Raw genomic sequence first — 56,453 nt, forward strand, 5'->3', positions numbered from 1 at the left:
TCAGCGACCAGTGCAGCCGCGCATAGACCAGCACGACCAGCAGCAGCGCGCCGATCACGGCATAGGCGACCGACAGCGAGAGGATGACCGTCTGCTGATTACTCACGGCGCACCCTTACCCGCGTGTTCGGGTCGATATCGGCGCCATTGCGCCAGCTGCTGCGGAAGGTCTCCATCAGCGATTTCGGCCGCTGGCTCACATCGATAACCTTGCCCTCGGCATCGAGCCGGAACCGCACCGCGGTCTTCTCGTCACCGGTGTGGTCGAGCGTGAACTTGTTGTCGAAAACCACCTGCGCGGTCGGATTGAGCTTCTGCACCTTCACATTGGCCGTGACGGGCTCGCCGGTCGTGGCGACGAAATGCGAGACGTTGACGGTGTATTCGCCGGGGACGATGCCGCGCAGCGTGACGATCTCCTCACGGATGGGGGAAGCGATCTTCTTACCATTGACCATGATGAAGTCGTTGGCCCCGCCCCGGTCGTCGCGGTCGAGCGTGAGGAAGCCGGCCTCCCGGTGGCGATACCAGGCGATGTTGCCGGCGGGATCCTGCACGAACAGGTCGAGATCGTCGGGATGATTGTCCGGCCAGTCCAGTGTGATCATGAACTCGGCCTTGGAGTCGATCTTGCCGTCCTTGGCATCGGGAGAGACCGCAAGCAGCGCGAGGAAGAACAGGAAGGCGACCACCTGAAGCGCCTTGAACAGCATCACGCCCAGGGGATCGAACGGCTCCTCGCGCGGATAGAGGCCGAAATCATCCATCATGACGGCGTTCCAGCACCTTTACGCTCGAGAACCGGCGTCACATAGGTCTCGGTCAGCACCACCGCATCCGAGAACACCCGCTGGGTCGCGGCATCGAGCATGTAGTACTGGATCCGGACCAGGATGGAGCCGACGAGGCCCGCGAGCGTCGTGTACATCGCGACCGCCATGCCGTCGCTCATCAGTCCCATCGAGGAGCGCATCGCGACCTTGTCGGCGGCGTCCAGTCCCGCGATCGGCGCCAGCATGATGATGAAGCCGATGATGGTGCCGAGCAGGCCGAGCTTCATCAGCGTGTCGGAGACGAACGCACCGAACCCGTTGGAGCCGCGCAGGCGGTCCGCGAGCGTCCGCAGCAGCAGCGTCTGGTCGACCGGACGGTAATCCTGCGCCGCCGCTTTCGTCACCAGGCTTTCGATGTGATCGCGCACCAGCCCGCGCGGCAGCGCGGTGGCGCGCGCATCGAGCACCTTGCTGCCCTCGGGCGCCGCCAGCACCGCGCGGCAGCGCCGGGCCGCCGCACCTTCACGGGCAATCGCTCGCGTGCGCAGGAAGCAGTGACCGCAGGTGACGAGATAGAGCGCCGCGATCACGCTCGAAATGTAGGTCCGGTCTGATGTGAGCATCAGATGGATCAGGCCGAAACGCCACAGCAGCACCACGGCGAAGATCGACAGTCCCGTGAAGATCATCCAGAACAACAGAGCGCTGCGCTCGGATGGGTCGGCAGTCGAGGGCGCGATCGGTCCAATCGTCATCGAACTCATGCTGCACGCTCCTCACCTTGCAGGGATTGGCCTGCGATGTTTCCACCCCGATCAGATCAAAGCCGCCGCTGCAGGTCCAAAGAGCGATGCCCAATCGGGCTTGGGAAATTTGCCCGAGCTGCAATCGGGCCCAATCCCTGCAATTGGCAAGACGCGGCGGCGTTGTTAGGCTGAGCTTATCAAACTTTGGGGTGATCGCATGCGCCTCGTGCTTCAGACGGTCCAGAACTACCACTATCTGATCAGGACCAAGACCGGCGCGCGCACGGACGCGCAGCTGGTGCGGCTTGCCGCGGCTTGCGAGTTGACGCGGATTTAGCAGCGGCCCTGCCGCAAAGCCTCGAATGAGATGAAATTTCTCATTCTGCCAAGCGGATAGGAACGGAGGCTATTGTGTTCCAGTTAGCAGGGTGAAGGAGTAGAAGTCATGAGTAAGGGTCACCACAAGGCAGTCGCCCATCCCCCCGTCATCACGGTAGGCGATCTCATCGACGAACTCTGCCGCCTCCCCGATACCGCCGTGGTCCACTTCCGCTGTCCTGCCCTCGATCAGGAACTGGCATTCGAGCGCCTTCGAAAGCGATCGAAGGACGACGTCGAAATCGCGATCAGCGCCTATCCGGAGAGTCCACCGGTCGTCCCATCGTCCGACGGCGCTTTCCGCGCACGTACGTCCACGCCATCGGTCCGCAACGGCGTCGTTCTCAACAAGGTTAGAAGTTGATGGGACGGCGCGTGTATCGAACGGCCACCGCGGTCTAGCAGGCCTTCAACCCGCGCAGCAGCAGCGCGAGGGTGGCGTCCACGCGCGCCGGCAGATCGGCATCCTTCCACTCGTCGGCATGGGCTGGATGATGGAAGCGGCAGGTCGCGTCGAACAGCGCGCGCGCCGTCGTCTTGACGTCGTCCACGGCGAACTCGCCCTGCTTGACACCGTCGGCCAGTATCGCCGCGATCTGGTCGATCATGGTGTCCTTGTGGCACTTGACGGCCGCGCACGCCTCGCGCGCCAGCGTCAGATAGGTCTCGAACATCTCGGGGTCGTCGAGCACACGCGAGCGCTTGGCCGCGAACAGGGTACGCAGCCAGCGGTCGAGCCTGTCGGGCGCCGGCCCCTGCTCATTGGCGATCGCCAGCAGCGGCGCGTCGATCCGGTCGAGCCAGCGTTTGGCGACGGCCTCGCGCAGCGAAGCCTTGCTCGGGAAGTGGCGATAGACGCTGCCGTGGCTCACATCGAGCGCACGGGCAACGTCGACCACGGTGGCCTTGGCAAGTCCGTAGCGCCGCAAGACATCCTCGGTCACTTCGAGGATCCGCTCCGGCGTCAAGACAACAGCTTCGTTCATGCCAGCACCATGTTCCCGTTCAGGGTCCAGTTCCCCGGCGAAGGATGCTTACCGAAGCGCCCTTGACCGGTCGTTTCGGAAAGCTCTCGCCTTAATGAGGCAGTTTTGCAGCTTGCGCCGCGATCTGGCGCGCAACCAGCAAATTGAGCCAATGCCCAATCGTGCCGGTGAAGTTGATGATTTCGGTCGTCATTGTCGTAAGTCTCCATTCGTCCGCGGTTCCCACCCCAAAATGACGCGCCTCGATCCGCAGGCATTTCGGACCTCAGGCTCCCGGGAGGGATGGCCGCGGGACGCCCAATCGGAGCGTCCGGGAACGGATATACATATCTCGCTGACAGATTTCAATATCTGTCAGTCAATGATCCGTGATTGACAGTTAATTTTTGAGACGGGATCTGCCTTTCGCCCGGGCCTCGTGGCGGGCTACGCTGCGCCCATTCGCCCTACCGAGAAAAACGGACCCGACGCCCATGCCCATCGTCAACCGCATCGCCGCCCTCTCCGACGAAATGGCCGCCTGGCGCCATGACTTTCACGAGAACCCGGAGTTGCTTTACGAGGTCCACCGCACGGCCGGCATCGTCGCCGACAAATTGCGCGAGTTCGGCTGCGACGAGGTGGTGACGGGCATCGGCCGCACCGGGGTCGTCGGCGTGATCCGTGGTCGCAAGTCTGCCTCAGGCAAGGCCATCGGCCTGCGCGCCGACATGGACGCGCTGCCGATCATGGAAACCGCCGAGGTGCCCTACGCCTCGAAGATCCCGGGCAAGATGCACGCCTGCGGTCACGACGGCCACACCGCGATGCTGCTGGGCGCGGCAAAGTACCTCGCCGAGACGCGCAATTTCGACGGCACCGCGGTCATGATCTTCCAGCCCGCCGAGGAAGGCGGCGGCGGCGGCAAGGCCATGGTCGAGGACGGGCTGATGACGCGCTGGAACATCGACCAGGTCTACGGCATGCACAACATGCCGGGTCTCGCCGAAGGCCATTTCGCCACCACGCCGGGCCCGATGCTGGCCTCCTCCGACAACATCCAGATCACCGTGCGCGGCAAGGGCGGCCATGCCGGCGCCACCCCGCACCAGGCCATCGACAGCGTCCTGATCGGCTCGCAGATCGTGGGCGCGCTGCAATCGATCGTCGCGCGCAACGTCAATCCGCTGCAGTCGGCGGTGGTCTCGATCACGCAATTCCACGCCGGCACCGCTTTCAACATCATCCCGGAGACCGCCGAGCTCTGCGGCACCGTGCGCTCGCTCGATCCTGAGGTGCGCGATCTCATCGAGCGCCGGATCGGCGAAGTCGCCGACAGCGTCGCCCGCGCCTATGGCGGCTCGGCGGAGACGAAGTACACGCGCATGTATCCGGTGACCTTCAATCATGCGCGTGAAGCCGGCGTCGCCGCCGACGTCGCCCGTGACATCGTCGGCGCCGAGCGCGTCAACGACCGCATCATCCCGATGATGGGGGCAGAAGACTTCTCCTTCATGCTGGAAGAGCGCCCCGGCGCCATGGTGCTGGTGGGCATGGGCGAGAGCCCTGCGTGCCACCACCCGGCCTACGTCTTCAACGACAACATCCTCGGCCACGGCGCCTCATTCTGGGTGCGCCTGATTGAAACCGCGATGCCGGCGTAAAACGTCTGCCGCGTGGGCGAGGCTACGCCTGTACCACCTCGTGCCGCATCACGAACGGCGCGAGCAGCGTGTGCACCTCGCCGGCGACGATGTCGCGCTGGTCGGCCGGCAAGCCCGTCAGTGTCACCGTCGCGATCGAGCCGTGGCTGCCATGGGCGCCGACTTTCACCTTGCAGTCGATACCGCGCTCGACGAGTGGCCGCAGCACGTTGGTGAACACGCGCTGCGCCGCGTCCCAGCGCAATTGTGGCTTGAAGACCTTGCCGACGCCGGTCACCGGCATCGGGTCGATCGGAATGACCTGGACCGGAACGGCGGCGCGCTCCGGCGTGCGCTCGCGCACCCACGCTTCGAGCTCGCCCGGCTCGACGGACGCGCCGGGCTTCAGCTGCACGTAACCGACCGGCAGCTCGCCGGCATAGGCATCGGGCTGACCGACCACCGCGGCAAAGCCGACGGCGGGATGGCGGAACATGATCTCCTCGATCGGAGCCGGATCGATATTGTGACCCCCGCGGATGACGAGGTCCTTGGCGCGCCCGGTGATCCAGAGATAGCCGGCGGCGTCCAACCGGCCGAGGTCGCCGGAATTGACCCAGACCTTGTCGACAAAGGCGCCCTTGTTGTGGGCCTCATTGAGATAGCCGCCGAACACGCCGGGACCGGCCATGATGACGACGCCGATCTCGTCCACCTTGCAGTCGCGGATCAAATTGCCGTCGGCATCCAGCTGCACAATACGCACGCGGGAATACGGCATGGGAAGGCCGACCGAGCCGAGCCGGATCGGCCGTGACGGATAGGCCAGCGTATGCACGCTCGAGGTCTCTGTCATGCCGTAGACTTCGACGACCGGCAGCTTGAGTTTTTCCTGGATCGCAGATCCCACCGCGACCGGGATCGCCGAGCCGCCGCCGGCGGCATATTTCAAACTGGAGATGTCGGCATTTCCCGGCGGCACCGCGAGTGTTGCGGCGAGCACCGTCGGCACGCTGGACAGGGCCTCAGGCCTGAAGCGCTCGACCAGGCCCCAGATATTCTTCACGGCGTTGGGATTACGCCAGCCGCTCGGCGACAGCACGACCAGCGAGCCGCCGGCTGACAGTGTTCCGAGGACCTGCGTCAGTGATCCGCCGACATGAAACAGCGGCATGCCAAACAGCAGGTTGGCGCCGGGCTTCGCTTTCAGCAGCAGGTTCAGCGCCCAGGCCTGATAGACCTGGTTGGCATGGGTGTGCCGCACCAGCTTTGGCGTGCCTGTCGTGCCGCCGGTGTGGAAATAGGCGGCGATGTCGCTGCCGAGAATCTTGCGCCCGCTGACAAGCCGGTCCGCCGGCTGCTGCTTGACCAGATCGTTGAACGCAAAGATGCCCTTGTCCGGATCGCCGCCGCCAGCCACCTGCACGATCGCCTTGAGGTGCTTGAGCTGCGGGCGGATCTGCTCGACCTTCTGCCAGATGTCGGTGCCCGGCATCGGCCCAAGCGCCACCAGGATCTTCGTGTTCGCCGCTTCCAGGATTTCCGCGATCTGATGCGGCTCGAGCAGCGGGTTGACGGGATTGGCGATGCCCGCGGCTTCGGCCCCGAACAGCGTCACGAAGGCATCGGGCAGCAGCGGCAACATGAACGAGATCACATCGCCCTTCTCCGCACCGAGCGCGTGAAACATGTTGGCCGCCTGCGTGACCCGCGCGATGAAATCGCGGTAGGTGACCACGACAGCCGTGTCGGCAGGATCGGCATTTTGCAGAAACTGGATCACCGCGCCGTCGGGGTTGCGTGCGGCCCCAAGCCTGATGGCGTCATAGGTGCTCTCGGCCGCGACCCGGTCGGCATAAGGGACCTGCTCGAAGGCCCGGACCTCCTCGTCCGTCAAGAACTCCGGATAGTTGTCGCCAATAAGCCGATCGAGCGTGTGGATGCCCGCCATGGAATTCCGTCCTCCCTCAGGTCGTCCCTCGCCGCCTGTCTTTTGACATTTGGTGCGGCGGGTCCTCCCGGCCGATTGGCCGGCCGGGCGGGACTACAATGATGGATGATTTGGCGTTCGTCCATTGCCGACCGGCTACGGCGATAGACCTCGCCCGAGCGGCTTTTGAACCTTCCTGGCCGATCCAGGTACCAAGATCAGGCACTGGACTCTTCTGCCAGCGTCCCGCCGATGGACTTGAGGTGATGATGACCACGCCCCTGCGGGACCGCGCCACACGGCTGATCCTCGCCTTCGCCTTGGCGTCGATGATCGTCCTGCCGCGCGCAGCGCTCGCCGATAGCCAGCTCGACAAGATGCGCGCCAAGCTCGCGGCCTTCGTCGTCGACAAGATGGAAAAGCTGGGCGGGTCTCGGATCATCTACAAGGTGGACGGCGACGCCCTGCGCGAGAGCGTTGTCACCGATCTGCGCGACGACGTCTACAAGGCCTTGCACGACGGCCATATCGCCTTCTCCAATCTCGCGATCCGTGACGGTGGCGTCGATGTGAAGATCGCCGACGCCATGGCACGCGACCAGCTTGCGCGCAAGCTCGCCGCTGCCGCGGACGGACTGCCGTCGCATGCCATTTCCGTGACCGACGGTGGCGACGGAGCGGTCCGGCTCGCGCCGACCGATGCCGCATCCGCGGCACGGCTGCATGAGCTCGTCGAAGATTCCATCGCCATGATCGAGCAGCGTCTCAAGGACGCCGGCATCAAGCTTGTCAGCGCCGTCCCTGACGGGACTGACCGCATTCGCATCTTCCTGCCCGGCGTCACCGATCCCGAGCCCATCACCGCGATCTTCGCCCGGAGGGTCAAGGTCAGCCTCCGCCAGGTCGATGTATCGATGCCTCCGGAGCAGGCGCAATCCGGCAAGCCGCCCGAGGGCACGGAGGTCTTGCTCGGGTTCAAGGACAAGCGGCCCTATTTGGTCGCCAAGGAAAGCACGCTCGACGGCGAGGACATCAGCGATGCCGCGCCAAGCTTCGCCCCCGGGACGAAGGATCCGGTTGTCTCCTTCCGCTTCAACGGACGCGGCACGCGGCGTTTTGCCCATCTCACGGAAGAGAATATCGGCAAGCCCATCGCCATCGCGCTTGACGACACGGTGATCTCCGCCCCCGTGATCCGCGAGCCCATCACCGGCGGCTCGGTTCAGATCTCGGGCAATTTCACCCTGGAGGAGGCCAACAGCGTCGCCATGCAGCTGCGTGCCGGCTCGCTGCCCGGGCACCTGACCCTCGTCGAGCAGCAGGTCGTCCAGCCTGGCGTCAAGCCGTAGGCCCACCTTCTGTCCTTTTTGGCGCCCAGCGCCACTTCCGGACGCTGAAGTCCACCGGGGCCGTCCCCGAATCACGGGGGCGGCCGGACCATGCGCGCAACGAACGGGCAATTGCCGAAACGACGGTTCGGGCTAAAATTTGCCTGTTGCGGAACGGCGACCGAAGGTTTCATTCAAGCGGTCGTCGTTCCATTTCGGCTATAGGTGTCGAGCCTACCGCCCAGGACTGAAGGCCTTACGCAGGGATAGTACCATGCCGTCCGGCAGCGCAGACGTCTCCTCGATCCTTGACCGCATTCTCGATGCGGCCACGGACAATCTCAGGATCGCGAAGATCCTGGTCCAGATGGGCCTTGACCCCAACAACGTCACCTGGGACGCGATCTTCAACCGGCTGCTCGAGATCTTCGTCCACAACATCACGCTGGCCAATCTATTTGCGACGATCGGCGCCGGCTTCTTCGTCGCCACCCTCCTGATGCGGACGATGGTGCCCTTGCGCGTCGCCAACATGATCGGCTGCGCCTTCTTCGCCATTTTCGGCGCGCTCTCCGCCAATGTCTCGACGTTCCTGCTCTATCTCCTGATGCTTCCGATCAACGCCCTCCGGCTTCGTCAGATGCTCAAGCTGGTCAAGAAAGCGCGGCACGCCGCCGAAGGCGACATGTCGATCGAGTGGCTCAAGCCATTCATGACCGAGCGCAAATATCGCCGCGGCGACACCCTGTTCAAGCTCGGCGATCCGGCCCAGGAGATGCTCCTCACCGTGACCGGCAAGTTCCTGGTCAAGGAGATCGGCGTCGAGATCGGGCCCGGCGCGCTGATGGGAGAGCTCGGCTTCCTCACGCCCGACAACCGCCGCACCGGAACGATCGAATGCATCGAAGACGGCCAGGTGCTCACGATCACCTATGACCGCCTGCTCGAGATCTACTTCCAGGATCCGCAGTTCGGTTATTATTTCCTGGTGCTGACCAGCCAGCGCCTGCTGCAGAACATCGATCGCCTGCAGAAGCAGCTGGCCGCAGCGCGGACGGCGACCACGAACAAGATCGCCTGATCGTCCGCTCAGCTGAGCAGCAGCGCCATGCCGGGATCGCCCTTCTCCATCGCCCGACGATAGGCCGGACGCGCACTGACGCGGCCGAGATATTTGACCACGTTCGGACAACGCTGGAGATCATAGGGCTGGAAATAACGCATCGTGGTGAGCGTGAAGACCGTCATGATATCGGCCGTGGTGAAGTTGCTGCCTGCCAGATATTCGGCTTCGCGCACGCGCGCGTCGACAAGGTCGAAGGCACGGTCGACACGCGCCCTGATCGCGACCAGCATCGGATTGTCGTCAGTGAGCTTGAGCCGGTTCAGCAGCATCAGCCGGCCCATGCCGGCCTGCAAGGTGCCGTTGGCAAAGTGAAACCAGTACAGGAACTGCGCGAAGTCGGGATCATCGGCGCGGAGCACGAGGCGGCCGTTGCCATATTTGGCGATGATGTAGTCGACGACGGCGCCGGATTCGGCCAGCACCAGATCGCCGTCGGTGATCACGGGCGCAGCGCCAATCGGATGCAGCGCCTTGTAGTCGGGCGGCGCCAGCATGGTGACGGAATCGCGCGCATAGCACTTCAGCTCATATGGGATCGCGAGCTCCTCGCAGAGCCAGACGATGCGTTCGGATTGCGATTTGCCGAGGTGGTGGACGGTGAGCATAACGTCTCCTGAGGAGATGAAGCAAAACTGGCGCCACATCCTACCCTGTCATTGCGAGCGCAGCGAAGCAATCCAGACTGCCGCCGCCGTGGCTGACGCGGGCTGCGATCTTCTGCCAGCGCAAGGACTCGGCCGGCAGCGCCGGGGTCGCGTTGGTGATGCGCCAGGCCAATCGCAACACTGTGAGCAGCAGGATCACGTAGCCGATATCGGCGTGGATCGAGCGGTAGAAGAACTTGTCGGCGCGCGCCGGGATGTGATTCATCCACCAGCCGAAGCCGATCATGCCGATGATCGCCAGCGCCAGGCCCCAGTGAAACCACCGGGCGACGCTCCCCCAGCCATTCCCAGTGTTTCTGATCATGTCGGCTCCCGAAAACTTACGGGTATCCCAATCGCAGCGCAGCACGGCTGATAGCGGGTACGGGCGGCAGAGGTGAAATTGAATCGTTCCAAACTGGGCGCCGGCCGCCCCCGCCGCAAAACCGCCCCAAAAACCGAATGGTAACCATGGGGTCTTAAGGTAGCGACGTGACCAATTCCCCGACGATCCTGGTATTCGATTCCGGTCTTGGCGGCCTCACCGTGTTGCGTGAGGTCGTGGCGGCGCGCCCGGATGCGCATTATACCTACGTCGCCGACGACGCCTTCTTCCCCTATGGCCATCACAGCGAGGACGAGATCATCGCCCGCGTCGTGCCGCTGATGGGGGAGCTGATTGACACGCACAAGCCCGACCTGGTGGTGATCGCATGCAACACCATGTCCGTTTCAGTCATGAGCCATTTGCGCGCCGCTTATCGCGTGCCGTTCGTCGGCACAGTGCCGGCGATCAAGCCGGCCTGCGCGCAGTCGAAGACCCGCCGCGTCTCCGTGCTCGGTACGAAAGCGACCGTCAAACGCGAGTACACCCAAGCGCTGATCCGGGATCACAGCCAAGGCTGCGAGGTGACGCTGGTCGGTTCGCCCGAACTCGCCACGCTCGCCGAGGCTGCGCTCAGCGGCACCACAGTCGACGACAGCGACATTTTCGCTGAGCTGAAACCTTGCTTCGTCGGAAACTCCGAGGATGCGACTGCGCGCACCGACACGATCGTGCTGGCCTGCACTCATTATCCGCTGCTGCTCGACCGGATGGAGCGGCTGGCGCCCTGGCCGGTCCAATGGATTGATCCGGCGCCTGCGATCGCCCGCCGCGTTTCCGACCTTCTCGGCCCGTACGGCTGCGGCATCGCGCAGACGGGCGCTGAGATGATTTTCACCTCGAACCGCGCGCATGGCCTTTCCGCCACGCTGACACCGTTCTTCGGCGGGCGCGCGGTCGCCTGACTTTGCGCGCCGGCGGCGTGCTGCTAGGCTTCGCGCATCGTTACCCACGCGCAGGTCTTCACATGTCGGTCCCCGCAAAGCCGCTCAATCGCCTTCGCCAGATGTGGAGCGAAGGCCGCCCCGCCTTCGGCGCGATCGCAACGATCCCGAGCGTGCAGATGGTGCAGATCATGGCGCGCTCGCTCGACTGGATCATCGTGGATCTCGAGCACGGCCCGATCGGCCTCACCGAAGCGCATGCCATGATCGCCGCGACGACGGGAACGCCGTGCACGCCGCTGGTGCGGATCGCCGCGAACGAGCCGTGGCTTGCCAAAGCACCGATGGATATCGGCGCCTTCGGTATCAATTTCCCGATGATCACCAATCGCGACGAGGCCGAGAAAGCGGTGCGCAGCGTGCGCTATCCGCCGCGCGGCGACCGGCTCTGGGGGCCGTTCCACGCGCCGTTCCGCTGGGGCCAGTCAATGCCTGACTACATGGCCTCAGCCGATGACGAGATGATCTGCATGATCACCATCGAACATGTCGATGCCGTCAACCGCATCGACGAGATCATGGCGACACCAGGCATCGATGTCGCGGTGATCGGCCCCGGCGATCTTGCCACGTCCATCAACAAGCGTGGTCAGATGGACGATCCGGAATTGCTGGCGCTGATCGCGCGGGCCGAGGCCGGCATCCTCAAAAGCGGCGTGCCGATCGGCGGCGTGGCGCGCACCGCCGACCAGGCCAACCAGCTCATTGACCGCGGCTACCGCGCCATCGCACTCGGCTTCGACTGGTCGCTGTTCCAGCGCGGCATCATCGCGGCGTTCGACGGGATCAGGCGCTGAACCGCCTGCCGCTTGCCGGAGCCCGGGGTGGGCCGTGCCAGACGGAACAATGCTCAAGAAATGCTCGTTCTCGCCTTCAGCCGTCGCGGCGTGCTAGAGCAGGCGGCGAGCGGCGCCCCCTCGCCGCCAGTCCCCTGTGAGTCCGCGGGAACCGAAGGAACGATGCGCGGTCAACCCAAGAACATTTCCCTGCCGCGTCGCCTGATCGTCGACCTGATGCACGCCTCGAGGGGCGTGCCGTTCGTGTCGCTCTCCCGCTCGCTCAATATCCGCCCCCTGCAGGAGGCCCGCGCGGGCGCGAGGGCGCCGGCCGGCTGGGCGGCCATGTTCGTCAAGGCGTTTGCCCTGGTGGCAAGGGATGAGCCGGTGCTGCGCACCGTCTACGCCAAATGGCCCTGGCCGACGCTCTATGAGCTCCCCAATAGCGTGGCGTCGGTGGCGATCGCCCGGCTCGAGAATGGCGAGGAATGCGTCATGCCGCAGCGGATCGCTGCGCCAGAGGTGATGACCCTGGTCGCGATCGATACCGAGATCCGGCGCGCCAAGACGGCCCCGGTCGCTGATATCCCCATGTTCCGTAAGGTCATGCGGGTCACCCGGCTACCGCTGCCGCTGCGGCGCCTGTTCTGGGCGGTGGGCCTGAATTTCGGCCGGCAGCGCGGCAATTGGTTCGGCAGCTTCGCGGTAAGCTCGGTGGCCGCCTATGGCGGCGGCGAGCTTCATCCCATCACACCCGGCCCGTTCATCGTCAGCTACGGCCTTGTCGAGCCGGACCAGACCATCCATGTCGTAATCCGCTGGGACCACCGGGTGACGGACGCTGCCCCTATCGCCCGGGTCCTGACCCGGCTGGAACAGGTCCTGAACACTGAAATTGCTGCGGAATTGCGCGCGGCGGGCACCAAGCCGATCCGGGCGGTTGGGACGTGATCGTAGCGGTCATCCCGGGGCGGTGCGCAGCACCGAACCCGGGATCTCGAGATTCCGGGTTCACCCTGCGGGTGCCCCGGAATGACCGGCTAAAGAATTGACAGCGAACCCCAAACTCCCCTAAAAGCCGCCTGCTCGCGGGCCGGTTTCGGCCCGCGAAGCGTTTCGCGACCCGTGGTTTGGTCCCTTAAGCTTTGGGGATCGGACCTGTCGGTGCCGGGAATCATCCCGGCACACAGGAGGGCGCGTTTCCTCAAACCATGCAACCGAAGAGGACGCGATGACTAAGCGCAGTGAGGCGAAGTACAAGATCGATCGCCGTATGGGCCAGAACATCTGGGGCCGCCCGAAGAGCCCCGTGAACCGCCGCGAGTACGGTCCCGGCCAGCACGGCCAGCGCCGCAAGGGCAAGCTCTCGGACTTCGGCGTGCAGCTGCGCGCCAAGCAGAAGCTGAAGGGCTACTACGCCAACATCTCCGAGCGCCAGTTCCACGGCATCTATGTCGAGGCCAGCCGCCTCAAGGGCGACACCGGCGAGAACCTGATCGGCCTGCTGGAGCGTCGTCTCGACGCGGTCGTGTATCGCGCCAAGTTCGTCTCGACGATCTTCGCCGCGCGCCAGTTCATCAACCACGGCCACATCAAGGTGAACGGCCGCAAGGTCAACATCTCGAGCTATCAGGTCAAGGTCGGCGACGTCGTCGAGGTCAAGGAAGCCTCCAAGCAGCTCGCCCACGTTCTCGAAGCCAGCCAGCTCCCCGAGCGCGACACCCCCGACTATCTCGAAGTCGACCACGGCAAGATGACCGCAAAGTACGTGCGCATCCCCGCCCTCTCCGACGTGCCGTTCCCGGTGCAGATGGAGCCCCATCTGGTCGTCGAATTCTATTCGCGCTAAGATTTGAATGTCGAAAGGCCCCGGTTCGCCGGGGCCTTTTTGCTTAAGAGCCACATTTCAGTGGCCGCATCGCTTGAGGAGCCGTCGCATGCTCTACACCCCTCCCCCCGTCGATCCCAAGGCGCCGCCGGTGCGCATCAATCTGCTCTCGGATACGCAAACCAGGCCGACGGCTGCGATGCGCGAGGCGATGGCGCGGGCCGAAGTCGGCGACGAGCAGGTCGGCGACGATCCGACCGTGAATGCGCTGTGCGAGCGCGTCGCCGCGCTGATGGGTAAGGAAGCGGCGGTCTACATGCCGTCAGGGACGATGTGCAACGTCACCGCGACGCTGGTGCATTGCCGGCCCGGCGACGAGATCCTGGCGCATGAGACCGCGCACATCATCGCCCGCGAAGGCGGCGCGCATGCCGCGATCGGCGGCTTCCAGGTCACGCAGCTCAAGGGCCCCGACGGCCAGTTCACGCCGGAGACGCTCCGCAAGGCCCTGCATCCGCGCACGCGCTACCAGCCGACGCAGCGGGTCGTCAGCGTCGAGCAGACCGCCAATATCGGCGGCGGCACGATCTGGAAGAAGGCCGCGCTCGACGAGATCGTCGCGATCGCCAAACAGCACGGCCTTGTGACGCATATGGACGGCGCGCGCCTGCTGAACGCGACAGTGGCAAGCGGCATCTCGCCGCGCGACATGACCGCGGGCTGGGATTCGGCCTGGATCGATTTCTCCAAGGGCCTCGGCGCACCGATCGGCGGCGTGCTCGCCGGCACCCGCGAATTCATCGACGCGGTCTGGCAGTGGAAGCAGCGCCTTGGCGGCTCGATGCGGCAGGCCGGAATCTGCGCGGCCGCCTGTATCTACGCGCTCGACCATCACGTCGAGCGCCTCGCCGACGACCATGCCAATGCGCGCGCGCTCGCGCGCGGCCTGTCGCAGATCGCCGGCATCGAGGTCCAGGAGCCCGAGACCAACCTCGTGTTCTTCAAGCCCGACGGCGCCGGCATCCCCGGCGACAAGATGGTCGCGGCCCTCAGGCAGCGCGGCGTGACGCTCGCGATGATGGACGGCCGCATCCGCGCCTGCACCCATCTCGACGTCGACGCGGCGAAGATCGAGGAAGCCATCGGCTACGTGCGCGAGATCGTGCGCGCGGCGTGAGGCCTGGCCCCGCAGCCCGGATCGAGCGCAGCGAAATCCGGGACAGTGTTTCATCAGAGAGCGAGCGCCGCCAGGAGCGCGGCGCGCGAACATTTCAGTTCTCCATGGCCTCATAGACCAAAAGCTTCAATGTCCGTTGGATGCGCTGGCGCTCGGTCGGGGTCTGCTCCAGCAGCACAAAGAACATGTCCTGCTTGCGATCGACCACCAAATAGCAACCGCTGGCGCCGTCCCACTTCAACTCGCCAAGATCGCCGGGCGGCGGCGGCTTGGCATTACCGGGATCGGTGCGCACGGCAAACCCAAGTCCCATGCCAAAACCGTCACCGGGAAAATAGAAGTAGTCCCGCTCAACGCCGGAGTCCTTGCCGGCATGGTCCGATGCCATCAGCTCGAACGTCTTCGGGCTGAGATAGGTCTTGCCCTCGAACGTTCCTCCATCGACCAGCATCTGCGCAAAGCGCGAAAAGTCCGCCAGGGTCGAGACCATGCCGCCGCTGGCGGATTCCCACTTCTGGCGAACCTCAGTCCTGTACTCGCGGCCGACCCGGAAATTGCTGTCGTTCGGCAGCGGCTGGGCGAGCCGTTTCAGCCTCTCCGGTTCGGTGACGAAGAAGCCTGTATCGGTCATACCGAGCGGATCGAGCAGCTTTTCCTTCTCGAGTTCGAACAATGTCTTTCCGGACACGATCTCCATGATCCGCGCCAGAATGTCGGTGGAATGGCCGTACTGCCAGAGCGCGCCAGGTTGATTGTGCAGCGGCAGCTTGGCGATCCGCTCGGCAAACTCGGCGAGATCGAATTCGCCCGCGTAGATGTTGGCGTCGCGATAGGCCTTGCGAACCAGACTGTCGCCATAGAAGCCGTAAGTGATCCCGGAGGTATGGCGCATCAGGTCGAGAATGGTAATGGGCCGGACCAGTGGTACCAGCTCGAGCGTCTTGGTGCCGTCTTCGGCCTTCTTCTCCTCACCGACCTTCACATTTGCAAAGGAGGGAATGTATTTCGAGACGGGATCGTCGAGCTTGATCTTTCCGTCCTGGATCAATTGCATCGCCACAACGGAGGTGATCACCTTGGTTAGCGACGACAGGCGGAAGATCGTCTTGTCGGTGATCGGCGCCTTGCTGACCACGTCCTGCACGCCGAAGGCTTCGTGATAGACGGGCTTGCCGTGCTGCTGGATCAGCACGGTCGCGCCGGCGATCTTGCCGGTCGCGACCTCGTTCTTGAAGAACTCGCTGACCTTGGCGAGCTTGTCCTGATTGAAATGTGCGCCGGCCGGAATCTCGTAGGTGCCCTCCGCGCGCGCCGACATCGTCCCAAACGAGACAAGCGCACCGCAGGCCAATGCAAATCGTCCAAAACGTGAAATCATATCCCCTCCCGGAACATGGCTGGCGGAGTGTACTGACCCAATTGTCAGGCACAAGGGCTGCCGTGCCGGGCCAGAACGTCCGCATGCAGGGCGGCGCTTGCCTCCGAGAAGCAGCAAAATATGACGTGGCCGACCGAGGGGGAGGCCGGCAGGGCTCCAATGGTCGTTTCGATCGCAATCTTCGCGGCCCGGCCGGCAGGAAAGCGGTAAATGCCGGTCGAAATCGCGGGGAAGGCCGCCGACGACAACTTGTGCTTGCCGCACAGTTCCATTGAGCGGCGGTAGCAGGAGGCGAGCAGATCGTCCTCACCCAGCGTACCACCGTTCCAGACCGGTCCCACGGTGTGGATCACGTGCGCGGCCTTGAGCTGGTAGCCTTTGGTGATCTTCGCATCGCCCGTCTTGCAGCCGTGGAGCATGCGGCATTCGGCCACCAGCTCCGGGCCGGCCGCGCGATGAATCGCACCATCGACGCCGCCTCCACCAAGAAGAGACGAGTTGGCGGCGTTGACGATGGCGTCAACGCCGAGGGTCGTAATGTCGGCGACGATGATTTCGAGCTGGACGTCGCCGATCCGGCGCCTCAGCACTGTCACGGATCAGGCCGCGACGACGACGCCCTTCTCGGAGAAGAGCTGCTGCAATTCGCCGGCCTGGAACATCTCACGCACGATATCGCAGCCGCCGATGAACTCGCCCTTCACATAGAGCTGCGGGATCGTCGGCCAGTTCGAATATTCCTTGATGCCGTTACGCAGCTCGGCGGATTCGAGCACGTTGAGGCCCTTATAACCGACGCCGATGTGGTCGAGGATCTGCACGACCTGGCCGGAGAAACCGCACTGCGGAAATTGCGGCGTCCCCTTCATGAACAGAACCACGTCGTTCGACTTCACTTCGTTGTCGATGAATTCCGCGATGCTCATATCCGTGTCCTTCTGGGGCAGAGCCCTCAATTATCAATCCGGGCCGGCTCAGCCGAGTTAACCCGATACCTGCCTATATATGTAGCCCAAACCGTTGTGCATCCAAAGTAAAATGGCAAAGAGCAGTCCCTGGACGTCAGGCCAGGGCGGCCCCGGCGCCATTGCATGATGACACGAATATCATCGCCGGGGAGGACTTTCATACCGTAACGGAGCCCCTATCTAGGACGAACCTTGGTTTTGGAACCTGGGTTCGCCAACAACGTTCTTTTGTCCTGTCTGGAGAAAAACGTGACGAAACAAGCCTCCGCTACGGCCGATCAGCCGCTTTCGTCACCCCCGGCCACCCCTGATGGCCTCGCGCAGGCGCTGGAGAGCGCGTTTCTGGCCGTTCGTGCCGAGACTGAGCGGCGCGCCGCGCCGCTCTCACCCGAGGACCAGCAGATCCAATCCATGCCGGACGCGAGCCCGGCGAAATGGCATCGGGCCCATACGACCTGGTTCTGGGAGCAGTTTCTGCTCGGCGAGCACGCGCCCGGGTACCGCCCCTTCCATCCCGACTTCGCCTTCCTGTTCAATTCCTATTACGTCAGCGCCGGCCCGCGCCACGCCCGCAATCATCGCGGCGACATCACGCGGCCCAGCGCCACCGAGGTCGGTGCCTATCGCAGCTATGTCGATGCCGCGATCGTCCAATTCTTCCGCAAGGCCGGCGAGGACAAGCTCCGCAAGATCGCGCCCCTGGTCGAAGTCGGGCTGAACCATGAGCAACAACATCAGGAGTTGATGTACACCGACATCCTGCACGCCTTCGCGCAGAACCCGGTCTATCCGGCTTACGACAAGGACTGGCGATTTCCGGCCGGGACGCGCGCTGGCGAGGACTGGCTGACGCTCACCGAAGGCATCCACACCGTCGGCCATGTCGACGACAGCTTTCATTTCGACAACGAGAAGCCGGCGCATCGCGCGCTGGTCGGCCCGGTCAAGATCGCCCGCAATCTCGTCACCAACCGCGAATGGCTAGCCTTCATGCGCGACGGCGGCTACCGGCGTGCGACGCTGTGGCTGATGGACGGCTTCGCCGCGGCCAGCAAGGAAGACTGGCAGGCTCCAGGCCATTGGCGTGAGATCGACGGGCAGTGGCATGTGATGACGCTTGCCGGCGTCAAGCCGGTCGATCCGGACGCGGCGGTCTGCCACATCAGCTATTACGAGGCCGATGCGTTTGCGCGCTGGGCCGGAAAGCATCTGCCGACCGAGATGGAATGGGAGGTCGCGGCGCGCGCGGGGCAGCTCAACGATGCCTTCGGCATCGTCTGGCAATGGACGCGGTCGTCGTATTCGCCCTACCCCGGCTACCGCGCCGTAGAAGGCGCGCTCGGCGAGTACAACGGCAAGTTCATGGTCAACCAGCTGGTCCTGCGCGGCTCCTCGCTGGCGACACCTGACGGTCACAGCCGCGTCACATACCGCAACTTCTTCTATCCGCACCACCGCTGGCAATTCACGGGGTTGCGGCTCGCCGACTACGACTAGTTCTCATCCGACGACGAATACGCGCCGGACAGCGCGTTCAGGAGAGTATCATGAATGTGCACGCCAGCGCTTTGGCCGAAGCCCATCTCCCCGACGAGCAGACGACCGCATTCGCCCGCGAGGCGATCGAGCAGCTCTCGCAGCAGCCGAAAAAACTGTCGCCGAAATATTTCTATGACGCGACCGGATCTGAGCTGTTTGAGGCGATCACGCGTCTGCCGGAATATTATCCGACGCGCACCGAGCTATCGATCCTGAAGGAGCGCGGCAGCGAGATCGCGAAGATCATCCCCGAGAATGCCGCCCTGGTCGAGTTCGGCGCAGGCTCCACCACAAAGGTCCGCCTGCTGCTGAACCAGGCCAAATTCGCCGCCTATGTTCCGGTCGACATCTCCGGCGATTTCCTGCAGGCGCAGGCCAATGGCCTGAAGCGCGACTTTCCCTCGCTCGGCATCTATCCGGTGGCCGCCGACTTCACCACGCCGTTCGAGCTGCCGAAGGCGGTCGCATCAATGCCGAAGGTCGGCTTCTTCCCGGGCTCGACCATCGGCAATTTCGAGCCGCATGAAGCCCAGGCGTTCCTGAGGAGCGCCCGCCAGATTCTTGGCCAGGGCGCGCAGATGATCATCGGCGCCGACCTGGAGAAAGAGGAGCGCCTGCTTCACGCCGCCTACAATGATGCGGCCGGCATCACCGCGCGGTTCAATCTCAACGTGCTGGTGCGGATCAATCGTGAGCTCGGCGGCAATTTCGACCTCTCGGCGTTCACCCATGGCGCGATCTACAATCACGACCGGCACCGCATCGAGATGCATCTGATCAGCAAGAAGAGCCAGACCGTGCGCCTGCTCGGCACCAGCTTCTCGTTCCGGCCCGGCGAGAGCATTCACACCGAGAACAGCTACAAATACAGCCTGGAGCGCTTCGCCGCGCTGGCGCGAGGCGCCGGCTGGCGCGTGCGCGAGAGCTGGACCGATGCGGCGAAGATGTTCTCGGTGCACGCGCTGGAGGTCGCGGAGTAAAAGCTGCGGCGCCTCAACGCTCCTCGGCCTCTTCCACCTTCGCCCCGAGCGACACCGATTCCCACACCGCGACCACGATCATGATCACGCTGGTCGCGACCGACAGCCAGAGCGGCGACAGGTCCGCCGCGAACCACCACAGCGCCAGCAGCAGGATGATGCCGACACCGTGGGAGAGCTGGAGGAAGCCGCGGATCGAGTGCTTGAACAGAATGGTGCCGACCAGAAACACCAGGGGACCGCCGATCGTGCTGACGATGGTGCGGACATCGGGATGCCCGGCGGGGTGCTTCAGCACCAGCTCGTCCGAGACGGCGGTGAGGATGATGCCGGCGACGATCGGCATGTGCAGATAGGTGTAGGCAAGCCGCGCCACCCGGCCGGATTCGGCCGCTTTCGAGATCACCTCGGAGCCGGCTTCGGCGCCCTTGTGGAAATAGATCCACCACATCGCGATGCTCCCGACCAGGCACGTGACGAAAGCCAGGATATTGTCCGCGCTCCAAGTCAGCTCGGCGAAGGCCGCGCCATTGACGACGACGGCCTCGCCGAGTGCGATGATGATGAAGCCGGCACAGCGCTCGGCCATGTGGCCGCCCTCGACGGCCCAGGCCTCGACCGACGAGAAGCCGAGCTTGGGGACCCAGAAGCGGACCGCGGGCGAGACGTACTCGATTCCGAGCGCCACGATCCAGAACCACAGCCTCTCCTCGCCATGGGCAAGACCGCCCAGGATCCAGAACACCGCAGAGCCGCAGAGCCAGACCAGAATGCGGATCGCATTGTGCCGCACGGCGGTGCGATGGCGAGGAGTCGCAAACAGCCAGAACGCGGTACGTCCAACCTGCATGGCCGCATAGGCGATGGCAAACCACAGGCCGCGGCCATCGAAGGCGGTCGGGATCGTGGTCGACAGCACGAGGCCGCCCAGCATCATCAGGAAGATCAGGATGCGGACCGGCGTCAGGTCGGGGTTGAGCCAGTTGGTGACCCAGGCCGTGTAGACCCACACCCACCACACCGCCAGGAACAGCAGCGTGACCTCGACCGCGCCAAGCGGCGTGAAGTGGTTCAGCAGCGTGTGCGAAACCTGCGTGACGGCGAAGACAAAAACCAGGTCGAAGAACAGCTCGGCATTGGTGACACGGCTCGGCTGGTTCGGCACGATGACGCGAAACATCACGCCGCGCGGATTGTCCGCAGCCATCAGCATCCCCGTTGCGCGATCAGGTCAGGTGCAGTCTATTCAAGCACTTGGTACGCCGGTTTGCAGCGCCAGCGCATGCAGCACGCCGCCCATCTGGCCCTGCAGGGACCGATAGACGATCTGGTGCTGCTGGACGCGGGACTTGCCGCGGAAGGATTCCGAGATCACGGTCGCGGCATAGTGGTCGCCATCACCGGCGAGGTCACGGATGGTCACCTCGGCATCGGGGATCGCTGCCTTGATCATCGCCTCGATATCGTGGGCGTCCATGGGCATTCGGGTCTTGCTCCTTATGTCGGCTTACAGCGTGACGGCTTGCAGCCTTGGCGTCGAATCATTTGCCGGGGTCCGGATCCGTAAAGCCGAACTTGCCGGCAGGACCAAACTTAGCGTGAACGGCCTTCTACGTCACGCTTTCCAGCACTATATCCCTCATCCCATCAGGATAAAGGCACGACAAAGTGCCGCGCGCGGCAGATTGATCGAAAAGGCGTGAAATCATGAAGCTTCCAGGCCCCGACCACCCCATCACCATCACCCAAAATCCCCGCCGCGTCCGCGTGACGGCGGGCGACATCGTGATCGCGGAGAGCACCAAGGCACTGACGCTGAAGGAGGCCAGATATCCGGCAGTGCAGTATCTGCCGCGCGAAGATGCCAATATGGCGCTGCTGGAGCGCTCCGAGCGCACCACCCATTGCCCTTACAAGGGTGACGCCAGCTATTACAGCATCAAGGCCGACGGCAAGACGCTCGACAACGCCATCTGGACCTACGAGACGCCCTTCCCCGCGATGGCGGAGATTACGGGCCATCTCGCTTTCTATCCGGACAAGGTGAAGATCGAGGAAGTGGGGTAGTTGTTTGGTGCCGTCATTCCGGGGCGCGTCCTAGACGCGAACCCGGAATCTCGAGATTCCGGGTTCGATGCTTTGCATCGCCCCGGAACGACTCCTGTCGCTACGCCCTGAACACCGTAAGCCCGAGTATCAGCAGCACCAGGAAGATCACGACGAAGACGTAGAATAGGAAGCGGGCGATGTCGGCCGAGGCGGCAGAGATGCCGGTGAAGCCGAGCACACCGGCTACAATCGAGATCAGCAGGAATATCAGGGCCCATTTCAGGATCGTCATCGCCAGCTCCGCAACATTGGTGACCGCAATCGGTGGCCGCTCACCGTTTCGGGAACGCTAACTGCGTTGCGCGGAACTGGTTCCTAAGGCACGATGGAAGAATGTCGCGGCGCAAACTGCGCTTGCTGAATCGGGGTCCCGGCGCTAGGTCCGGCCGGGACGGAAACGCGACTGGGGCTGCCATGATGACCATGTCAACTTCTGCGACGATTGGCGCGGAAACGTATGCCGAGCCGAAGGCCAAGACGCGGAATTTATCGCTCGATCGCGCTCGCACCTTTCTGACGCTGGTGGTGCTGCTGCACCATGCCGTTATCCCCTACACCTATTTCGGTCATACCGACCCGAAGTTCTTCTTCGGCTTCGACATGGTCGTGCTGGCAACCGACAGCTTCTTCATGGCGATGTTCTTCTTCCTGTCGGGCCTGTTCGCCTGGTCGGGAATCGCTCGCAAGGGGCCGGCGAGCTATCTCGCCGACCGTATTCGTCGGCTCGGCATCCCGTTCGTGATCTGCGCATTCACGGTCATTCCGATCGCCTACTACGCGATCTCGCTGCGCAATAATCCGGAGATCGGATTTTCAGAGTTCTGGTGGACCACGATCACCAAAGGCCCGTGGCCATCAGGGCCGATCTGGTTTCTCTGGGTCTTGTTCGCCTTCGATCTGATCGCATGCCTGCTCTACAGTCTGCGGCCCAACCTGCTCGACCCGATCAATCGCCTGTCGGTGCGCGGACGGCGGCGACCCGCGGAATTCTTCGCGGTCATGCTGGCCGTGAGCGCCGCGTTCTACGTCCCCGGGCTGATGTATTTCGGACCCAGCAGCTGGTTCGAGTTCGGGCCGTTTTCGGTCCAGCACGGGCGCGTGATGCTCTATGCGACCTACTTCTTTTTCGGCGCCGGCATCGGCGTTGCCAATATGGATCGCGGGCTGCTCTCGGCCGAGGGCCGGATGGCGAAAGTAAGCTGGGAGTGGCTGGTCCTGGCCATCGTTCCGTATTGCCTGCTCTGGACGCTGATCTTCATCAAGCGAGAGATCCTCGGGAATCCGTCACCGCTGCCGAACTGGTATGAAGGACTTTACGCGGCCAACGTCACCGTCTTCAGCGTGGCCATCATGTTTCTGATCCTGGCCTTCTTCCAGCGGTTCAAACAATCCGGTTCGGCCAGGCTGCTCGATCCGATGCAGCGGGACGCCTTTGGCATGTTTTTGGTGCACTACCCGATCGCGCTTTGGCTGCAATACTGGCTGTTCGACTATGACCTGCCAGCGATCGTCAAGGCGATGGTGGGATTCGTGCTGACAGTCGCGTTCAGTTGGGCGCTGACGCGCGCCTTGCGCCAAATCCCCGGGGCATCGAAGGTGCTGTGACCTTGTAGCCCGGATGGAGCGCAGCGCAATCCGGGTCTTGCCACAAACGACGATGGTCCCGGATTACGCTGCGCTCCATCCGGGCTACGAGTCTGATACTGTGGTGGCGGTTTCAGGCCGCCTTCCCGCCCATATACTCCGGCAGCCAGCGCTCGAACGAGGCGCGCAGCGCATCGATCGTGACAGGCGTCTCTCCCGAGATCGCGATCGCATCGCCGCCGGTGGTGCCGATACGCACGCAAGGCACCTCGCAGCCGCGCATCTTGGCGAGCACGCGGCCGGCTTCGGTTTCCGGCACGGTGACGAGATAGCGCGCCTGGTCCTCGCCGAACCAATAGGCCTGCGAGACCAGCGAGGTCGGCGCTGCCAGCAGCTTTGCGCCGATGCCGCCCGCCATCGCCATTTCGGCCAGCGCAATCAGGAGCCCACCGTCGGAGAGGTCGTGCACCGCGGTCGCGGTGCCCGCATGGATCATGCCGCGCACGCAGTCGCCGTTGCGCTTCTCGGCAGCAAGGTCGACCGGCGGCGGCGCGCCCTCCTCGCGACCGCAGATGTCGCGCAAATAAACGGATTGGCCGAGCCAGCCATGGGTCTCGCCGACCAGCAGGATCGCCTCGCCCTCGGCCTTGAACGCCAGCGAGGCCGATTTGGTGAAATCGTCGAGCAGGCCGACGCCGCCGATCGAGGGCGTCGGCAGGATCGCGCGGCCATTGGTCTCGTTGTAGAGCGAGACGTTGCCCGAGACGACCGGGAAATCGAGCGTGCGGCAGGCTTCCGAGATGCCCTTCAGGCAGCCGACGAACTGCCCCATGATTTCGGGTCGCTCAGGATTGCCGAAGTTGAGATTGTCGGTGATCGCGAGCGGCTTGCCGCCGACCGCGGTGATGTTGCGCCAGGCTTCCGCCACCGCCTGCTTGCCGCCTTCGAACGGGTCGGCCTCGCAATAGCGCGGCGTGACGTCGACGGTCAGCGCCAGCCCCTTCGGCCCGTCCTGCACGCGCACGACGGCGGCATCGCCGCCGGGACGCTGCATGGTGTTGCCGAGAATGACGTGGTCGTACTGCTCCCAGACCCAGCGCTTGCTGCACATGTCCGGTGTGCCGATCAGCTTCTCCAGGGCGGCACCAAGCGCCATCGGCGCCGGCACCTCGCGCGCATGCACGACCGGCAGCGCCGCGGACGGCACATGCGGCCGGTCATAGACCGGCGCTTCGTCGCCGAGCTCCTTGATCGGCAGATCGGCCATGACGTCACCGCCATGCTTGACCACGAAGCGCTTGCTCGGCGTGGTGTAGCCGACCACCGCGAAGTCGAGGCCCCACTTTTTGAAGATCGCCTCGGCTTCCTTTTCCTTCTCGGGCTTGAGCACCATGAGCATGCGCTCCTGGCTTTCCGAGAGCATCATCTCGTAGGCGCTCATGCCGGTCTCGCGGGTCGGCACCGCGTCGAGATCGAGGTCGACGCCGAGGTCGCCCTTGGCGCCCATTTCCACTGCCGAGCAGGTCAGGCCCGCGGCGCCCATGTCCTGGATCGCGATGACGCAGCCCTTCTCCATGATCTCGAGGCAGGCTTCCAGCAGCAGCTTCTCGGCGAAGGGATCGCCGACCTGCACGGTCGGGCGCTTCTCCTCGGACTTGTCGTCGAATTCGGCCGAGGCCATCGAGGCGCCGTGGATGCCGTCGCGGCCGGTCTTGGAGCCGAGATAGACGATCGGCATGTTCACGCCGGAGGCCGCCGCATAGAAGATCTTGTCGGCGTCGGCGAGGCCCACGGCCATGGCGTTGACGAGGATGTTGCCGTCATAGCGGGTGTGGAAGCGGACCTGGCCGCCGACGGTCGGCACGCCGAAGGAATTGCCGTAGCCGCCGACACCGGCGACCACGCCGGAGACGAGATGCCGGGTCCTGGCGTGCTCGGGCGCACCGAAGCTCAGCGCATTGAGGCAGGCGATCGGGCGCGCGCCCATCGTGAAGACGTCGCGCAGGATGCCGCCGACGCCGGTGGTCGCGCCCTGGTACGGCTCGATATAGCTCGGGTGGTTGTGGCTCTCCATCTTGAAGACCACGGCCTGGCCGTCGCCGATGTCGATCACGCCGGCATTCTCGCCGGGGCCCTGGATCACCCAGGGCGCCTTGGTCGGCAGGCCGCGCAGATGGATGCGCGAGGATTTGTAGGAGCAGTGCTCGTTCCACATCGCCGAGAAGATGCCGAGCTCGGTGAAGGTCGGCTCCCGTCCGATCAGCTTCAGGATGCGCTCATACTCGTCGGGCTTGAGCCCGTGGGCGGCAACCAGTTCGGGGGTGATCTTGGGTTCGTTCTTCATGGCTTCAGGAGCTTTCGGCGGCGGTTTGGCCGTTCTTAGGAAGATCGGACGGCTTCGAAAAGCCCTTTATGGCGCATTTTCCCGCTGTCCCACGTTTTGCGCCGGGGGCTCCACGGGAACAACAATTGTACGGCGTGGACGGATCGGATTTAAGGGCTCAAGACCCGCAATTGAAGGCCCATTTCCTTGCACGAATTGACCAAAACGCCCCCGCCCCACCGTCCCGACCTCCATGTCGCGACCGAGGGCGAATTCGCGGGCTGGCAGACCTGGATCCGCGACAGCTTTGAGAATCATATCGGCCCCTTCTGGCACCGCTTCGAGGCGGACGGCCGGGTCCGCTGCGCCTTCCGGGTCGAGAAAAAGCACCTCAACGGCTCCCAGAACGTCCATGGCGGCTGCTTCATGGCGTTCGCCGACTACTGCCTGTTCGCGATCGGCCGCCACGCCCTTCAAGGCAAGGGCGTGACCGTCAATTTCGCCTGCGAATTCCTCGATGCCGGCCATGAGGGCGAGCTGATCGAGTGCACCGGCGAGGTCACCCGTGCCGGCGGCTCGCTGATCTTTCTGCGCGGGGGGATGATGTCAGGGGAACGCCTCCTGTTCACCTTCTCCGGCACGATCAAGCGGGTGAAGCGGAAGCCGGCAGCGCCGCGGTGACCGTGCCGGCGCAACGGCAACTGCGCTCGCGCGGACTGCTATTGCTTGGCGTCGTCCGCCAGCATCTTGCGGTACTTCTCGACGTCGCGCGTCACGAGCTTCTGAAGCATCTCGGGGGTGTGCTCGTCGGAGTCAGGTGCGACGGTCGAGAGGTCCGCAAAGCGCTTCTTCACCGCCTCGGTTTCCACCGCGGTGCGCGCCGCCGCATTCAACTTGGCGATGATATCAGGCGGCGTGCCCTTGGGCGCGAACAGGCCGTTCCAGCCCTGCGCCTCGAATTCGGGCAGGCCCGCTTCAGTTGACGTCGGCAGATCGGGCAGCGTGGCAAGCCGCACCGTCGAGCCGACCACGAGCCCCTTCACCAGCTTCTCGTTGATCGACTGCGACACCGAGGCGGCCGCATCGCAGACCCCGTCGATCTGGCTGCCGATCGCGTCCGTCAGCGCAGGCGAAGCGCCGCGATAGCCGACCAGCGTCGCGTCGATCCCCGCCGCCGTGACAAAACTCTTGCAGATGAGGTAGTTCGACGAACCGACCCCGGCATGGCCGAGATTGATCTTGCCCGGATTGGCCTTGGCGTAGGCGATGAACTCCTTCAAATCCTTCGCAGGGAAATCCTTGCGCAGTGCGATGATGCCGAAGGTCTTGGCCACCATCGCGATCGGCGCGAACGACTCGGGTGTGAACGGCAGCTTGGGATAGATCGTGTAGGTCGCAGCATTCGTGCCGGCATTGCCGATGGCAATGGTGTAGCCGTCAGGCTCGGCGCGGGAGGCGCGGGCCAGCGCGGTCGAGCCACCGGCGCCCGCGACATTCTCGATCACGATGGACTGGCCGAGCGCCACGCTCATCTGCTCGGCGACGGTGCGCGCGATCACGTCCGACGTGCCGCCGGCCGCGAACGGCACGATCATGGTGATCGGACGCTTCGGAAAATCCTGCGCGAATGCCGCAGGCGTGAGCGCGAGCGCCGTGATCGCGGCGAGCGCACGCTTCACCATCACAGCGATCACGCGGCCTTTTCCAGATGCGCCGTGAGGCCTGCAAACAGCCCGCGGCCGTCGGTGCAGCCCATGATGTCTTCGACGTGGTTTTCGGGATGCGGCATCATGCCGAGCACGTTGCCCTTGTCGTTGAGAAGGCCGGCAATGGAATGCGCCGCACCGTTGATGTTGTTGGCCTCGTCGACCACGCCATCAGCCGAGCAGTAACGATAGAGCACGCGCCCCTCGCCCTCGATGCGCTTGATGGTCTCTTCATCCGCCTCGTAATTGCCCTCGCCATGGGCGACCGGCACGCGGATGACCTGGCCGGCATTGTAGCCGCGCGTAAACGGCGTGTCGGAACGCTCGACGCGCAGATGCACGTCCTTGCAGATGAATTTCAGCCGCGCATTGCGCATCAGCACGCCCGGCAGCAGGCCGGACTCGCAGAGGATCTGAAAGCCGTTGCAGACGCCGAGCACGAGGCCGCCCTTGGCCGCATAGTCGCGCACCGCATCCATCACCGGCGCCCGCGCCGCGATCGCGCCACAGCGCAAGTAATCGCCGTAGGAGAAGCCGCCCGGCACGACGACGAGGTCGGTGCCCGCAGGCAGCGAGGTCTCGGCATGCCACACCATCGCCGGCTCGTGGCCCGAGATCAGCCTCAACGCCCGCGCCATGTCGCGCTCGCGGTTGATGCCGGGGAAGACGAGGATGGCGGCTTTCATGCTTCGGGTTCCGACGATGGCTGGAATCGGTGGCCTGGCGGCCAATTCGTCAGGAGACATAGCCATTTGACGGGAATTTTACCAGTGCTAGCCTTGCGCAATGGCCTTGTACACAGGCCATAGCCAGGGCGGGTGAGCCCAACGGTTTTGCCCGGGATTGATGCCATGAATGTCCCGTCACGGCCCACCTCTCCTGCCGAACCAGTGCCCACCGAGGGTGTCGTCGCTGCCGGCGCCTATGTAGACGGCAGGCGCGTCGCCAATATCGCCATCGAGGAGGCCGCAAGCTGGCGGGCCAAGCCGGGCCACGTGGTCTGGATCGGATTGCACGAGCCCGACATGGCGCTGCTTGCCGCCGTGCAGAAGCAGTTCGACCTGCACGAGCTCGCCATCGAGGACGCCAACCACGCCCATCAGCGGCCGAAGATCGAGCAATATGGCGAGGCCCTGTTCATCGTCGCGCGCACAGCGCAACTGATCGAGGGCCGGATCGCCTTCGGCGAGACCCACATCTTCGTCGGCGAAGGCTATCTCGTCTCGGTGCGTCATGGCCCTTCGACGTCATACACACCGGTGCGCGAGCGCTGCGAAAGCTGTCCGCGGGCGCTCGCCCGCGGCGAGGATTACATCCTCTATGCGATCCTCGATTTCATCGTCGACAATTACTCGCCCGTGCTCGAGAGCATTCACGACGAGGTCGAGGGCATCGAGGAAGACGTGCTCTCCAAGCCGATCACCAAGGCGCAGATCGAGCGCCTGTACATGCTGCGCCGCGACCTCTTGCGGCTGCGCAACGCGATCGGGCCTTTGGTCGAAGTCTGCCGCCGGCTGGAGCATGACGAGCTGTCGATGGTGCGGCAGGCCATGCAGCCGCTGTTCCGCGACGTCACCGACCACGTCCGTAATATCCAGGAGCGCATCGATTCCATGCGCGAGGTGCTGGCCTTCGCGTTCGAGGCGAGCCTTCTGGTCGGCCAGGCGCAGGAGACGGCGGTGTCGAAGAAGCTCGCCTCATGGCTTGCGATCCTCGCCGTCCCCACTGCCGTCGCCGGCATCTACGGGATGAACTTCAAATACATCCCCGAGCTGCAATGGGAGTACAGCTACTTCGTCGTCATGGGGCTGATGGCGCTGGCCTGCGCCGGCCTGTACTGGCGCTTCCGCCGCGTCGGCTGGCTGTGATGCGAGCAGCTTCGTAGCCCGGATGGAGCCATCCGGGCTACGGCCGCACCTAAACTCAGACGATCTCGACGCGATAGTTCTCGATAACGGTATTCGCCAGCAGCTTGTCGGCGGCGTCCTTCAGCGCTGCTTGGGCCTTGGCCTTGTCGGCGCCGGCGAGCTCGATGTCGAACACCTTGCCCTGGCGGACGCTGGCGACGCCGTCGATGCCGAGCGACTTCAGCGCGCCTTCGATGGCCTTGCCCTGCGGATCGAGGATGCCCGTCTTCAGGGTAACGGTAACACGTGCCTTCACGTCGATATTCCTCTTAGCTCTTCACCAGCACGGGACCCGTGCCCTGCGGACGTTCGTTCTCCATGAGAATGCCGAGGCGCTTTGCCACTTCCGTGTAAGCCTCGAGCAGGCCGCCGAGATCCCTGCGGAAACGGTCCTTGTCGAGCTTCTCGTTCGACTTGATGTCCCAGAGGCGGCAGCTGTCCGGCGAGATCTCGTCGGCGACGATGATGCGCATCATCTCGTTCTCGAACAGGCGCCCGCACTCCATCTTGAAGTCGACGAGGCGGATGCCGATGCCGAGGAAAAGGCCGGTGAGGAAATCGTTGACGCGAATGGCGAGCGCCATGATGTCGTCGATCTCCTGGGGCGTGGCCCAGCCGAACGCGGTGATGTGCTCTTCCGACACCATGGGGTCGTTGAGCTGGTCGTTCTTGTAGTAGAACTCGATGATCGAACGGGGCAGCTGGGTGCCCTCCTCGATGCCGAGTCGTTGCGACAGCGAGCCGGCGGCAACGTTCCGCACCACCACTTCCAGCGGCACGATCTCGACCTCGCGAATCAACTGCTCGCGCATGTTGAGGCGGCGAATGAAGTGGGTCGGCACCCCGATGTCGTTGAGGTGCTGAAACAGGTACTCCGAGATCCGGTTGTTGAGGACACCCTTGCCCTCGATCACCTGATGCTTTTTCGCGTTGAACGCGGTGGCGTCGTCCTTGAAGTGCTGGATCAGGGTACCGGGCTCGGGACCTTCGTAAAGAACCTTTGCCTTGCCTTCATAAATGCGACGCCGACGGCTCATTGGGATGTACCGTGTTTTGTTGAAATCCATGTATTTGGTGTGCTCCGGTTACCAGGTTACGACCCACAGCGGAGCTGCCGTGAACGGCCGGGAACCCATCTATAACCCAAGGAAAACCTGAGGAAACAGAACGGGAACCAAGCCTTCAGGCAACCTATCCGATTGGCTGTCTCAGCACAATCGATCCGGCCCATCCGACGCTGACTTATACCGCCTTGCCTGCGGCTTTACGGCTCGTTGTTTCGCCGATCCTGCCCTTTATCTAGGCATGCGCAGGGCCCCTCGCAACGAGGGCTCCCGCGTTCACTAGCCCGTTCAGGAATCGGAAGACATATGAGCGAATTCAACAAGCGCGAAGAAGGGTTTGAGAAGAAGTTTGCTCTCGACGAGGAGCAGAAGTTCAGGGCGGAGGCCCGCCGCAACCGGCTGCTGGGGCTGTGGGCGGCCGAAAAGCTCGGAATCACGGGCGAAGACGCCGCCGCCTACGCCCGGGAGGTGGTCGCTGCCGATTTCGAGGAGGCCGGCGATGGCGACGTGCTGCGCAAGGTCATGGCCGATTTCGCCGCCGGGAACGTGGCCCTCACCGAACAGGCGATTCGGGCCAAGATGGCCGAGTTGATCGCGGTCGCGGCGGCCGAAGTGAAGGCCGGCAAGTAAGCTTAACGGCGAGCGGCGGGCTGCTCGTCCTCCCGGGCTTGCAGCCGGCCCCCGGCGGTGCCAAATGGGCGGCATGTCTCAGGATCACATCTCCAACGTCCTCGCCCAACGCTATGCCTCGCCCGCCATGCGCGCCATCTGGAGCGGCGAAGGCAAGGTCCGCCTCGAACGCGACTACTGGATCGCCGTGCTGAAAGGCCAGCGCGACCTCGGTATCCCGGTGCCAGATGGCGTGATCGAGGCTTATGAGCGCGTCAAGGACCAGGTCGACCTCGACTCCATCATGCGGCGCGAGCGCATCACCCGCCACGACGTCAAGGCCCGGATCGAGGAGTTCTGCGATCTCGCCGGTCACGAGCACCTGCACAAGGGCATGACCAGCCGCGACCTCACCGAGAACGTCGAGCAGCTCCAGGTCTATCGCGGGCTCCAGCTGATCGAGACCAAGAGCATCGCCGCCCTCATTCGCTTTGCCAAGCACGCCAAGCAATTCCGCGACATGCCGTTCACGGCGCGCACGCACAACGTCGCCGCACAGGTCACCACGCTCGGCAAGCGCATCGCCATGTTCGGCGAGGAGATGCTGGTGGCGCATCAGAGCCTCGTCAGCGTGCTCGACAGCTATCCCGCGCGCGGCCTGAAGGGCGCCGTCGGCACCAGGCTCGACCAGATCACGCTGTTCAACGGCGATGCCGGCAAGGCGCGCGCGCTCGAGAAGCAAATTCTCAAGCATCTCGGCCTGCCCAGGAGTTTTGACGCAGTCGGCCAGGTCTATCCGCGCAGCCTCGACTTCCGCGCCGTCAGCGTGCTGACCGAGCTCGCCAGCGGTCCAGGTAATTTCGCCAAGACGCTGCGCCTGATGGCGGGCCATGAGCTCGCCAGCGAAGGCTTTGCCAAGGGCCAGGTCGGTTCCTCCGCGATGCCGCACAAGATGAACAGCCGCTCCTGCGAGCGCATCAACGGCCTGCATGTGGTGCTGAAGGGCTATCTCGCGATGGCCGCAGGCCTTGCCGGCGACCAGTGGAACGAGGGCGACGTCTCCTGCTCCGTGGTCCGCCGCGTCATGCTGCCGGACGCCTTCCTCGCCATGGACGGCCTGCTCGAGACCCTGCTCTCGGTGCTCGACCAGATGGAAATTTTCGACGCCGTCGTCGCCACCGAGCTCAACCGCTATCTGCCCTTCCTGCTCACCACCACGGTGATGATGGAAGCGGTGAAGAAGGGCGCGGGCCGCGAAGGCGCGCATGAAGCGATCAAGGAGCACGCGGTCGCGGCCATCAGAGACCTGCGCACCGGCAAGATCGTGCAGAACGATCTGCTCAAGCGTCTCGCCGCCGACCAGCGCCTCGGCCTCGGCGAAGCCGAGCTCGCCCGCGTGCTCGAGCACGGCCGCGCCAATTCCGGCGACGCCGGCGCCCAGGTCGACTATTTCGCCGAGCAGGTCGACGCGCTGGCAAAGGCGAAGCCTGAAGCCGCCAAGTACACGCCGGGTGCGATTCTCTAGCGAATGGTGAGTAGCGAATGGTGAGTAGCGAATGGTTGGAGTCCACTCGCAATTCGCCACTCGCCCCCTCAACCCTCCTTGAACCCGTACTCCGGCACGTTGCCGCTGGCGCCGTAATATTTGTACGGCAGGAACTTGCCTGACATGGTGATCTTGACGCGGTCGCCCTTGGGGTTGGCGACGCGCTCGATGGCCATGTCGAAATCGATCGCCGACATGATGCCGTCGCCGAACTCTTCCTCGATCAGCGCCTTCCAGGCCGGACCGTTCACCATCACCATTTCGTAGAAGCGGTAGATCAAGGGATCGGTCGGCGGCATCGGCGTGCCGGTGCCGCGCATCGGCACCTCGTTGAGCATCGCGGTCTCGGCCTTCGACAGGCCGAACAGCTCGCCGGCATTGGCGGCCTGCGGCTTCGTCAACTTCATCTGGCCCATGATCGCGCCGACGATCAGCACCTCGGAATAACCGCCGATCTTTTCGCAGATGTGCTTCCAGCTCCAGCCCTTCTCGCGCTTGATGTCGAGCAGTTTTTCGGTGAGGTCTTCGCGTTTCATGTCGGTCTCCTTGTTAGGCGCTCAATCCGGGATTGGTCCCGGGTGTCCAGATCTGTCGTTGCTGCTCTTCACTGCCCGAGGCGAGCGTCAGTCCGGGCTTGCCGATCTGCACGGTCGGCACGTTGCGCGGATCGTGATCAGGCTGCTCGGCCACAAAGGTCTTGCTGCGCGTCACCAGGAAATCGATGATGTGGTTGCGCAGCACGTAATAGAGCGGATGGCGGTGCAGGTCGGTGCGGGCGCGATCCCTCGGCAACGGGTTCTCGACGACCTCGGCCAGCATTGCACCCGGGCCATTGGTCATCAGGAAAATCTTGTCGGCGAGATAGATCGCCTCGTCGACGTCGTGGGTGATCATGAATGCGGTCTGCCCGGTCTCCAGGCAAATCCGCCGCACCTCGTCCTGGAGCGTGCCGCGGGTCAGCGCATCGAGCGCCGAGAACGGCTCGTCCATCAGCATCATCTTCGGCGTGATCGACAGCGCCCGCGCGATGCCGACGCGCTGCTTCATGCCGCCGGAGAGTTCGGACGGTCGCTTGTGTTCCGAACCCGTCAGGCCGACGAGATCGATAAAGGTCTGGGCATGCGCCTTGACCTTGGCGCGGTCCCAGCTCCGCCATTTCGAGCTCACGGCATAGGCGACGTTGCCGAGCACGGTCCGCCACGGCAGCAGCGCGTGGCTCTGGAAGATCACGGCGCGGTCGAGGCTGGTGCCCGATATCGCCTGTCCATCGACGATGACGGCACCTTCGCTCGGCGCATCCAGGCCGGCGAGGATGTTGAGCACCGTGGTCTTGCCGCAGCCGGAATGGCCGATCACGCAAGCGAACTCGCCGCGCGCCATCGACAGCCAGAGATTTTCGAAGATCGTCGTCGTGGCACCGCCCGAGCCTGGATAGCGCTTCGCGATGCCTTCGATGGAGATGAATTTGTCAGTCACAGCCTACTCCGGAAACGTAACCATGCGCGTGAAGCGCGCGAGGATCTGGTCGAGCAGCATGCCGACGATTCCGATCAAGAAGATCGCGATGATCACGTTGGTGATCGAGAGATTGTTCCACTCGTTCCAGACGAAGTAACCGATGCCGGTGCCGCCGACGAGCATCTCGGCGGCGACAATGACGAGCCAGGCAATGCCGATCGAGATGCGCATGCCGGTCAGGATGGTCGGCGCCGCAGCGGGGAGGATCACCGTGAAGGCGCGCCTGATGGTGCCGACCTCGAGCGTTCGCGCCACGTTGATCCATTCCTTGCGCACGCTCGCGACACCGAAGACGGTGTTGAGCAGCATCGGCCAGATCGAGCAGATGAAGATGACGAAGATCGCGGAGATCGAGGAATCCTTGATGGTGTAGAGCGCAAGCGGCATCCAGGCGAGCGGCGAGATCGGCTTCAGCACCTGGATGAACGGGTCGAGTGCCCGGCTCAGCAGTGGCGACATGCCGATCAGGAATCCGAGCGGGATCGCGACCAGCACGGCAAGAAGGTACCCGGTGCCGACGCGCGCGATCGAATAGGCAAGCTGGATGCCGAGCCCCTTGTCGTTCGGCCCGTTGTCGTAGAACGGCCGCTTGAGGTGCTCCCACAGCTTGGCGCCGACGTCGAGCGGCCCGGGCATGGCCGACTTTCCTTGTGTCGCCGTCAGGCCCATCAGCTTGGCATATTCCGGGCTCATGGTCGCCACCGATGCGGTGGAGCGCGTGGCGAGATGCCAGATGCCGAGGAACGCGACGAGCAACACGATGGAGACAAGGCCGGCGCGGAGACGGAGGGAGGAGTTCATCTTGCAAGCCCTCTCCCCACGTCGTCCCGGCGAAGGCCGGGACCCATAACCACAGGGAGAGGTTTGGCGAAGACTAGACGTTCGGTACTCCTACCGCACAAAATTGATAGATCACGCGGTATGGGTCCCGGCCTTCGCCGGGACGACAGCGGAAAGATAGTGCGCATGATCACGATGCCTTCCTGATCTTGAAGCTCGCGACGTAATCCTCCGGCTTTTCCGGATCGAAATTCTTGCCCATCACCGCGAACGATTTGTAAGCGCTCCCCGGCGGCGTAAGCCCCATCTCGGTCATCAGCTTCTTGGTGTCGGTGGCCAGATACACCTGCTCGGCGACCGCCTTGTAGTCGACATCGCCCTTGATCTGGCCCCAGCGCTTCATCTGCGTCAGCATCCACACCGCGAAGGATTGCCAGGGGAAAGGATCGAAATCGACGCGCTTGGCGTCGGTCTTCACCCCGCCAAGACCATCGGCATAGGTGCCGGTCAAAACCTGTTCCAGCACCGTCACCGGCGCGTTGATGTAGTTGGCGGGTGCGATGGCTTCGGCGATCTGCTTGCGATTCTCCGCCTTCGACGCATAAGCGGTGGCATCGACGATGGCGCGCGTCAGGGCCGCAAAGCTGTTCGGCGCCGTCGTGATGAACTCGCGGCTGGCGGCAAAGCTGCAGCAGGGATGGCCGTCCCAGATCTCCTTCGACAGCAAATGCATGAAGCCGACACCGTCATAGATCGCGCGCTGGCAGACGTTGTCGGGCGCGAGGAAGCCGTCGATGTTGTCGGCGCGGAGGTTGGCGACCATCTCCGGCGGCGGCACCGAGCGAAGCTGCACGTCGGTATCAGGATCGAGCCCGTGCTCGGCGAGATAATAGCGCAACAGGTAATTGTGCATGGAATAGTCGAAGGGGATTGCGAACTTCAGACCCTTCCAGTCCTTCGGGTCGCGCTTGTCCTTGTGCTTGGTCGCGAGCACGATGCCCTGCCCGTTGATGTTCTCGATCGCGGGCACCGCAAAGGGAATGGCATTGGCACCAAGGCCGAGCGAGATCGCGATCGGCATCGGCGCCAGCATGTGTGCGGCGTCGTATTCCTTGTTGATGGTCTTGTCGCGGATCACGGCCCAGCCTGCGGTCTTGACCACCTCGACGTTGAGACCGTGCTTTGAATAGAAGCCGAGCGGCGCCGCCATGATGATGGGCGTCGCGCAGGTGATCGGGATGAAGCCGACCTTGAGGTCCTTCTTCTCGGGCGCACCGCTGTCGGCGAACACCTCCGTTGCGGTCTTCAGCGGGAAGAATTGCGCCAGTGCGGCAAGCGCGGTGGAGGCACCGACCGATTTCAGGAAGGCGCGCCGCGCCACATCCTGCGGAAACATCGCGCGCATCACGGCAGACGCAACGACGCCTTCGTAACGCTGCTGCTCGCTCTCGACCGGAGCACAGCGCGGCGTGGCGGCCTGCTCGTGCTCCGCCGCGGATCGGTGCTGGCCACAGGCACAACCGGCCCGAAGCTTGCGATCGGGATCAAACGGATTGTCGAAAATGGACATCGGACCTCCTGCGCGTCATTGCGAGCAAGAGTTCAGCAAGGAGCATGCCATGCCGTCAGCAGCGGCCAGCGCCTTGATAACGCGGCGATTTTCCGCTGACTTGGTCATTACGAAAACTCGTGATAAACGAGATTTCGTAGTGCAATTACGAGATTTCGCAATGGCAACGACGCCAATGCTCGCCCACGATGATGTGGCTCCAGCCATCGACCCACGCGTCGCAGCCTTCGAATCTTCGGTCGAAGCAACGCTGCTGGTCGATCCCTATGGCGACGAGATCATCGACGCCAATCCGGCCGCCTGCGCCCTGCTCGGCTATGACCGCGCGCTGCTGCGACAGACCAGGGCCAGCACCCTCCACGCCGGCGAGCTTCCGGCCCTTACCGTGTTCACCCAGGCCGTGCTGCACAAGGGCGCTTATTGGACCACGTCGCTCACCCCGCGCCATGCCACCGGGCAAACGCTCAGGCTCGAATATGCCGGCTGCCTGCTGCCCCATGACGGCCGCACGCTGCTGTTGCTGACGCTGACCGATCTCGAAGCGCGCCGCCGCCGCAACGTCGATGCCGCCGCCGAAGATCACATGCGCAGCGGCATCGCCACCTGGCAGCGGGTCGAGCGCGTGTTCCAGGACATCGAGCGCGAGAACCAGCTGATCCTGCGCGCCGCCGGCGAAGGCATCTATGGCGTCAACGCGGAAGGCAAGACCACCTTCGTGAACCCGGCGGCCGAGCGGATGCTGGGCTGGACTGCCGAGGAGCTGGTCGGCAAGGAGATCCATCCGATCGTCCACCACACCCATCACGACGGCCGGCACTATCACAACCATGATTGCCCGATCTATGCGGCGTTCCGCGACGGTGCCGTGCACCAGGTCGACGGCGAGGTATTCTGGCGCAAGGACGGCTCGCCCGCCTGGGTCGAATACACCTCGACGCCCATTCGCGACCGCGGCGTCGTCGTCGGCGCGGTCGTGGTGTTTCGCGACGTCAGCCAGCGCCGCGAGGCCGACGAGAAGCTGCATGCCGCGCTCACCGAAGTGGATCGCCTGCGCGAGCGGCTGGAGCTGGAGAACGCCTATCTCCAGGAAGAAATCCGCATCGAGACCAATCCGCGCGGCATCATCGGCCAAAGCGAGGCGATCCAGAAGACGCTGCGCCAGGTCAAGCTGGTGGCACCGACCACGGCCGCGGTGATGATCACCGGCGAGTCCGGCACCGGCAAGGAGCTGATCGCGCGCGCCATCCATGAGGATTCCACCCGCAGCGACCGGCCGCTGATCCGCGTCAACTGCGCCGCGATCCCGCGCGAATTGTTCGAGAGCGAATTCTTCGGCCATGTCCGCGGCGCCTTCACCGGCGCGACGCGCGACCGCATCGGTCGCTTCGAGCTCGCCGATGGCGGCACGCTGTTCCTCGACGAGGTCGGCGAGATCCCGCTGGAATTGCAGGGCAAGCTGCTGCGGGTGTTGCAGGAGGGAAATTTCGAGCGCGTCGGTCAGGAGCGCACGCGCACCGTCGACGTCCGCGTCATCGCCGCGACCAACCGCGATCTCAAGCAGGAGGTCCAGCGCGGCCGATTCCGCGAGGACCTCTATTTCCGCCTCAACGTGTTCCCGATCGAGACGGTGCCGTTGCGCGAACGGCGCGAGGACATTCCGCTGCTCGCCCAGCATTTTCTCAACCGCGAGGGCAAGGCGCTGAAGTCGAATTTGCGCCTGTCGGAGGGCGATGCGCGTCGGCTCGCCCGCTACGACTGGCCCGGCAATGTCCGCGAACTGCAGAACGTGATCGAGCGCGCCGCGATCCTGTCGCAGAACGGCCGCCTGCGCATCGATTTGCCTGATGCCTCGGGCACACAAGCCGCCACCGGCACCGCTCGCCAGAAGGCCGAGGCGCGGCCGGCCGTCATGACATCATCCGAAATGCGCGACCACGAGCGCGCCAACATTCTGGCCGCACTAGAGGCCTGCGCCGGAAAAGTGTTCGGCCCCGGCGGCGCGGCCGAGATGCTGGACATCAAGCCGACCACGCTGGCCTCGCGGATCAAGGCGCTGGGCATCACGCCTCGTCCGGCGAAGTGACGGCGCGTTCGTAGGGTGGATTACGCCTTCGGCTAATCCACCCTACGAACCGCTTGCTAACCAATCCGCCCTACGGGCTGCGCTTCGCGATGAAGGTGCCGTTCGGCTGGTGGTACACGAGTTCCTCGATCGCACCGGACGGGCCGCGGCGGAATTCGGTGCGATAGCCGTCGAGCTGGACGATGCCGAACGTCGCGCCCTGGTAGGGCCGCAACCGGTAGAGCGGCACGAACGGAATTTTCAGCGTCAGCTCGCCCTCGGCATCCTCGGTGACCACGTGGGTCTGATCGCCGCGAATATATTCGCCGACGCAGGCCGACCGGAACGCAGGGTCGATACATTCGCCGGCGGCGGCGCGCGTGAAGACGATGTCCGGCACCAGCGCCTCGAGCTGAGCCGAGAGGCTAGCAATGTTGCCGTCGCGGTCGGTCGCAAAGGTAATCACGAGATCGTCCGGATTGAGCTCTCCGAAAACGTAAGGCAGTTGGAACGAATCGTAGTGCCGGTGTGCGAGCTTCGCCTTGGTGCCGCGCCAGGCCCAATGCAGGCTGTCGCCGTCTTGGGTGATGACCACCCGGCCATAGGCCGGGTGCTCATAGGCGCCGCAAAAATCCGCGAGATCATGGCTGGGCTTCGTGTTCAGCTTGCGCGCCGTCGGCTTCGCCGCATCGTCGCTTTTCTGCTGCGCCAGCGCCTTGCGGCGCATGTCGCGCAGGCGGTCCAGCCAGGGCACGGGTTCGTTGCCGGCAAGATGATCGTGAACGCGGTTGATCAGGATGCTGGACACCGGGTTGGCGCCGGTGTTGGTGAAGACGGCGACGCCGGTGTTTCGCGCCGGCATGAGGCGCATCAGCGTGCTCCAGCCGAGCCAGCCGCCGGAATGTCCGACCACGCGCTCGCCGCGGTAGGTGGTGTTGTTGAAGCCCAGCCCGTAATGCGAATGGCCGAACTCCTCCCACTCGGCAGCGCTTGCGAAGACGAGCGGCGATTGCATCTCCCGGACCCGCGCGGAGGACAGCAGGCGCTCGCCGGCGAACTCGCCTTCGGCCAGCAAGAATTTCATCCAGTTGGCGAGGGCGGCAACCGAGGTGACGATGGCGCCGGCGCCCGTCGTGGTGATGGGGAAGAATTTGCTGCGCGAGCGCACGTCGCCGCGTTCCACCAGATAGGGAACGGCGGCGTCGGTGGCAGCGGCGTGCTCCTCGACCGAAAAGCCGACCGGCATCCGCAATTTGTCGGTCAGCCGGGTGCGGATGAAATCTTCATAGCTATGACCACTGATGCGCTCGACGACAAGGCCGGCGACATTGTAGGCGAGATTGTTGTATTGAAATTCGGTGCGGATGTCCCGGGCCGGCTCGAGGTGACGCAGCGCCGTCATCATCTCGCCACGCGAGAGATCGGCTGGAATCCAAATCCAGTCGTGGCGGGGCAGGCCGGAGTGATGGCTGAGCAGATCGCGCACGGTGACGCGCTCGGTCGCGATCGCGTCATGCAGGCGGAATTCGGGAATGACGTCGCGGACCGGTCTGGTCCAGTCGAGCCGTCCCTCGTCCACCAGCAGCGCCAACGCCGTGGCGGTGAACGTCTTGGTGATCGAGCAGATCAGGAACTGCGTCTCCGGCGTCGCGGGCAGCCCGGCCTCGACGTCGCGCTGGCCCCATGCCCTGAGCAGCACCGTCTCGCCGTCCTGCACGACGGCGAGCGTCACCGCCGGCACCTGCCACTCCGCCATCGCCTCCGCGGCCAGCGCGTCGAGCCCGGGGATGAGGGTTGTGATGCTCGTGTCGCGTTGGGCAGATCGACTGGACATGGCGCATTCTTTCTTCCGCTCGCCGCCGCAACCGCTGGATGACGACCCGTAATGTTACCAACCGTAGCATTAGCAACCGACCGATTGCAAGCTGTAGGCGAAACGACGCGAGTCATCGCTTCCGCCTTTGCTCTTCGAATTACGGCGGACAAGTCGTTCGAACACCATGAGAGATCGTGCCTGGCGGATCAGCGGCCCGCTCGAAGCGAGCTAATTTCCACATCCGCAGTGCCGTAGGGTGGGCAAAGCGGAGCGTGCCCACCATCTCTCTCCGACACAAAAAGTGGTGGGCACGGCGCAATACGCCTTTGCCCACCCTACGAGGCCTCGCCTGGCCTACGCACTCTGCTCCATCATCCCCTGCAGCCGCACCAACTCCGTCTCCAGATCCCGCTCCACATCCGCGGCCCGGATCTCCATCACGCGATAATCCCGCGCCTCCAGCCACGCCCGCCGCGACGCGCGATCAGCGGCAATTGTCTCGCCCTCGCCCGGATTGACCAGCTCGATCGCGATCCGGTGCGGGAATGATACGAAGTCCGGGATGTGGCGGCCAACCGGGGTCTGGCGCTTGAACTGGCCTGCAAAGCGACGGTCGCGCGTGAGCGCCTGCCACAGCAAACGTTCGGCATCCGTCGGGTTGCGCCGGAGCAGGCGTGCAAGGCCGCGCACGGTCGAGCCGCTGTCGGGCGCCCCGCCAGCCTGCCCGTGCTCGGCCAATAGCGCGCGCAGGCGCGTCGCCTGCTCGCCGTCGAGCACGCCGCCCTTGGCCGGGCCCTTGCGCCCTTCCGCGATCGCCATGACCACCCCGTGGAGCGTGTGCATGTCCTGCTTGGTCGGCTCCATGCGGGTGAAGATGTTGCGCAGGTTCACCAGCATGGTGTCGCGCTTCTCGGCCGGGCGCAGGAATTCGACCTTGTCGAGCTCGCGCACGAGATTGTCGAAGAAGGCCTGAATCTGGTGCTGCGAGGCGCGCTCGGAACGTTCAGGCATGCTGTGAGGCAGCTCGCCCGCCGTCATCAGCTTGAACCATTCATAGCCGACCAGCAGCACCGCCTGGGCGAGGTTGAGCGAGGCAAAGCCCGGATTGACCGGGAAGGTGATGATGTGGTTGGAGAGCCCGACCTCCTCGTTGGTCAGCCCCCAGCGTTCGCGGCCGAACAGGATACCGGCTTTGCCGCCGGTCGCGACATGCCGGGCGATCTCGCTGGCTGCCGCCTCCGGCCCGACCACGGGCTTGGCCTGGTCGTGCGGGCGCGCGGTGGTGGCGAACAAGAGGTCGAGGTCCGCAACCGCCTGCTCGACGGTGTCGAACAGTTCGACCTTTTCCAGGATGTGGTCGGCGCCGGCAGCTGCCCGCTGCGCGGCGATGTTGGGCCAGCCGTCACGTGGGTTGACGATGCGCAAGGCACCAAGCGCGAAATTGCCCATGGCGCGCGCGGCCATGCCGATGTTTTCACCGAGCTGCGGCTCGACCAGGATGACGATGGGACCGTCGAGGGAAAGGCCCGTCTTGCTCTTGTCTGTCCCCGACATCTGGCTTCGCTTTCACAACTGTCTCAAGGCCTTGGCAAGGCCCACTTAGGAAATGATTCAAGGCGGCTACCGGCCGGCCCGGGCGCTGCCCGCCTGTCGTTTGCCTGTCCTGATAAAATTCTCAAGGGAAATAACGGCTTGGATTCGACTTTTGAATCTCGCCTGAAACCTCACCCCACCCCGGGGCCCCGCTCCCCGTCTGTGGAAGCTGGATGGGCTAAAAGTGCATAATCGCTTGGCTTTCGCCCGCCGCGATCCAGTGCTAAGAGGCGGCGGATATTCACGTTGGCGCCAATGGCGCCGTTCCCAAGAGGGCTTCCCCGATCATGGCAAAAATCAAGGTATCCAATCCCGTCGTCGAGCTCGATGGCGACGAGATGACCCGGATCATCTGGCAGTACATCAAGGACAAGCTGATCAACCCGTTCCTGGATGTCGAGCTGCTCTATTTCGACCTGGGCATGGAGTACCGCGACAAGACCAACGATCAGGTGACCATCGACGCCGCCGAGGCGATCAAGAAGGTCGGCGTCGGCGTCAAGTGCGCCACCATCACCCCTGACGAGGCCCGGGTGAAGGAGTTTGGCCTCAAGCAGATGTGGAAGTCGCCGAACGGCACCATCCGCAACATCCTCGGCGGCGTGATCTTCCGCGAGCCGATCATCTGCAAGAACGTGCCGCGCCTGGTTCCGGGCTGGACCAAGCCGATCATCATCGGCCGCCACGCCTATGGCGACCAGTACCGCGCCACCGACATCAAATTCCCCGGCAAGGGCACGCTCTCGCTGAAGTTCGTCGGCGAGGACGGCACCGTGATCGAGAAGGAAGTGTTCAAGGCTCCGGGCGCCGGCGTCGCCATGGAGATGTACAACCTCGACGACAGCATCATCGACTTCGCCCGCGCCTCGTTCAACTATGGCCTCTTGCGCGGCTATCCGGTGTACCTGTCGACCAAGAACACCATCCTCAAGGTCTATGACGGCCGCTTCAAGGACATCTTCCAGGAGATCTTCGACAAGGAGTTCAAGAAGGAGTTCGACGCCAAGGGCCTGACCTACGAGCACCGCCTGATCGACGACATGGTGGCCTCGGCGCTGAAATGGTCCGGCGGCTATGTCTGGGCCTGTAAGAACTACGACGGCGACGTGCAGTCCGACACGGTCGCGCAGGGCTACGGCTCGCTCGGCCTGATGACCTCGGTGCTGCTCACCCCCGACGGCAAGACCGTCGAGGCCGAAGCCGCCCACGGCACCGTGACCCGCCACTACCGGGAGCACCAGAAGGGCAAGGAGACCTCGACCAACTCGATCGCCTCGATCTTCGCCTGGACGAGAGGCCTCGCCCACCGCGCCAAGCTCGACAACAACCCCGAGCTGGCGAAGTTCGCCTCGACGCTGGAGAAGGTCTGCGTCGACACCGTCGAGGAAGGCTACATGACCAAGGACCTCGCGCTGCTGGTCGGCGCCGACCAGCGCTGGCTCTCGACCACCGGCTTCCTCGACAAGGTCGCTGACAATCTGGTGAAGGCGCTGGCGGCGTAAGCTGCCCTGCGCATTATTTTCGCCCGATCGGGGTTAGACATCGTGATGGGCCGCGCGCAGGCGCGGCCCATTCGTTTTGGCACCATCGTGCGGAGGTCTCCCATGTCCATCACCAAGTTCGCCGTCCCCTGCCTGCTGCTCGCCGCCGTGGCCGGGCCGGCCTCCGCCGATCCCCTGCCCGAAGCCATCGCCGCCCCAGGCGAGAGCGTCGTGCTCAGCGCCCATGCCGAGGGCGCGCAGGTCTATGAGTGTAAGCCGGGTGCTGACGGCAAGCTCGCCTGGACCTTCCGCGAGCCGGTCGCGACACTGCTCTCCGAGGGCAAGACCATCGGCCGCCACTATGCCGGCCCGAACTGGGAGCTCGCCGACGGCAGCGCCGTGGTCGGCAAGGCCATCGGCAACGCGCCGGGCGCGACGGCTGCCGATATCCCCTGGCTGAAGCTGGAGGTCGCCTCCCGCCGCGGCAGCGGCGCGCTGACGCCGGTGACGACAGTCCAGCGCATCAACACCCATGGCGGCAAGCTCGACGGGTCCTGCGACAAGGCCGGCGAGTTCAGAAGCGCGCCCTACTCGGCCGACTACATTTTCCTGAAGAAAGGCTGACCGCTCAGCGGTCGGTGCGCTCGCGCTCGGCCTGCGCCAGCTCCGTCGCCGCGAGATCGCCGGTCTCCTCGAGCCGCGCTTTCGCGGTGGTGTGGACATGGGCGGCGAGCGTCGGCATGCGCTCGATCAGGGCGTGAAAATGCTGTGCGTCCAGCACCAGGAGCCGCGTCTTGCGCGTCGCGGTCACCGTGCCGCTGCGTTTTGTTTTGTGCAGCAGCGCGATCTCGCCGAAGAAGGTGCCGTCCGCGAGCCGCACCTGCTGGTTCGGCAGCGTGATCTCGACCTCGCCCGCAGTGATGAAATACATCGACGAGGCGGGATCCCCCCGTCGCACCAATATCTCGCCCTGCTCGATGGTGCGGGCGCGCAACAGCCGCATGATGTCGGCGATCTCGGCGGCCGACAGATGCGAGAACAGCGGCACCCGCGCCAGCATGCCCCAGGTGACGACGAAGTCGCGCCGCTTCACCTCTTCGGCAAAGGCGGTCGAGATGATCGCGACCGGCAGCGCGATCATGGCAAAACCCGAGATGATCGCGAACACCGAGACAAATTTTCCAAGCGCAGTCACCGGCACGACGTCGCCATAGCCGACGGTGCCGAGCGTCACGATCGCCCACCACATCGCATCCGGAATGGTGCCGAGCTTGGTCGGCTGCACGTCGCGCTCGATGGCATAAAGCAGCGAGGCGAAGGTCAGCACCACGCCGATCAGGATGACGACGCAGCCGATCAGCGCGCGCCGCTCGGCATGCACGGCCGCGAGCAGCGAGCGCATCGCCGGCGAATACCGTATCAGCTTGAAGAACGGCAGCACGCCAAGCGCGGCGAGCGTCGCGTGGCGCCCCATCACCAGCACGATAGCAGCGGGCAGGAACGCCATGAGGTCGATGATGCCGAGTGCCGAGAAGGCGTAGCCGAGCCGGTCTGACAGCGCCGAGCCCTTGCGCGGCGTGTGGCCCGCGACCGTCCACAGCCGCGCCGCATATTCCAGCGCGAACACGATCACGGCCAGAATCTTGATCGCCGAAAAGAGCGTGCCGTACCGCGCGTCCAGCTCCGGCACCGAGGCGAGGATCATCGCGACCACGTCGAGCACAATGACGCTGATGACCAGCTGGATGAAGCGCGATCCGACCGAATAGGCCAGGGGATCGTGCTCCAGCAATTCGTAGAGGCGATCCCTCAGGTTCGGATCGCGAAGCCCACGTCCTCGCGGAACGAGGCGCATGGCTTCACGCAGCCCCCATCGCTTTTTCGATCGCCGCGAGCGCCTCGGTCGTCTTGGCGCCGTCGGGGCCGCCGGCTTGCGCCATGTCGGGACGGCCGCCGCCGCCCTTGCCGCCGAGCGCCTCGGAGGCCACGCGCACGAGGTTCACCGCGTTGAAGCGCGCGGTGAGATCGGCGGTGACGCCGACCACGACGCCCGCCTTGCCGTCCTCGGTGAGGCCGACGATGGCGACCACGCCGGAGCCGATCTGCTTCTTGGCCTCGTCGGCGAGGCTCTTGAGATCCTTCATCTCGATGCCCTCCACCGCGCGCGCCATCAGCTTGACGCCGCCGACCTCATGCACGCCGGACGCTGCACCGCCACCGGCTGCCGCGCCGCCCCCCATCGCCAGCTTCTTGCGGACATCGGAGAGCTCGCGCTCGAGCTTCTTGCGCTCTTCCATCAGCGCGGTGATGCGCGCCGGAACGTCGTCAAGCGAGGTGCGCAGCTCATTCGCCGCGGTCTTCGCCAGCGCCATGGTGTCGTTGGCATGCTTGCGGGCGTAATTGCCGGTCAGCGCCTCGATGCGGCGCACACCGGAGGCGACCGCGCTCTCGCCGGTCAGCGTGATCAGGCCGATATCGCCGGTGCGCCGCACATGGGTGCCGCCGCAGAGCTCGACCGACCAGCCGAGCGCATTGGCGCCGCGCTCGCGCGCGGTCTTGCCCATCGAGACGACACGCACCTCGTCGCCATACTTCTCGCCGAACAGCGCACGCGCCCCGGCCTCGCGGGCCTCGTCCACGCCCATCACGCGCGTCGTGACCTCGTCGTTCTCAAGCACCACGTCGTTGGCGATGTCCTCGACGCGGGCAAGTTCTTCCGGCGTGATCGGCTTCGGATGCACGAAGTCGAAGCGCAAACGATCAGGCGCGACCATCGAGCCGCGCTGGGCGATGTGATCGCCGAGCACCTGGCGCAGCGCCTCGTGAATGAGATGCGTCGCCGAGTGATGCGCGCGGATCGACGAGCGCCGCGCATGATCCACCTCGAGCTGCAGCGCCGTGCCGACCTTCAGCTCGCCGCCCTCTACCGTGCCGACATGCACGAAGAAATCGCCGAGCTTCTTCTGCGTGTCGGTGACGCGGAATTTGATCCCGCCCTCGCCCGTGAGCACGCCGGTGTCGCCGACCTGGCCGCCCGATTCCGCGTAGAACGGCGTCTGGTTCAGCACGATCGCGCCCGTCTCGCCAGCCTTGAGGCTGGCAACTTCAGCGCCGTCCTTCACCAGCGCCGAGACCACGCCTTCCGCGCTCTCGGTCTCGTAGCCCAGAAATTCGGTCGCCCCGAGCTTCTCGCGCAGCGGGAACCAGATCGCCTCGCTCGCCGCCTCGCCCGATCCCTTCCAGGATTCGCGCGCCTTGGCCTTCTGCCGCTCCATCGCGTCGGTGAACGCGGCCTGGTCGACGCCGATGCCGCGCGACTTCAGCGCGTCCTGCGTCAGGTCCAGCGGGAAACCATAGGTGTCGTACAGCGTGAAGGCGACGTCGCCGTCGAACATGTCGCCCTTCTTCAAGGACGCGCTCTTCTCGTCCAGAATCGCCAAGCCGCGCGAAAGCGTCTTGCGGAAGCGCGTCTCTTCCAGCCGCAGCGTTTCCTCGATCAAATTCTCCGCCCGCATCAAATCAGGATAGGCTTGGCCCATCTCGCGGACCAGCGCCCAGACCAGCCGATGCATCAGCGGCTCTTTCGCGCCCAGAAGCTGCGCATGGCGCATGGCACGGCGCATGATCCGGCGCAGCACATAGCCGCGGCCTTCATTGGACGGCAGCACGCCATCGGCGACCAGGAAGGCGGAAGAGCGCAAATGGTCGGCGATGACGCGGAACGAGGCCGCGTTCTGCTCGGTCGGCCCGCTGCCCAGCGCCGACGACGTCGCGTCGATCAGATGGCGGAACAAATCGGTCTCGAACACGCTGTCGACGCCCTGCAGGATGCAGGCCATGCGCTCCAGGCCCATACCGGTGTCGATCGAGGGGCGCGGCAGATTCACGCGCTCCTCCTTCGTCACCTGCTCATATTGCATGAACACCAGGTTCCAGAATTCGAGGAAGCGGTCGCCATCCTCTTCCGGCGAGCCGGGAGGGCCGCCCCAGATATGGTCGCCGCGGTCGATGAAGATTTCCGAGCACGGGCCGCAGGGGCCGGTGTCGCCCATCGCCCAGAAATTGTCCGAGGTCGGGATGCGGATGATGCGGTCGTCGGAGAAGCCGGCGATCTTCTTCCACAGCCCGTGCGCCTCGTCGTCGGTGTGGTAGACGGTGACGAGCAGCTTGTCCTTCTTCAGGCCGAAATCCTCAGTGATGAGCTTCCAGGCCAGCTCGATCGCGCGCTCCTTGAAATAGTCGCCGAACGAAAAGTTGCCGAGCATCTCGAAGAAGGTGAGATGGCGTGCGGTATAGCCGACATTGTCGAGGTCGTTGTGCTTGCCGCCGGCGCGCACGCATTTCTGCGACGTGGTGGCGCGCTGGTAAGGCCGCTTCTCGACGCCGGTGAAGACGTTCTTGAACTGCACCATGCCGGCATTGGTGAACATCAACGTCGGATCGTTGCGCGGCACCAATGGCGAGGACGACACGATCTCGTGGCCGTTCTCGGCAAAGAAGTTCAGAAAGGTCGACCTGATCTCGTTGACGCCGCTCATGTTCATCCAATCGGGTGTGCTGGAGCATGATCCGGAAAAGTGTGAAGGGGTTTTCCGGAAAGATCATGCTCAAACAAAGAGCTAAAGCGCGATGACTCTCAGCGCGCTTTAGGACCCGCCAATTTGCCATCCAAACCTGGCGATTTGGGCTGATATCTGCGGGCCAAAGCGCTTTTAGACAAGGCCTGCTTTCCTGTCCAGAAACTGTGCAGAGAGATCAGAGGGTTGCCGCAGTCGCGTCATCCCCTGCAATCCCGTTGAAAGCCGATAGTCCTGCGTTGACAGGCTTGGCTGGCCTGTGGTCTTTACCCATCTATATCGTACGGCCACGTCGGGAGAGACCGGCATTGGGTGCCGGCGCCGAAGGAGCAACCGCCCCGGAAACTCTCAGGCAAAAGGACCGCGTGGCTTTGACGACATCTGGAAAGAGGCGCTGGCGGGCTTAAGACCCGGATAGCGTCCGCCGACGGGATAATACTCTCAGGCACAGCGACAGATGGGGCTTCGACTGGTTTGTCTCGGGGAATCGTCCCCGGGGAACCGCCGAGGGCCCCTGTGATGTCCGTGCGTGACGACAAAGACTCCCTGAAACGTACCCCTCTTTACGACCTGCACCTGACCCTTGGCGGCAAGATGGTGCCGTTTGCGGGCTATGACATGCCCGTGCAGTACCCCGCGGGGGTGCTGAAAGAGCACCTCCATACCCGCAATTCCGCCGGCCTGTTCGACGTCTCCCATATGGGCCAGATCGCCCTCCGGCCAAAGTCGGGCAAGGTCGAGGACGCCGCCCGCGCGCTGGAGCGGCTGGTGCCGCAGGACATCGTGGCGATCGCACCTGGCCGCCAGCGCTACGCCCAGTTCACCAATGCGGACGGCGGCATTCTCGATGATCTGATGGTCGCCAATTTCGGCGACCATTTGTTCCTGGTGGTCAACGCCGCCTGCAAGGCCGAGGACGAGGCGCATCTGCGCGCGCATCTCTCCGATACCTGTGTCATCGATTCGCTCGCCGATCGCGCGCTGATTGCGTTGCAGGGCCCGAAGGCGGAGTCGGCGCTGACGAAATTATGTGCAGCAGCGCCGGCCATGAAGTTCATGGATGCCGGCCCGCATATTGTTGCCGGCCTCGCCTGTTTCGTCTCACGCTCCGGCTACACCGGCGAGGACGGGTTCGAGATTTCAGTGCCTGCGGCGGATGCCGAACGTCTGGCGAAGACGCTGCTGGAAAATCCTGACGTGATGCCGATCGGCCTTGGCGCCCGCGACAGCCTACGGCTGGAAGCCGGGCTCTGCCTCTACGGCCACGACATCGACACCGCGACGACTCCGGTCGAAGCCGCGCTGGAATGGTCGGTGCAGAAGAGCCGCCGCAGCGGCGGCGCGCGAGCCGGCGGTTTTCCCGGCGCTGAAAAGATCCTCGCGCATTTCGATCACGGCGCATCCCGCCGCCGAGTCGGCCTGCGGCCCGACGGCCGCGCGCCCGTGCGCGAGGGCGCACTGTTGTTTGCCGATAGCGAAGGTGGCGAGCCGATTGGAAAGGTCACTTCGGGCGGCTTCGGCCCGAGCCTGAACGCGCCTGTTGCGATGGGCTACGTGCCCACGCGTCTGAGCGCGCTCGACACAAAGCTCTTTGCGGAAGTGCGCGGGCAACGCCTCCCCCTCGCCGTCGCCGCCATGCCCTTCGTGAAAAACACCTACAAACGCTGAGGACTAAGATAATGACCACGACGCTGTACACCTCCGACCATGAATGGCTCGCGATCGACGGCGATGTCGCCACCGTCGGCATCACCGATTACGCGCAGTCCCAGCTCGGCGACGTCGTGTTCGTCGAACTGCCCAAGGTCGGCCGCAGCCTGAAGAAGGCGGAAGCTGCCGCCGTCGTGGAGTCGGTCAAGGCCGCCTCCGACGTCTACGCGCCGATCTCGGGCGAGGTGGTCGAGACCAACGACGCGCTCGCCGCCGAACCCGCGCTGGTGAACTCGGACGCGCAGACCAAGGCGTGGTTCTTCAAGATGAAGATTGCCGACAAGAGCGAGCTCGGCGGCCTGATGGATGAAGCCGCCTACAAGGCCCACACGGCGTGAGATGAAGCGAACTCTGACCTCATATTCGGTGTCATCGCCCGCGCAGGCGGGCGATCCAGTACGCCGCGGCCTATCGGCCCCAGCCGAAGCGGCTGCGTGTACTGGATGCCCCGCTTTCGCGGGGCATGACAGCGACAGCAAAATCTAAAGCGAGGACCCATGATGACCGCGCACCGCAAATCCAATGGCGACACCGCCAGTTTCGTCCGCCGCCACATCGGCCCCTCCGTGCGCGATGTCACCGCAATGCTCGAGACGGTCCGCGCGAAGAGCGTCGACGCGTTGATGTCGGAAACGCTGCCGGCCGCGATCCGGCAGGCCGCCCCGCTCGATCTCGGCAAGCCGCTCAGCGAGACCGAGGCGATCGCGCATATGGCCGAGCTCGCCCGTCAGAACCAGGTCTTCACCTCGCTGATCGGCCAGGGCTATTCCGGCACGATTTTGCCCGCGGTGATCCAGCGCAACATTCTGGAGAATCCGGCCTGGTACACGGCCTACACGCCCTATCAGCCCGAGATCAGCCAGGGCCGGCTGGAGGCGCTGTTCAACTTCCAGACCATGATCTGCGACTTGACTGGCCTCGACGTCGCCAACGCCTCGCTGCTCGATGAGGCCACCGCCGCCGCCGAAGCCATGGCGCTCGCTGAGCGGCACTCGAGGGTCGAGGCGAAAGCTTTCTTCGTCGACAAGGACGTGCATCCGCAGACGCTCGCCGTGATGCGCACCCGCGCCGAGCCTCTGGGCTGGAATCTGGTCGTCGGCGATCCCCTCACCGATCTCGACAAGGCGGACGTGCTGGGTGCGCTGCTGCAATATCCGGGAACCTCGGGCGCATTGCGCGACCTCAGGCCCGTGATCGCAGCGCTGAAGGCGAAGGGCGCGCTCGCAATCGTCGCCGCTGATCTCCTCGCGCTGACGCTGATTGCTTCGCCCGGCGAATTAGGGGCCGACATCGCGATCGGTTCGGCACAGCGCTTCGGTGTGCCGATGGGCTATGGCGGACCGCACGCCGCCTATATGGCGGTGCGCGATGCGCTGAAGCGCTCGCTGCCCGGCCGCATCGTCGGCCTCTCCGTCGACTCCCGCGGCGCCTCCGCCTATCGCCTCGCGCTGCAGACCCGCGAGCAGCACATCCGCCGCGAGAAGGCGACCTCCAACATCTGCACCGCGCAGGTGCTGCTGGCCGTGATCGCCGCGATGTACGCGGTCTATCACGGTCCTGAGGGCCTTGCGCAGATCGCGCGCAATGTGCATCGCCGCGCCGCCGTGCTCGCGGCTGGCTTGCGCAAGCTCGGCTTTGCGCCTGAGAGCGAAGCTTTCTTCGACACGTTGAGCGTCGATGCCGGCGCCAAGCGCGCCGAAATCATTGCGCGCGCGACCGCCGAGAAGATCAATCTGGGCATCGGCGATACCGCGCTTCGCATTGCGCTCGACGAGACCACGACATCAGCAACGGTCGAAGCCGTCTGGCGCGCCTTCGGCGGCACGCTGTCCTATGCCGAGATCGACGGCACCACGCGCGAGGCGCTGCCGGAAGCGCTGAAGCGCGCCACCGCGTTCCTCACCCATCCGGTGTTCCACGCGCATCGCTCGGAAACCGAGATGCTGCGCTACATGCGCAAGCTCTCGGATCGCGACCTCGCGCTCGACCGCGCCATGATCCCGCTCGGCTCTTGCACCATGAAGCTGAACGCGACCACTGAGATGATGCCGCTGACCTGGCCGGAGTTCGGCTCGCTGCATCCGTTCGCCCCGCGCGAGCAGGCGGCCGGCTATCACGCGCTGTTCGCACGGCTGGAGAAGTGGCTGTGCGACATCACCGGCTATGACGCGATCTCGCTGCAGCCGAACTCCGGCGCGCAAGGCGAATATGCCGGGCTGCTGGCGATCCGCGGCTATCATGCGGCGCGCGGGGAGAGCCATCGCAAGATCTGCCTGATCCCCTCCTCCGCCCACGGCACAAACCCGGCCTCGGCCGCGATGGTCGGCATGGACGTGGTGGTTGTGTCTTGCGAGAAGAACGGCGACGTCGACGTCAATGATCTCCGTGCCAAGGCGGAGAAACACTCGAACGATCTCGCCGCCGTGATGATCACCTACCCCTCGACCCACGGCGTGTTCGAGGAGCATATCCGCGAGATCTGCGACATCGTCCATGGCCATGGCGGCCAGGTGTATCTCGACGGCGCCAACCTCAATGCGCAGGTCGGCCTTAGCAGGCCCGGCGATTACGGCGCTGATGTCAGCCACCTCAATCTGCACAAGACCTTCTGCATCCCGCATGGCGGCGGCGGCCCCGGCATGGGCCCGATCGGCGTGAAGGCGCATCTTGCGCCGTTCCTCCCGGGTCACCCAGCAACTAAGGCGGATGCTGCGGTTGGCCCGGTCTCCGCCGCGCCGTTCGGCTCGGCCTCGATCCTCACCATTTCCTACATCTACATCCTGATGATGGGCGGCGAAGGATTGAAGCGCGCCACCGAGATCGCGATCCTCAACGCCAACTATGTCGCGGCACGCCTCGATGCGCATTTCCCGGTGCTCTACAAGAACGAGAGGGGCCGCGTCGCGCATGAGTGCATCGTCGATCCCCGCCCGCTGAAGGCGACATCAGGCGTCACCGTCGACGACATCGCAAAACGCCTGATCGATTACGGCTTCCATGCGCCGACCATGAGCTTCCCGGTGCCGGGCACGCTGATGATCGAGCCGACCGAGTCGGAATCCAAGGCCGAGCTGGATCGTTTTTGCGATGCCATGATCGCGATCCGCAAGGAAATCGCCGAGGTCGAGGCCGGCCGCTTCAAGATCGAAGCCTCGCCCTTGCGCCACGCTCCGCACACCGTGCACGATATCGCCGACGATGCGTGGGCTCGTGCCTACACCCGCAGCGAAGGCTGCTTCCCCGACGGCGTCTCGCGCACCGACAAATATTGGTGCCCGGTGGGCCGCGTCGACAACGTCTATGGCGACCGCAATCTGGTGTGCTCCTGCCCGCCGGTGAGCGATTACGCGCAAGCTGCGGAGTAAGCCACAACGGCGGTCTCGTAGGGTGGGCAAAGCGAAGCGTGCCCACCACCTTTGCATGACGTGAAAGATGGTGGGCAAGGCGCAAGTGCGCCTTTGCCCACCCTACGGCACTGCGGAGTAAGCTTCGTAAGGTGGGTTAGCACGCGGCTGCGCGAAGCGCAGTCGTCGGCGTAACCTACCAATTCTGCTTCCGCAGAGACGAACAATGGTGGGTTACGCCGAGCGGTTTGCGCTGCGCGCAATCCGTGCGGCTACCTCCTACCGTCCTTCGCGGAGGCCGCGGAGTAAGATGCAACGACGGTCTCGTAGGGTGGCAAAGCGAAGCGTGCCCACCACCTTTGCATGACGTGAAAGATGGTGGGCACGGCGCCAGTGCGCCTTCGCCCACCTTACGGCACTGAATGCGCTTCTAAGGCGCGACCAGCGAACGGGTTTCTCCATTCCACCGCCAAAGCCGCTCGTTGGTCAGAAGCGTACCGCCCCACCAGCGCCTGATCGGGTTGTGACCGCGAAAATCCTCCCGGCCGTCCAGAACCGCACGACCAAACTCCGTCAACGACAGCCGGCTCCGGCGATAGGCGGCGTTGCGACCTCGCGCATCGCGTTGTGGGAGGGTTGCGAGTTTCGGATCGAGACCCGCAATCACCGGCATCGGGCCGGACGCGAGCCCTTCGAGCAGCGGGCCCAGCTCCATTGGTCGAACACACGCGTTTCGAGCAGCCCGTCCGGCTCAAATAGCTCCTTGGTGCGGTTGTGCCCGTTCGCGATCAGTCCGAGCAGTCGCGCTTCCGTCGCGCCAAGTCCGGTGATCGGAGACGGCAATTCTGCCAGCAATTCTTCCGTCGCTGGCTTCAGGAAAGGGAGCGCTGGAAAGTCCTGACCGAGCAATCCGAAACAGAGCTCCGGCGTTGACGACCGGTAGGCCTCCCAGGCGATGCGGGCGGCCTCGAAGTCGAACTCCGTGACATCCAACTGTCGGATGGTGTGATCGCGAAGCCTGGCACTGTGGGCTCCGAGCAAATCGAAATCGACTATTCGCAGCCTGGTACGCTCGGCCGCGTACGACTCGGAACGGAGATAGTCGAGGATCCAGATCAGTTGCAATTGATTGCTCGGGCTGGGATCAAACCACAGCTCGATCTCTTCGACACCGTAGGCTTTGCAGAACCAGACCTTGTGCGCGAGACCGCTCTGGGGCGACCGCGCAACCAGATCGGACCAACGTACCTCCCGCTCGCCCAAGAAAGAGCCTCTGAAAGAGCCTCCGGTGAGATACTGTTCAAGATGGTGCGACGTAGGCAGTGGTCCGGAGACGAATCGAAAGATCAGCGGGACGACCATGTCGGCGCGATCGGCAAAGGTGAGACCAACGCCGGACGAACTGGTCAGGATCACGCGCTTCACCACACCACCCGATCACTCCAACGCAAAAAGAGACGGGCACTGACGACGTCGGCAACTCAACGTCCCCAGCGCCCGCTCCTCGCGAAAAACTTCTCGCTTTAGGGCTTACTCGTCCGCCGGCTCCTCGCCGTCGGCGTCGCTCTCGGGCGTGCCGGCCAAAATCTGCTCGGAGATCAAGCCGGAGTTCTGGCGGATCGCGGTCTCGATCTTGGCGGTGATGTCCGGGTTGGACTTCAGGAACGCTTTCGAATTCTCGCGGCCCTGGCCGAGGCGCTGGCTGTCATAGGAGAACCAGGCGCCGGACTTTTCGACGATGCCGGCCTTGACGCCGAGATCGAGGATCTCGCCCATCTTGGAGACGCCCTCGCCGTACATGATGTCGAACTCGACCTGCTTGAAGGGCGGCGCCAGCTTGTTCTTCACCACCTTCACACGCGTCGTGTTGCCGACCACTTCGTCGCGCTCCTTGATCGCGCCGATGCGGCGGATGTCGAGGCGGACGGAAGCGTAGAACTTCAGCGCGTTGCCGCCGGTCGTGGTTTCGGGCGAGCCGTACATCACACCGATCTTCATGCGGATCTGGTTGATGAAGATCACCATGGTGTTGGACTTGTTGATCGAGGCCGTCAGCTTGCGCAACGCCTGACTCATCAACCGCGCTTGAAGACCCGGCAGCGCATCACCCATCTCGCCTTCGAGCTCGGCCTTCGGCACCAAGGCCGCGACCGAATCGACCACCAGCACATCCACCGCGCCCGAACGCACCAGCGTGTCGCAGATTTCCAGCGCCTGCTCGCCGGTGTCGGGCTGGGAGATCAAGAGCTCGTCGATGTTGACTCCGAGCTTGCGGGCATAGACCGGGTCGAGCGCGTGCTCGGCGTCGATGAAGGCGCAGATGCCGCCCTTCTTCTGGGCTTCCGCCACCGTGTGCAGCGCCAGCGTGGTTTTTCCTGAGGATTCCGGCCCGTAGATCTCGACGATGCGCCCCTTGGGCAGACCGCCGATGCCGAGCGCGATATCGAGCCCGAGCGAGCCTGACGACACTGCCTCGATGTCCATCGAACGGTCGTTCTTGCCGAGCTTCATCACCGAGCCCTTGCCGAACTGACGCTCGATCTGGGAGAGCGCGGCAGCCAGAGCTTTACTCTTGTCCATGGAAGATCCTTCGACGATACGCAGGGCAGTGGTGGACATTGGGTCGTGCTCCTTATGGCGAGGATTCGGGTGCGGGACAAACGATTGACGCGGCGGATCGTCGATAAAAACAATGTACACTATTTGTTCTACGTTCGCAATATGTTCTTTTCAGATTTGGAGGGGCTGGCCGTATTAGGACAGCGCCAGATTTGGGCTGCCCTCATCCGCCTTGGCGAATGTCGGAATCGAAAGGGGCCACCTCGCGGTGGCCCCTTGCCGGTTGCAATAATTGTTCGGGATCAAATTCCAGCCCCGGCCCACGTATTTCTACCGAGATCGTGGAGGATGTGAAGTCCGTTAAACTGCGGTGTTCCGGCAGGGGAACATCGGATGTCCTTATTTCCCGAAATGAGCTTTCGGCGCTCTTCTGACACATGATGTGTATCAAAGACGGAAGAGCCGTTCTGCCGTCATAATTTCGCAATTCTTCGGCACAGAACTTTTCTGTGGCCGCGGGCGTTTCTTTGAGAACGGCGCTGCCACAGTCGGGGATCGGGTCATGACGGAAGATGCGCACCACGATGCGAACAGGCGCAATCAGCTGCGCGCGGCCGCGCTCGAGGAGATGCTGAAGTTCGAGCGCAGGGAAAGCGAGTTCCGCAAGAAGGACCGCGAGGAGCGCGCCGCCGATCTGCATCTGCCCCTGGACGAGATCAAGGTGCACTAAGGATAAAGGCCACGCGAAACGAGCCGCTGCCTACTGTGCATGGGGTTGTTTTCGTAGCTATGGCGGCGCGTGCCGCTCGGTCGCTACATCAGCGCCAGCAGCACGATGCCGATCACCAACACCACGAAGCCAGCCGCCGTCGCGGCGGCGAATGACCGCTCAACCTTGTCCATGATGCCACCCCGCTGTCGGCGCGCCACGTATCCCCCATGGCTTCGCCGTGCGCGGAAAGTGTCGCCAACGCTTGTGTCTGAAGTTGTGCGCGGAGATGTCTGAATTGGGACGCGACTGCTCCAGCGTCGGTTTGCCCGGTGGACCAACAATGAGCCTCCATGCCCAGTCGCCGATCCGTCCTGT

General features: G+C 64.2%; 51 protein-coding genes, 2 pseudogenes and 1 riboswitch (1 of these 54 running past the window's edge). Of the genes and pseudogenes, 25 read left to right on the forward strand and 28 right to left on the reverse strand.

Annotation, left to right across the window (positions count from 1 at the left end; all coding sequences use genetic code 11):
• The 3 genes in view from XH80_RS01665 to XH80_RS01675 are tightly spaced (each overlapping or abutting the next) and all read right to left on the reverse strand, a layout consistent with a single transcriptional unit that may run on beyond the window.
• On the reverse strand, window positions 1-106 hold the start of the coding sequence (locus XH80_RS01665; protein WP_271597063.1) for a hypothetical protein. Its footprint begins 500 nt before the window's first position; 106 of the gene's 606 nt are visible here — the first part of the coding sequence; its start codon is at window positions 104-106; its stop codon lies off the left edge, out of view.
• A complete protein-coding gene (locus tag XH80_RS01670; RefSeq protein ID WP_271597064.1) occupies window positions 99-770 on the reverse strand; it encodes a hypothetical protein in 672 nt (223 codons plus the stop codon). The genes XH80_RS01665 and XH80_RS01670 overlap by 8 nt, the downstream gene beginning before the upstream one ends.
• Complete coding sequence (locus XH80_RS01675) at window positions 767-1,537, reverse strand: MotA/TolQ/ExbB proton channel family protein (protein WP_271597065.1); 771 nt, start codon at window positions 1,535-1,537, stop codon at window positions 767-769. Before XH80_RS01675 ends, XH80_RS01670 begins: the two co-directional genes overlap by 4 nt.
• Window positions 1,538-1,748: 211 nt before the next feature.
• Between XH80_RS01675 and XH80_RS01680 the strand changes: the two are divergent.
• Window positions 1,749-1,856 (forward strand): annotated as a pseudogene (locus XH80_RS01680) (DNA-binding response regulator); the annotation flags it as partial.
• A 108-nt stretch (window positions 1,857-1,964) separates the two neighbouring features.
• Window positions 1,965-2,261: a hypothetical protein gene (locus tag XH80_RS01685; protein WP_271597066.1), complete on the forward strand. Its 297-nt coding sequence runs from the start codon at window positions 1,965-1,967 to the stop codon at window positions 2,259-2,261.
• Window positions 2,262-2,295: 34 nt separating this feature from the next.
• Here XH80_RS01685 and XH80_RS01690 read toward each other — a convergent pair whose 3' ends face one another.
• Window positions 2,296-2,883 (reverse strand): TetR family transcriptional regulator, encoded by a 588-nt coding sequence (locus XH80_RS01690; RefSeq protein WP_271597067.1) that lies wholly within the window; start codon window positions 2,881-2,883, stop codon window positions 2,296-2,298.
• A 473-nt stretch (window positions 2,884-3,356) separates the two neighbouring features.
• Here XH80_RS01690 and XH80_RS01695 point away from each other — a divergent pair, with 473 nt between their 5' ends.
• Window positions 3,357-4,526, forward strand: coding sequence for a M20 aminoacylase family protein (locus XH80_RS01695; protein ID WP_271597068.1), 1,170 nt, complete (start codon window positions 3,357-3,359; stop codon window positions 4,524-4,526).
• 22 nt (window positions 4,527-4,548) lie between these two features.
• Here XH80_RS01695 and XH80_RS01700 read toward each other — a convergent pair whose 3' ends face one another.
• On the reverse strand, window positions 4,549-6,456 hold the full coding sequence (locus XH80_RS01700; RefSeq protein WP_271597069.1) for an acyl-CoA synthetase: 1,908 nt from the start codon (window positions 6,454-6,456) through the stop codon (window positions 4,549-4,551).
• Between the two features lie 248 nt (window positions 6,457-6,704).
• Between XH80_RS01700 and XH80_RS01705 the strand changes: the two genes are divergently transcribed.
• Complete coding sequence (locus XH80_RS01705) at window positions 6,705-7,784, forward strand: SecDF P1 head subdomain-containing protein (protein WP_271597070.1); 1,080 nt, start codon at window positions 6,705-6,707, stop codon at window positions 7,782-7,784.
• 253 nt (window positions 7,785-8,037) lie between these two features.
• Entirely contained in the window at window positions 8,038-8,844 is an 807-nt protein-coding gene (locus XH80_RS01710) for a Crp/Fnr family transcriptional regulator (RefSeq protein WP_057748943.1), read from the forward strand.
• Between the two features lie 8 nt (window positions 8,845-8,852).
• Here the strand turns inward: XH80_RS01710 and XH80_RS01715 are convergent, their stop codons facing one another.
• Both XH80_RS01715 and XH80_RS01720 read right to left on the reverse strand, forming a co-directional pair.
• On the reverse strand, window positions 8,853-9,494 hold the full coding sequence (locus XH80_RS01715; RefSeq protein WP_271597071.1) for a glutathione S-transferase family protein: 642 nt from the start codon (window positions 9,492-9,494) through the stop codon (window positions 8,853-8,855).
• An 85-nt stretch (window positions 9,495-9,579) separates the two neighbouring features.
• Window positions 9,580-9,858 (reverse strand): annotated as a pseudogene (locus tag XH80_RS01720) (cytochrome b); the annotation flags it as partial.
• 167 nt (window positions 9,859-10,025) lie between these two features.
• Between XH80_RS01720 and murI the strand changes: the two are divergent.
• From murI to XH80_RS01745, 5 genes are all read left to right on the forward strand, one after another.
• On the forward strand, window positions 10,026-10,823 hold the full coding sequence (gene murI / locus XH80_RS01725) for a glutamate racemase (protein WP_271597072.1): 798 nt from the start codon (window positions 10,026-10,028) through the stop codon (window positions 10,821-10,823).
• A 62-nt stretch (window positions 10,824-10,885) separates the two neighbouring features.
• A complete protein-coding gene (locus tag XH80_RS01730) occupies window positions 10,886-11,659 on the forward strand; it encodes an HpcH/HpaI aldolase family protein (protein ID WP_271597073.1) in 774 nt (257 codons plus the stop codon).
• A gap of 162 nt (window positions 11,660-11,821) precedes the next feature.
• On the forward strand, window positions 11,822-12,589 hold the full coding sequence (locus XH80_RS01735) for an acyltransferase (protein WP_271597127.1): 768 nt from the start codon (window positions 11,822-11,824) through the stop codon (window positions 12,587-12,589).
• 280 nt (window positions 12,590-12,869) lie between these two features.
• Window positions 12,870-13,487 carry a 30S ribosomal protein S4 gene (rpsD, locus tag XH80_RS01740; RefSeq protein WP_057747316.1) on the forward strand — a complete coding sequence of 206 codons (618 nt, stop codon included), beginning with the start codon at window positions 12,870-12,872 and terminating at the stop codon, window positions 13,485-13,487.
• Window positions 13,488-13,575: 88 nt separating this feature from the next.
• Window positions 13,576-14,643 (forward strand): threonine aldolase family protein, encoded by a 1,068-nt coding sequence (locus XH80_RS01745; protein WP_271597074.1) that lies wholly within the window; start codon window positions 13,576-13,578, stop codon window positions 14,641-14,643.
• A 94-nt stretch (window positions 14,644-14,737) separates the two neighbouring features.
• On the opposite strand, the gene XH80_RS01750 is transcribed toward XH80_RS01745, so the two are convergent.
• From XH80_RS01750 to grxD, 3 genes are read right to left on the reverse strand one after another with little or no spacing between them, the layout of a single operon-like run.
• A complete protein-coding gene (locus XH80_RS01750) occupies window positions 14,738-16,021 on the reverse strand; it encodes a serine hydrolase domain-containing protein (protein ID WP_271597075.1) in 1,284 nt (427 codons plus the stop codon).
• Window positions 16,022-16,065: 44 nt separating this feature from the next.
• Window positions 16,066-16,617 carry an O-acetyl-ADP-ribose deacetylase gene (locus XH80_RS01755; RefSeq protein ID WP_271597076.1) on the reverse strand — a complete coding sequence of 184 codons (552 nt, stop codon included), beginning with the start codon at window positions 16,615-16,617 and terminating at the stop codon, window positions 16,066-16,068.
• 3 nt (window positions 16,618-16,620) lie between these two features.
• On the reverse strand, window positions 16,621-16,947 hold the full coding sequence (gene grxD, locus XH80_RS01760; RefSeq protein WP_018647423.1) for a Grx4 family monothiol glutaredoxin: 327 nt from the start codon (window positions 16,945-16,947) through the stop codon (window positions 16,621-16,623).
• Between the two features lie 240 nt (window positions 16,948-17,187).
• Between grxD and egtB the strand changes: the two genes are divergently transcribed.
• Window positions 17,188-18,486, forward strand: a complete 1,299-nt coding sequence (gene egtB / locus XH80_RS01765; RefSeq protein WP_271597128.1) for an ergothioneine biosynthesis protein EgtB — start codon at window positions 17,188-17,190, stop codon at window positions 18,484-18,486.
• A gap of 50 nt (window positions 18,487-18,536) precedes the next feature.
• Window positions 18,537-19,508 carry an L-histidine N(alpha)-methyltransferase gene (egtD, locus tag XH80_RS01770; protein ID WP_057747321.1) on the forward strand — a complete coding sequence of 324 codons (972 nt, stop codon included), beginning with the start codon at window positions 18,537-18,539 and terminating at the stop codon, window positions 19,506-19,508.
• A gap of 13 nt (window positions 19,509-19,521) precedes the next feature.
• Here the strand turns inward: egtD and XH80_RS01775 are convergent, their stop codons facing one another.
• Together XH80_RS01775 and XH80_RS01780 are read right to left on the reverse strand one after the other, a co-directional pair.
• Entirely contained in the window at window positions 19,522-20,715 is a 1,194-nt protein-coding gene (locus tag XH80_RS01775; RefSeq protein WP_271597077.1) for a low temperature requirement protein A, read from the reverse strand.
• Between the two features lie 39 nt (window positions 20,716-20,754).
• The gene (locus XH80_RS01780) at window positions 20,755-20,991 is read right to left on the reverse strand and encodes a BolA/IbaG family iron-sulfur metabolism protein (protein ID WP_057747323.1); all 237 of its coding nucleotides are present in this window, start codon (window positions 20,989-20,991) and stop codon (window positions 20,755-20,757) included.
• Window positions 20,992-21,215: 224 nt separating this feature from the next.
• Here XH80_RS01780 and XH80_RS01785 point away from each other — a divergent pair, with 224 nt between their 5' ends.
• The gene (locus XH80_RS01785) at window positions 21,216-21,575 is read left to right on the forward strand and encodes a DUF427 domain-containing protein (protein WP_057747324.1); all 360 of its coding nucleotides are present in this window, start codon (window positions 21,216-21,218) and stop codon (window positions 21,573-21,575) included.
• A gap of 100 nt (window positions 21,576-21,675) precedes the next feature.
• Here XH80_RS01785 and XH80_RS01790 read toward each other — a convergent pair whose 3' ends face one another.
• Window positions 21,676-21,849 carry a DUF1328 domain-containing protein gene (locus XH80_RS01790; protein WP_083514194.1) on the reverse strand — a complete coding sequence of 58 codons (174 nt, stop codon included), beginning with the start codon at window positions 21,847-21,849 and terminating at the stop codon, window positions 21,676-21,678.
• Between the two features lie 182 nt (window positions 21,850-22,031).
• Here XH80_RS01790 and XH80_RS01795 point away from each other — a divergent pair, with 182 nt between their 5' ends.
• Window positions 22,032-23,222, forward strand: coding sequence for an acyltransferase family protein (locus XH80_RS01795; RefSeq protein WP_271597078.1), 1,191 nt, complete (start codon window positions 22,032-22,034; stop codon window positions 23,220-23,222).
• A gap of 112 nt (window positions 23,223-23,334) precedes the next feature.
• Here the strand turns inward: XH80_RS01795 and purL are convergent, their stop codons facing one another.
• Window positions 23,335-25,545, reverse strand: coding sequence for a phosphoribosylformylglycinamidine synthase subunit PurL (gene purL, locus XH80_RS01800; protein ID WP_220002955.1), 2,211 nt, complete (start codon window positions 25,543-25,545; stop codon window positions 23,335-23,337).
• 186 nt (window positions 25,546-25,731) lie between these two features.
• On the opposite strand from purL, the gene XH80_RS01805 reads away from it, so the two are divergent.
• The gene (locus XH80_RS01805) at window positions 25,732-26,205 is read left to right on the forward strand and encodes a PaaI family thioesterase (protein WP_271597079.1); all 474 of its coding nucleotides are present in this window, start codon (window positions 25,732-25,734) and stop codon (window positions 26,203-26,205) included.
• A 38-nt stretch (window positions 26,206-26,243) separates the two neighbouring features.
• On the opposite strand, the gene XH80_RS01810 is transcribed toward XH80_RS01805, so the two are convergent.
• Together XH80_RS01810 and purQ are read right to left on the reverse strand one after the other, a co-directional pair.
• On the reverse strand, window positions 26,244-27,206 hold the full coding sequence (locus XH80_RS01810; RefSeq protein WP_442869094.1) for a tripartite tricarboxylate transporter substrate binding protein BugD: 963 nt from the start codon (window positions 27,204-27,206) through the stop codon (window positions 26,244-26,246).
• An 8-nt stretch (window positions 27,207-27,214) separates the two neighbouring features.
• Window positions 27,215-27,916, reverse strand: coding sequence for a phosphoribosylformylglycinamidine synthase subunit PurQ (gene purQ / locus XH80_RS01815; protein WP_057747329.1), 702 nt, complete (start codon window positions 27,914-27,916; stop codon window positions 27,215-27,217).
• A gap of 165 nt (window positions 27,917-28,081) precedes the next feature.
• Here purQ and XH80_RS01820 point away from each other — a divergent pair, with 165 nt between their 5' ends.
• Entirely contained in the window at window positions 28,082-29,098 is a 1,017-nt protein-coding gene (locus XH80_RS01820; RefSeq protein ID WP_271597081.1) for a magnesium and cobalt transport protein CorA, read from the forward strand.
• Between the two features lie 55 nt (window positions 29,099-29,153).
• On the opposite strand, the gene purS is transcribed toward XH80_RS01820, so the two are convergent.
• Both purS and purC read right to left on the reverse strand, forming a co-directional pair.
• The gene (purS, locus tag XH80_RS01825) at window positions 29,154-29,393 is read right to left on the reverse strand and encodes a phosphoribosylformylglycinamidine synthase subunit PurS (RefSeq protein ID WP_057747331.1); all 240 of its coding nucleotides are present in this window, start codon (window positions 29,391-29,393) and stop codon (window positions 29,154-29,156) included.
• Window positions 29,394-29,406: 13 nt separating this feature from the next.
• Window positions 29,407-30,174: a phosphoribosylaminoimidazolesuccinocarboxamide synthase gene (purC, locus tag XH80_RS01830; RefSeq protein WP_172782948.1), complete on the reverse strand. Its 768-nt coding sequence runs from the start codon at window positions 30,172-30,174 to the stop codon at window positions 29,407-29,409.
• Between the two features lie 333 nt (window positions 30,175-30,507).
• On the opposite strand from purC, the gene XH80_RS01835 reads away from it, so the two are divergent.
• Both XH80_RS01835 and purB read left to right on the forward strand, forming a co-directional pair.
• Window positions 30,508-30,831 carry a DUF1476 domain-containing protein gene (locus XH80_RS01835; protein ID WP_271597082.1) on the forward strand — a complete coding sequence of 108 codons (324 nt, stop codon included), beginning with the start codon at window positions 30,508-30,510 and terminating at the stop codon, window positions 30,829-30,831.
• A gap of 64 nt (window positions 30,832-30,895) precedes the next feature.
• On the forward strand, window positions 30,896-32,335 hold the full coding sequence (gene purB, locus XH80_RS01840; RefSeq protein WP_271597083.1) for an adenylosuccinate lyase: 1,440 nt from the start codon (window positions 30,896-30,898) through the stop codon (window positions 32,333-32,335).
• Window positions 32,336-32,403: 68 nt separating this feature from the next.
• On the opposite strand, the gene cynS is transcribed toward purB, so the two are convergent.
• From cynS to XH80_RS01860, 4 genes are all read right to left on the reverse strand, one after another.
• Window positions 32,404-32,892: a cyanase gene (gene cynS / locus XH80_RS01845; protein WP_183240316.1), complete on the reverse strand. Its 489-nt coding sequence runs from the start codon at window positions 32,890-32,892 to the stop codon at window positions 32,404-32,406.
• Between the two features lie 13 nt (window positions 32,893-32,905).
• A complete protein-coding gene (locus XH80_RS01850) occupies window positions 32,906-33,832 on the reverse strand; it encodes an ABC transporter ATP-binding protein (RefSeq protein WP_271597084.1) in 927 nt (308 codons plus the stop codon).
• Between the two features lie 3 nt (window positions 33,833-33,835).
• Complete coding sequence (gene ntrB, locus XH80_RS01855; protein ID WP_271597085.1) at window positions 33,836-34,675, reverse strand: nitrate ABC transporter permease; 840 nt, start codon at window positions 34,673-34,675, stop codon at window positions 33,836-33,838.
• Between the two features lie 169 nt (window positions 34,676-34,844).
• Window positions 34,845-36,224, reverse strand: coding sequence for a CmpA/NrtA family ABC transporter substrate-binding protein (locus tag XH80_RS01860; RefSeq protein WP_271597086.1), 1,380 nt, complete (start codon window positions 36,222-36,224; stop codon window positions 34,845-34,847).
• A gap of 160 nt (window positions 36,225-36,384) precedes the next feature.
• Between XH80_RS01860 and XH80_RS01865 the strand changes: the two genes are divergently transcribed.
• On the forward strand, window positions 36,385-38,307 hold the full coding sequence (locus XH80_RS01865; protein ID WP_271597087.1) for a sigma 54-interacting transcriptional regulator: 1,923 nt from the start codon (window positions 36,385-36,387) through the stop codon (window positions 38,305-38,307).
• Between the two features lie 70 nt (window positions 38,308-38,377).
• Here XH80_RS01865 and XH80_RS01870 read toward each other — a convergent pair whose 3' ends face one another.
• Window positions 38,378-40,120 carry a serine hydrolase gene (locus XH80_RS01870; RefSeq protein WP_271597088.1) on the reverse strand — a complete coding sequence of 581 codons (1,743 nt, stop codon included), beginning with the start codon at window positions 40,118-40,120 and terminating at the stop codon, window positions 38,378-38,380.
• Between the two features lie 336 nt (window positions 40,121-40,456).
• Complete coding sequence (locus tag XH80_RS01875) at window positions 40,457-41,656, reverse strand: TrmJ/YjtD family RNA methyltransferase (protein ID WP_271597089.1); 1,200 nt, start codon at window positions 41,654-41,656, stop codon at window positions 40,457-40,459.
• 326 nt (window positions 41,657-41,982) lie between these two features.
• Here XH80_RS01875 and XH80_RS01880 point away from each other — a divergent pair, with 326 nt between their 5' ends.
• Together XH80_RS01880 and XH80_RS01885 are read left to right on the forward strand one after the other, a co-directional pair.
• The gene (locus XH80_RS01880) at window positions 41,983-43,197 is read left to right on the forward strand and encodes an NADP-dependent isocitrate dehydrogenase (protein ID WP_057747340.1); all 1,215 of its coding nucleotides are present in this window, start codon (window positions 41,983-41,985) and stop codon (window positions 43,195-43,197) included.
• Window positions 43,198-43,299: 102 nt separating this feature from the next.
• Entirely contained in the window at window positions 43,300-43,800 is a 501-nt protein-coding gene (locus tag XH80_RS01885; protein WP_271597090.1) for a DUF3455 domain-containing protein, read from the forward strand.
• A 4-nt stretch (window positions 43,801-43,804) separates the two neighbouring features.
• Here the strand turns inward: XH80_RS01885 and XH80_RS01890 are convergent, their stop codons facing one another.
• Entirely contained in the window at window positions 43,805-45,031 is a 1,227-nt protein-coding gene (locus XH80_RS01890; RefSeq protein WP_271597091.1) for a cyclic nucleotide-gated ion channel, read from the reverse strand.
• Window positions 45,032-45,035: 4 nt separating this feature from the next.
• Window positions 45,036-47,714: an alanine--tRNA ligase gene (gene alaS / locus XH80_RS01895; RefSeq protein ID WP_271597092.1), complete on the reverse strand. Its 2,679-nt coding sequence runs from the start codon at window positions 47,712-47,714 to the stop codon at window positions 45,036-45,038.
• A 322-nt stretch (window positions 47,715-48,036) separates the two neighbouring features.
• Window positions 48,037-48,126: riboswitch (glycine riboswitch) on the forward strand.
• A 146-nt stretch (window positions 48,127-48,272) separates the two neighbouring features.
• Between alaS and gcvT the strand changes: the two genes are divergently transcribed.
• The 3 genes from gcvT to gcvP all read left to right on the forward strand — a co-directional run bounded on the left by gcvT (window position 48,273) and on the right by gcvP (window position 52,828).
• Entirely contained in the window at window positions 48,273-49,421 is a 1,149-nt protein-coding gene (gene gcvT / locus XH80_RS01900; protein WP_271597093.1) for a glycine cleavage system aminomethyltransferase GcvT, read from the forward strand.
• An 11-nt stretch (window positions 49,422-49,432) separates the two neighbouring features.
• The gene (gene gcvH, locus XH80_RS01905; RefSeq protein ID WP_057747343.1) at window positions 49,433-49,801 is read left to right on the forward strand and encodes a glycine cleavage system protein GcvH; all 369 of its coding nucleotides are present in this window, start codon (window positions 49,433-49,435) and stop codon (window positions 49,799-49,801) included.
• 162 nt (window positions 49,802-49,963) lie between these two features.
• A complete protein-coding gene (gene gcvP / locus XH80_RS01910) occupies window positions 49,964-52,828 on the forward strand; it encodes an aminomethyl-transferring glycine dehydrogenase (RefSeq protein ID WP_271597129.1) in 2,865 nt (954 codons plus the stop codon).
• Between the two features lie 642 nt (window positions 52,829-53,470).
• Here gcvP and XH80_RS01915 read toward each other — a convergent pair.
• Together XH80_RS01915 and recA are read right to left on the reverse strand one after the other, a co-directional pair.
• Window positions 53,471-54,232: a hypothetical protein gene (locus XH80_RS01915; protein ID WP_271597094.1), complete on the reverse strand. Its 762-nt coding sequence runs from the start codon at window positions 54,230-54,232 to the stop codon at window positions 53,471-53,473.
• A 105-nt stretch (window positions 54,233-54,337) separates the two neighbouring features.
• Complete coding sequence (recA, locus tag XH80_RS01920) at window positions 54,338-55,426, reverse strand: recombinase RecA (protein WP_057747344.1); 1,089 nt, start codon at window positions 55,424-55,426, stop codon at window positions 54,338-54,340.
• A gap of 502 nt (window positions 55,427-55,928) precedes the next feature.
• Between recA and XH80_RS01925 the strand changes: the two genes are divergently transcribed.
• Entirely contained in the window at window positions 55,929-56,096 is a 168-nt protein-coding gene (locus XH80_RS01925; protein ID WP_083514196.1) for a hypothetical protein, read from the forward strand.
• The last annotated feature ends 357 nt before the right edge of the window (window positions 56,097-56,453 follow it).

It is taken from the genome of Bradyrhizobium sp. CCBAU 45384 (assembly GCF_028128665.1).
GTDB classification, from domain to species: domain Bacteria; phylum Pseudomonadota; class Alphaproteobacteria; order Rhizobiales; family Xanthobacteraceae; genus Bradyrhizobium; species Bradyrhizobium manausense.

What these genes read in the sequence shown, in the direction of transcription:
- XH80_RS01790 (WP_083514194.1), bottom strand. Translation starts at nt 21,849, where the DNA reads ATGACGATCCTGAAATGGGCCCTGATATTCCTGCTGATCTCGATTGTA.
- XH80_RS01885 (WP_271597090.1), top strand. Translation starts at nt 43,300, where the DNA reads ATGTCCATCACCAAGTTCGCCGTCCCCTGCCTGCTGCTCGCCGCCGTG.
- egtD (WP_057747321.1), top strand. Translation starts at nt 18,537, where the DNA reads ATGAATGTGCACGCCAGCGCTTTGGCCGAAGCCCATCTCCCCGACGAG.
- XH80_RS01860 (WP_271597086.1), bottom strand. Translation starts at nt 36,224, where the DNA reads ATGTCCATTTTCGACAATCCGTTTGATCCCGATCGCAAGCTTCGGGCC.
- XH80_RS01675 (WP_271597065.1), bottom strand. Translation starts at nt 1,537, where the DNA reads ATGAGTTCGATGACGATTGGACCGATCGCGCCCTCGACTGCCGACCCA.
- XH80_RS01690 (WP_271597067.1), bottom strand. Translation starts at nt 2,883, where the DNA reads ATGAACGAAGCTGTTGTCTTGACGCCGGAGCGGATCCTCGAAGTGACC.
- ntrB (WP_271597085.1), bottom strand. Translation starts at nt 34,675, where the DNA reads ATGAACTCCTCCCTCCGTCTCCGCGCCGGCCTTGTCTCCATCGTGTTG.
- gcvH (WP_057747343.1), top strand. Translation starts at nt 49,433, where the DNA reads ATGACCACGACGCTGTACACCTCCGACCATGAATGGCTCGCGATCGAC.
- recA (WP_057747344.1), bottom strand. Translation starts at nt 55,426, where the DNA reads ATGTCCACCACTGCCCTGCGTATCGTCGAAGGATCTTCCATGGACAAG.
- XH80_RS01890 (WP_271597091.1), bottom strand. Translation starts at nt 45,031, where the DNA reads ATGCGCCTCGTTCCGCGAGGACGTGGGCTTCGCGATCCGAACCTGAGG.
- XH80_RS01735 (WP_271597127.1), top strand. Translation starts at nt 11,822, where the DNA reads ATGCGCGGTCAACCCAAGAACATTTCCCTGCCGCGTCGCCTGATCGTC.
- XH80_RS01925 (WP_083514196.1), top strand. Translation starts at nt 55,929, where the DNA reads ATGACGGAAGATGCGCACCACGATGCGAACAGGCGCAATCAGCTGCGC.
- grxD (WP_018647423.1), bottom strand. Translation starts at nt 16,947, where the DNA reads ATGAGCATCGCGGAATTCATCGACAACGAAGTGAAGTCGAACGACGTG.
- cynS (WP_183240316.1), bottom strand. Translation starts at nt 32,892, where the DNA reads ATGAAACGCGAAGACCTCACCGAAAAACTGCTCGACATCAAGCGCGAG.
- alaS (WP_271597092.1), bottom strand. Translation starts at nt 47,714, where the DNA reads ATGAGCGGCGTCAACGAGATCAGGTCGACCTTTCTGAACTTCTTTGCC.
- XH80_RS01870 (WP_271597088.1), bottom strand. Translation starts at nt 40,120, where the DNA reads ATGTCCAGTCGATCTGCCCAACGCGACACGAGCATCACAACCCTCATC.
- purQ (WP_057747329.1), bottom strand. Translation starts at nt 27,916, where the DNA reads ATGAAAGCCGCCATCCTCGTCTTCCCCGGCATCAACCGCGAGCGCGAC.
- XH80_RS01730 (WP_271597073.1), top strand. Translation starts at nt 10,886, where the DNA reads ATGTCGGTCCCCGCAAAGCCGCTCAATCGCCTTCGCCAGATGTGGAGC.
- rpsD (WP_057747316.1), top strand. Translation starts at nt 12,870, where the DNA reads ATGACTAAGCGCAGTGAGGCGAAGTACAAGATCGATCGCCGTATGGGC.
- XH80_RS01835 (WP_271597082.1), top strand. Translation starts at nt 30,508, where the DNA reads ATGAGCGAATTCAACAAGCGCGAAGAAGGGTTTGAGAAGAAGTTTGCT.
- purC (WP_172782948.1), bottom strand. Translation starts at nt 30,174, where the DNA reads ATGAGCCGTCGGCGTCGCATTTATGAAGGCAAGGCAAAGGTTCTTTAC.
- gcvT (WP_271597093.1), top strand. Translation starts at nt 48,273, where the DNA reads ATGTCCGTGCGTGACGACAAAGACTCCCTGAAACGTACCCCTCTTTAC.
- purB (WP_271597083.1), top strand. Translation starts at nt 30,896, where the DNA reads ATGGGCGGCATGTCTCAGGATCACATCTCCAACGTCCTCGCCCAACGC.
- XH80_RS01785 (WP_057747324.1), top strand. Translation starts at nt 21,216, where the DNA reads ATGAAGCTTCCAGGCCCCGACCACCCCATCACCATCACCCAAAATCCC.
- XH80_RS01715 (WP_271597071.1), bottom strand. Translation starts at nt 9,494, where the DNA reads ATGCTCACCGTCCACCACCTCGGCAAATCGCAATCCGAACGCATCGTC.
- XH80_RS01670 (WP_271597064.1), bottom strand. Translation starts at nt 770, where the DNA reads ATGATGGATGATTTCGGCCTCTATCCGCGCGAGGAGCCGTTCGATCCC.
- XH80_RS01700 (WP_271597069.1), bottom strand. Translation starts at nt 6,456, where the DNA reads ATGGCGGGCATCCACACGCTCGATCGGCTTATTGGCGACAACTATCCG.
- XH80_RS01705 (WP_271597070.1), top strand. Translation starts at nt 6,705, where the DNA reads ATGACCACGCCCCTGCGGGACCGCGCCACACGGCTGATCCTCGCCTTC.
- purL (WP_220002955.1), bottom strand. Translation starts at nt 25,545, where the DNA reads ATGAAGAACGAACCCAAGATCACCCCCGAACTGGTTGCCGCCCACGGG.
- XH80_RS01750 (WP_271597075.1), bottom strand. Translation starts at nt 16,021, where the DNA reads ATGATTTCACGTTTTGGACGATTTGCATTGGCCTGCGGTGCGCTTGTC.
- XH80_RS01775 (WP_271597077.1), bottom strand. Translation starts at nt 20,715, where the DNA reads ATGGCTGCGGACAATCCGCGCGGCGTGATGTTTCGCGTCATCGTGCCG.
- XH80_RS01865 (WP_271597087.1), top strand. Translation starts at nt 36,385, where the DNA reads ATGGCAACGACGCCAATGCTCGCCCACGATGATGTGGCTCCAGCCATC.
- XH80_RS01695 (WP_271597068.1), top strand. Translation starts at nt 3,357, where the DNA reads ATGCCCATCGTCAACCGCATCGCCGCCCTCTCCGACGAAATGGCCGCC.
- XH80_RS01820 (WP_271597081.1), top strand. Translation starts at nt 28,082, where the DNA reads ATGAATGTCCCGTCACGGCCCACCTCTCCTGCCGAACCAGTGCCCACC.
- XH80_RS01880 (WP_057747340.1), top strand. Translation starts at nt 41,983, where the DNA reads ATGGCAAAAATCAAGGTATCCAATCCCGTCGTCGAGCTCGATGGCGAC.
- XH80_RS01795 (WP_271597078.1), top strand. Translation starts at nt 22,032, where the DNA reads ATGATGACCATGTCAACTTCTGCGACGATTGGCGCGGAAACGTATGCC.
- XH80_RS01810 (WP_442869094.1), bottom strand. Translation starts at nt 27,206, where the DNA reads ATGGTGAAGCGTGCGCTCGCCGCGATCACGGCGCTCGCGCTCACGCCT.
- XH80_RS01745 (WP_271597074.1), top strand. Translation starts at nt 13,576, where the DNA reads ATGCTCTACACCCCTCCCCCCGTCGATCCCAAGGCGCCGCCGGTGCGC.
- XH80_RS01875 (WP_271597089.1), bottom strand. Translation starts at nt 41,656, where the DNA reads ATGTCGGGGACAGACAAGAGCAAGACGGGCCTTTCCCTCGACGGTCCC.
- XH80_RS01685 (WP_271597066.1), top strand. Translation starts at nt 1,965, where the DNA reads ATGAGTAAGGGTCACCACAAGGCAGTCGCCCATCCCCCCGTCATCACG.
- XH80_RS01710 (WP_057748943.1), top strand. Translation starts at nt 8,038, where the DNA reads ATGCCGTCCGGCAGCGCAGACGTCTCCTCGATCCTTGACCGCATTCTC.
- gcvP (WP_271597129.1), top strand. Translation starts at nt 49,964, where the DNA reads ATGACCGCGCACCGCAAATCCAATGGCGACACCGCCAGTTTCGTCCGC.
- XH80_RS01780 (WP_057747323.1), bottom strand. Translation starts at nt 20,991, where the DNA reads ATGCCCATGGACGCCCACGATATCGAGGCGATGATCAAGGCAGCGATC.